The sequence below is a fragment of the Cyclobacterium sediminis genome (genome assembly GCF_054781075.1).
In genome coordinates this window covers 921114-978784 of the sequence record NZ_BAAGVC010000003.1, presented here as the reverse complement: position 1 = coordinate 978784, position 57671 = coordinate 921114, and the positions used below count along the sequence as shown (strand labels likewise).

Below are 57671 nucleotides of genomic sequence, written 5' to 3'. Positions count from 1 at the left end.
CACAGCCCGAAGTAAATGTCATAGAATCCAGCCCCTTTTCTTTTGGCTTAACCTTAAAAGTCAACAAGCAGTTCATAGGCACAATAGGTCTTTTGTCTTCGGATATTTGCAAATTGGCAGATGTGAAACAAGCCGTTTATTTTGCTGAATTAGATTGGAACAGGCTTAACAAATTGGCTAAATCTCAAGGGAAATTTCAAGAAATTTCGAAATTTCCTGAAGTTAGAAGAGATTTATCTCTTGTAATCGATCAGGAAGTTACTTTTGATCAGATCAGACAAATGGCCACTAAAGTAGGAGGTAAATTATTGAAAAGAATCAATGTGTTTGACATGTACAAAGGGGATAAGTTGGATGAAGGCAAGAAGGCCTATGCGATGAGCTTTTATCTTCAGGACAATCAGCAGACCCTCACAGACAAGGTGATAGACAAGACAATGAGCAAATTAATGCATACTTTTGAGAAAAATGCCGGTGCTTTGATAAGGAAATAATATGAAGGTTTACGAGGAGCTTCAGCGGTTAGACAACCTGGCAGAACAGGTAGAAAATAAAGTAAAATTACTTGAACAGGAAAATACTGCCCTCAAAAATCAACTTTTGGTCTATCAAAAGAGACTTTCTGATCAGGAAGAAGCACTCGAAGATTTTAAAAATCAAATTAAAATTAGTAAAATTGTAAGAAACATACCGGTAGAAAATAAAGCGTCTGCTGAATTGAGGGGGAGAATTGATGACTATATAAAAGAAATCGATAAAATTATTACTTACCTGTCTGAATAATATGGATACACTTTCGATACGAATTAAAATAGGGGATAGAGAATACCCAATGAAAGTGAAAACCGATGAGGAAGCCAGAATCAGGCGGGTGGGTAAATTAATTAACGATAAAATAAAAAAGTACAGAGAGGAATTTGGACTGGAGGATCGTCAGGACTTGCTGGCAATGGTTGCTTTCGATTGCATGGTAGAGTTCCTGGAAATTAAGGAAGACCATACGGAAGGTAGCGAGCAGGTAAAGCAGGTACTCCAACATGTCAACAAAAACCTTGAATCATTGCTTTGATTCTTTTTAGTCTCTATTGCCCAAGCAAGGCAGTTACCCATTCTATCCGGTAGATAAACTCAAATATATCTATGGGAATTTCAATATACATTATTATATCCGGCGCTATTGGCGTTTTGATCGGGGGACTCCTGGCAGGATTATTTATTAAAAATAACAGTAAGAAAATTGAGGAAGAGGCTCGGGAAAGAGCCAAAAGTCTCATCCGAGAAGCTGAAATTACAGCAGAAGGGACTAAAAAAGATAAAATTCTTGAGGCCAAAGAAAAGTACCTTAAGCTAAAATCCGATTTTGAGGAAGAAGTAGGTAAGAAAAAGAACATTCTAATAACCAATGAAAATAAGCTCAAACAGCGCGAACAGATCCTTTCCAAGGAAATGGAGCATGTAAAACGCAAAGAAGCTGAATTAGACAGTAAAAAAGAAAACCTCAATGCCCAGCTTCATGCCGTTCAAATTCGAAAAGATGAACTTGATAAGGTAACCCACCAAAGAATTACTGACCTTGAAAAAGTAGCCTTGCTTACCAGAGAAGAGGCAAGAGAGCAATTGATAGAAATGCTTAAAGATGAGGCAGCCACCAAGGCTTCTTCTCACATTAAAGATATTTTGGATCAAGCCAAGCTTAGTGCAACCAAACAGGCTAAGAAAATTGTTTTGGATACCATCCAAAGAACGGCCACTGAACATGCCATAGAAAACTGTGTGTCTGTCTTCAATATTGAGAGTGACGATGTCAAAGGTAAAATTATCGGAAGAGAAGGACGGAACATTAGGGCGTTGGAAGCAGCCACCGGCGTGGAGATTGTGGTCGATGATACACCTGAAGCCATTATTATTTCAGGGTTTGACCCGGTTAGAAGAGAAATTGCAAGGTTGGCCCTCCATCGGTTGGTGCAGGATGGACGTATACATCCTGCCAGAATTGAAGAAGTGGTGGCGAAAACCGAGAAGAACATCGATGAGGAAATCATTGAAATAGGAGAAAGAACTTGTATTGACCTGGGGATTCATGGCCTACACCCTGAACTGATTAAGATGGTGGGAAGGATGCGTTTCCGTTCTTCTTATGGGCAAAACTTATTGCAACACTCCAGAGAAGTTGCTAAACTTTGTGCGACCATGGCTGCCGAGATGGGCTTCAATGCCAAATTGGCTAAGAGGGCAGGTTTACTTCATGATATTGGTAAAGTATACCCTGAAGAAGCAGAATTGCCACATGCCATCCTAGGTATGGAGCTGGCCAAAAAGCACAAGGAGCATCCTGAAGTCATCAATGCCATAGGTGCTCACCATGATGAGATTGAGATGACTTCCATGTTGTCACCAATTGTTCAAGCATGTGATGCCATCTCTGGATCACGTCCGGGTGCCCGTAGGGAAATCATGGACAGTTATATAAAAAGACTTAAAGACCTGGAAGATTTGGCCTTGAGTTTTGAAGGAGTCAACAAATGCTTTGCCATGCAAGCTGGAAGGGAATTGAGAGTGTTGGTGGATGCCGACAATGTGAACGACAATACAGCAGGTAATTTGTCTTTTGAAATATCTCAAAAAATTGAAAAAGAAATGCAGTACCCGGGGCAGATTAAAATAACTGTAATTAGAGAAATGAGATCAGTGAATTATGCCAAATAATAGCTAATAATTATCTGTTTTCGTTTTGTATAAAAGGCAATTATTCGTTTGGAATAATTGCCTTTTTTTTGATGAGGGATCAGTAAGTTTGGTATTTTTAATAATAAACCTGGATCAATATTTTTTCAAAAAAAAGGATGTAAGGGGGTAGACCTTAGCTCCTGAATGCTTACCAATTATAGCTTTTAGTTTTATTAATGAGCTAATATTTTTGATTTTGAAATTATTTTTTTAGTTTTAATAGAATAAGCCTTAATGACTTTGTAGGTTTGGGTACGGTTCACGATGCTGAAGTAGTTTTGGATTTGCCTATTAAAGGTTGATTTAAGTATAAGGCTGTATGTCTTTTTACCTGTAGGAATATTTAATAGCCTGAAATAGAAGGTTACGATATATTTCTATAAGATTGCAGCAATTAGGAATAAATGGCACAAGTTTAATATTAGGAACTTTACATAAGGGAGATAAATGACACCTTTTCGATTAGTAATCATCTTTTTTGTTGCCTCGATTATTGGGATTGCATTGATCCCAAAATTATCTGTGGACTTAAATCCTCCGGAAAAAGAGCCTGTACTGAATATTAGCTTTGCTGTCAACAATGCTTCCCCGGAAACGGTTGAAAAACTTGCAACATCTCCTTTGGAAGGAGCTTTTACCCAGCTTTCTGAACTTAAAAAAACCACATCCACATCCAATTATGATAACGGCAATATCCAGTTGCGGTTTGACAAGCATACGGATATGGAATATAAGAAGTTTGAGGTAGCCGCTTTGATCAGGCAAGTTTACCCGTCCCTTGACAGCAAGGTCAGCTACCCCAATGTAACCCAATCGTCTCAAAGAAGTATTCAAGAGAAAAAGCCGGTAATAACCTATAGTATTAATGGCCCCTTTGCTTCTTTTGAAATAAAAAAAATAGCAGAAGATGTGTTGGTGACAGCACTTAATGAAATTGAGGAGATTGAAACAATTGAGATACGAGGAGCCAATGATCTGTACCTTTATGTGGTATATGACATACAAAAATTGCAGGCCTTAAAATTTTCAAGGGCTACTTTGGAGAATAGGATTAGAAATGCTTTTGGACGAAGTTATCCGGGCTTGGCCATGAATGTGTCAGGAGAGTCCATGTTTATGGAAATCGATCGATCCATTACAAATAAAAGGGCATTGGAAAACCTTTTATTGGGAAGGGTAGAAGGGAAAGCAATTTACTTGAAGGATGTGGCCACACTTACCCTGGAAGAGTCAGCGCCTCGGAGCTTTTACAGGATCAATGGTAATAACTCGGTAAACCTTACCATAACTAATAGGGATGGTGTAAACAAGGTCTTGCTGGCCCAAAGAATAAAGGAAATAGTGACCGCCTCAAAAGTAAACCTTCCGGAAGGGTTTGATGTAAGGCTTGAATTTGACGACACTTCCTTTTTGGATAAGGAACTCAACAAGATCTATAAGCGGTCAGGATTATCGATTTTGATTTTGGTGATATTTATTTTCTTAATCAATAGAAATGTAAAATACCTGATTACTCTGTTTTTAGGAATAATTGTCAATGTTAGTTTAACTGTGATTATTCTTTACTTATTAAAAGTGAATATTCACATGTATTCACTGGCAGGCTTGACGATTTCATTTGGTCTGATTGTAGACAATGCCATCATCATGATTGATCACTTGCACAAGCACAAAAACAGAAAAGTGTTTTTAGCCTTGCTGGCTGCTTCATTAACTACAATTGTGGCCTTATTAATGGTCTTTTTATTACCTGAAGACGATAGGAGAAATCTAGGAGAGTTTTCGGTGGTTGTTGCTGTTATGCTTGGAGTTTCACTATTGGTGGCTTTGCTTTTTACTCCTGCCATGTACGATTTGCTTTTTGGAGAAAAGCAGAAGTCTGCGAAAAGACTCACCATAAATCAGTTGAGAAAAAGGGTAGTAGCTTTTTCCAAGTTTCAGCAAATTATTGGGTTTACAGCAAGGTTTAGAAAAACCTTTATTGTCCTCCTTGTTTTATTGTTTGGGCTACCAGTATTTTATCTTCCTTCAAGCTGGGAAGGACAAGAGTGGTACAACAAGACTGTAGGGAATAGTTTTTACCAAGAGGAGATCAGGCCTTATATAGACAAGTCACTGGGAGGCTCTTTTAGGATGTTTGTTCGAGGTGTATTTGAAAAGTCATCATACAGAGAAGCAGAAAGAACGAGATTGTATGTAAATGCTTCCTTGCCTTTTGGGAATACCCTGGAACAAATGAATTTTATCATAAAGGAGTTTGAGGTATTTCTGAAAGGGGTGGAAGGTGTAGATAAATTTGTGACTACAGTAAGTTCTGGTCAAAACGCGCGCATAGAGATTACCTTCAAAGAGGAGCATGAAACTTCTGCACTGCCATATAGATTGAAGGGAAAACTTGCCATGAAATCTACAGATTGGAGTGGTGTACGTTGGGGTATCTATGGCGTTGGCCAGGGATTTTCAACAGGGCCGGGAGGTGAGGGGATTCCTTCCTTTAGAGCAGAAATGAGAGGGTATAACTATGCAGAGCTAGAAAATCAATCCGAAATCTTGGCGGAAAAATTGTTGGCACACCGCAGAATTCAAGAAGTGAATACCAACGAGCGACGAAATTATTATGACAAGAAGACTGAGGAATATGTTTTAAGGTTTGACCAGCAAAGACTGGCCATGGCAGGTGCCAACCAATATGAAGTGGTTACTGCACTTAATGATTTGTCGCAACATGAACAACCATCCCTAATTTTGGAGCTTGATAATGATAAATTTGGAGTTGTTGTTAAAGAGAAAAATTCTGATCGATTTTCAAAGTTTGATCTGGAAAGGAGTAGTTTAATATCCAGTGAAAATAAAATTTTTAAAGTTTCAGGTTTTGGTGCTTTGACCAAAGAAAGCACTACCAATGCTTTACACAAAGAGGATAGGCAATACATTAGGTTGGTTTCATTTGATTATATGGGCTCAGCAAAGTTTGGGGGAGAATACCTGGATGAGGTGATTGAAGAAATGAAAGCTTCCATGCCTATCGGTTATTCGGTTAGCAGGCAATCTTATAACTGGAGTTGGAACCAAGCCAAAAGGCAGTACAGTTTGTTGCTGGTGTTAATTGTGGGTATTTTCTTTATTTGTTCTATTCTATTTGAGAACTTTAAACAGCCATTGTACATTATTTTTATAATCCCCATTTCTTTTATTGGCCTATTTCTAATTTTCTCACTGTTCGACTTCTATTTTGATCAAGGAGGCTATGCAGCTTTTGTTATGTTAGGAGGTTTGGCAGTAAATGCAGCCATATTTATAGTAAACGATCTCAATAATCGAAGAAAAGGCAACTACAACCGGAATGTTTTGAAAGCCGTGGGGGGGAAGGCAACTCCGATTTTATTAACCGTACTTTCAACATGTTTTGGGTTAATACCTTTTGTAATGGAAGGGCAGGGAGAGATTTTTTGGTTTTCGCTGGCCATAGGGACTATTGGAGGCTTGGTGTTTAGCATGGTAGGCGTATTTTTAGCCTTGCCTGTATTTTTATGGAAGAAGGGTATTTAAAAGAAGCTAATCGCTCCAGATCAGGTGGAATTTTACTTTTTATTGTTATGCCTCTATCTGTTTATCGTTATTACTATATAGTAGATATTATTCTGATTTGAAATTACTGAGTTCAATGAGTATTTCAGGGGGCTACTGATAAGAATTTAAACCCAAACGATCACAAATGATACATTTCCGCCATTGCTTAGTTTCTGCATTTATCCTGTTTAGTTGTTCCTCTGAAAACAAAGACCAAGGGCAAGACCCGGAGCGTAAGATGGCCTTTGTTTTAGTGGACAGTGTTGTAGTAGATGTTCTAGAACCCTTAGTTATTGATGATCAACAATTATTGGGTGAAGCATTTTTAATGAGAGGGAGAAATAGTAGAAATCCATATTTCGTGAATAAGAATGGTAAAGTCATTAAGGCCTACGATTTACTAAATGAAAGTCCAAATGGAATTGGATTCAATGGGGCTTTTGGTTACAGTTTTTTGGGAGAAGGTAAGTGGGTAGCTAAAGATCTATTATACAGGTATCAGCTGTATGACCTAGAAGGCAAAAAAGCAAAAGTGATGGAGTCCATAAACTTAGGGCTTTATAGTATGACCATAAGTTTTTACCAAACCTTTTTTAGGGGATTGATAAAAGATGGAGAAGAAATTCTTTTTGGGATTGAGGGTAATTTATTTGATCTAAATTCCTTACCTAAGGAGAACCGGGACAAGCCTATTTATTACGATTCTGTAAAAACGATCTTTACGTACAGGGTAAAGGACCAATTTCTCAAGCAGATGAATGCCTATCCTGCAACATGGGAACCAAGGATAGAGCGAAAGTATGTAGGGAATTCAGCCCCATTCATTGCTTATCATAGAAGCAAGCATCTGATGGCCGTACTCCCTAAAGTGAGTAATCAACTGTTTATTTATGATTTTTCCGGAAATGAACCTGTTCTTTTACATGAGGTAACCCTTAGGCATAAGTATAGGCCTCAGATAATTCCTGAAATCGCTGAAGAAGAAGAATATACTTCTTCTTACCCTCGGTTTACAGGACTTTGGTTTGTTGGGGACAAGATTATTGTTGAGTTTAAAACCAGAATTCCCGAAGATATTTTAAAAAGTTTAATGGCTAAATCACCGATGAGGGTTGATGAGTTGCCGGAGTTCCAAGAAGCGAAAAAGAAATTTGTGAAGACTTTTTATCTGGTAATTGAGGATGGCAAGCAAATAGGCGTGGTGGAAGGGTTGTCTGTTCCCGGTATGTTGGATTATACCTCAGAATCAGGTGAAATTTATGTAAATGATAATATAAACCCCGAGGTGGAACGGGAGTATAATGTGTTTTATCGGTTAAAAATTAAATAATAGGTGTAAAAAATAACCTCATAATTTGAAAAGTCTGTTAAAAACGGTTTTATCGGTGTAAAAAATAATTAAAAAAAATTAAATTTTGATTTTTGGGTAAAATATGGTTGAAATCATACCTGATGCTTCATAGTATGGCTTTGTTTTTAGATTTTATAAAATTTATAAATACATAATATTTTAAGTTTTTGTTATGTATAAGTTAATCATTGTATATTTTTATTGAAATATTTGCAATCTATCAATTGCTCAATTACATTTGTGTCATACTTACGTAAGTCATAAACATAGGAAAAACAAAAGGGATCAAAAGAAGGATAAAACAATTTAGCTCAGTTGAATTAAATGCAAAAAGCAAATACTGCCGGCCAGGGGCTGAAGTAGTATCCGAAACTGATGTTTAGATAAATATAGCCTTCCGTAGATTATCGATTGTAATTTCTAGCTCAATTACCTGCCCAAAGTAATTAGCCTCAAAAAAGAAATGTTAGGAAGTTCCTAGCAGAGGTTTTTAAAGTTAACATACCTTTAAAAATTTACGATCATGAGATTAATTATTGCAACAATTCTCGCTTTCACAATTACGTCATCAGTGTTTGCTACTGCACCTGTTGAGAATCCAATTGTCACCCTTGAAAAAGTAGGGGATAATAAGTTTCAATTAAAATACATGGAAATTCCTGAAGGAAAGGTGACCGTTGCTATTAAAGATAAGTCAAACAGAATTATCTTCAGGGATGTGATTGAAGCAGAAAAAGTTTTTTACAAAAACTACAACCTTAACAAACTTGATATTGGAAAGTACCAAATCGAAGTTTTTAATGGCAAAGATGGAAAATTGTCCGGTTTTGACATTGTTTTAGGAGACCAAAAAGAAGAGAAAACTTTTTATGCCAAAATGATGGAGGTTGATGGTCAGACATTGGCACTTACCATGAGCAACTTGAATGGTAAAGAAAAGACACTTGAAATTTATGACAATGGAAGTCTAATCCATGAGGAAGCCATCTCCGGTTTGACTTTCGGAAAGAAATTTAAATTTACAAACCTGGAATCTTTAAAAAACATCCACGTAAGAATCGTGGAAGGAAACGGAGTAGGTAAATACATCTTTGCAAATTAATACAAAATATTACTAACCACTAACTATCTCAAAGAGGCTGATTTATCAGCCTCTTTTTTATTTTAGACTTTCTACCCATGAATTAATATTAATAGTCCTTATGATTAAGAGCTAAGTTGGTTTTTATTTGTACCTTTTTAATAGGGGACATAAGTAATTGTTGAATAAATTTCAGGACATTTATTCTTTTGAAATTTATTAGGTCAAAGAATTGTTGTAGTGGGATGGTTACAATTCCGATTACAAATATGGTTTGTCCTAGGTGTATCATGGCTGTGGAGGCAGTGCTAAATGATATGGAAGTTTCCTATAGTCAGGTTAGACTGGGTGCGGTAGAGTTTACACAGGAATTTCCGCCAAGTCGGATCAAGCAATTCGAAAAAAAACTTTTGGAACTAGGCTTCTCTATAGCGAAAAGCAGGGAATTGGTATGGGTGGAGACAGTTAAATTTTCTTTGATTCAGCTTTTTGAGAATGAATCTTTGGAATTAAATGTACCAATTTCCGTTTTACTTTCGGAGAAGATTAATGTTGACTATAGCCGGCTAAGTCAATTGTTTAGTAATTCTCAGGGTAAAACAATAGAACAATATTTTATTGACCTAAAGATTGAGAAAGCCAAGGAGTGGCTTAGCCTAGAAATGTTTAATATTAGTCAGATTGCCTGGAAGCTCGGGTATGGTAGCGTTCAATATTTTTCTGCTCAATTCAAGAAAATAACCGGGCAAACCCCAAGTGACTACAAAAAGTCCTCAAAAAAGGACCGTAAATCCTTAGATAGTTTGGGAAAGCAATAACACCGGAAGTTTTTTAGAACAAGCGTATACCGAGGGATAGCATGAGTTGGTTTTGCCGCTGATCGGTCGGAAAACCTACATAGGATTCTCCCAATTTACCCAGGGCTCCTTCATATTTAAAATCTATGATTAGATTGGCAAGGTCAAGCCCCAAGCCTGCCTGATAGGCGATGGTGGCTTTGTTGTAGTCTGGGGCTGCGGTGGTAGTGGCAGTGGAACTCAGGTCGCTATCCAGAATAAATGCAAGGGTAGGGCCAGCTTGCAGCCTAAAGAAATTTGCAATTTTAAATCCGGCCATAATCGGCACATCGATTTTGTCGAATTGAGCCGTATAACTCACTGTGCTGCTTCCTTGAGTGCTTTTAAATTCGCCGCCTGTATTGGTATAGAGCACTTCAGGTTGAATAAAGATATGATTTCCGCCAAGTCGCGCAAATAGCCCTGCATGGTATCCCAATTTGTCATTACTTGTACTAAATGTGTTTCCATTGACTGAAATATTTCCTTGAGAGACTCCAATTTTTGGGCCTATGGAAAACTCCTGAGCTGAAAGCGTAGCAATAGTTAAAATTTGGGTCAAGAAGAAGATTATTGACATCCGTCTCATATGATCTATGATTTGGTTGAATAACAAATCTAATGAAATTCAGACGGTAAACGTAAAACTAGCCTTCTACACTGTTAAAAAAAAATACTTTGTGAGAAAATCTTCATTTTTCAACCTTTTACAAAAAAAATGAACATAAACTTAAGGAACTAGCTTGTTATTTCGCTAAGGTTCCTTTAATTTGTCTTTAAAGACAAGGTTTGATAAATATATCCTTTTATCTAAATAAAGCACTTGGAGTTTTAACGTGATTTTTAAGAAGATAATTGGTATGGCCTTTGAGTATTGAGTTTGTTAGCATTGAAAATAAAGGATAACCGTTTTAAAAAAGGATAAAAATAATTTCCATGATAGAAGTAATAAAGTACCCAAGTGTATTGGAAAGTAGCAATCTTGAACTTAGAAATGTAGCGAGAGATTTAGTTTCAGGACTTAAAATATATCACGATAATATTGGTTATTTAGTTGGGGATTTGGCTTTATCCGAAGGAACATCTCCTCATAGAAATATTAACAGTTCGCCTGATGAAAATGACTACAGGATCTTTTTGAAAGCAGGATTGTTATTGGCCTCTCAGAAGTTGGGGAGTCCTATTACTGTGACTACAGGTTTTCCTTTTTCAACATTTCAGGTGTTTAAAGAAAATGCCTACAGGTTGTTAGAAAATGAACATATAATAGAATACGACACTCAGACTTTTGGTGGCGGCGGCAAGAAAAAAATGGCTGTTGAAGTGGACAGAGTAGCTGTTATCCCTGAGGTTGTAGGGTGTAGTATGGCTGTTAGACAACTTTACAGTGATGCCCCCAAAAACTTTTTCATGATCAGTTTGGGATATGGTACCATGGAAGCTATTTTGAGTACGGAAGGTGGATTGGTTCAAAGGTCAAGTGTTTCTACTTTTGGTCTAAGGTATGCCATCAACCTTATTACTCGAGAGCTTCAGAAAGACAATTATTTAGATTTAAAAACAGAACATCAAATAGACCAATATTTTAGTGAAGGTTCAATAATTCTAAACAGAAAGCGTTTAGATTTAAAGGAATTAAGGAAACAAGTAATTGAGCAATATTACAACGATGTAATTTCCCCTTCTCTTAGAAAAGCTTTTTCTGATAGTGATTTTGCAAAATCTGCAGACATATACCTTGCCGGGGGTGGAGCCAATTATAGTGAACTCGTCGATTTATTTAAGGCTGAGTTTGATGGTTTGTTAAATGTGCATGTGCCTGAGTCCCCTGAGCAAATGGCATCTATAGGTTATTGTTTCAATAGCTTGGCCATTAATGCAGGTGCAAAAGACAAAGCAGTAGGTCTTGATTTAGGGAATAGTTCCACGATATTAACTACTTTTAAACAAGAAAAAGGAGAATGATAATATGAAATTTGGATCCAACAAGCAACAGAATAAAGAAGCCAATGTAGGTAAAGTAACAGTCCTTTCCATGGGATTCGAACTTACAGGTGATATTATTTCCAAAAGTGATATCAGAGCAGATGGTATACTGGTAGGTAGTATTCGCACAGATAAAAAAGTGGTGGTTGGAGAAAAAGCCTCCATAACCGGAGATATCATTGCAGAGGAAATAAGTATTAACGGAGAGGTAGTGGGAGATCTTTACATCAATGGTGATACAACCATTTATTCCAATGCCAAAGTGTCTGGAAATATCACAACCAGCTCTATTCATATTCATAAAGGAGCCCAGATCAATAGTGGTGTGCAGGTGGTTGATCCAAAGGAGGTAGAAGAAGCTTCTAAGTCCAGCAAAATTAATTCGGTAAGCAGAGAAGAGCTCTACTCAATGTTGGATGAAAAAGCTGAAAAGAAAAAAGAGGTACCTGTGAAACCAATAGCAAAACCTCAAGTGAGGACCTATACAGATACTTCTTCCTCAGGAATAGAAGACAGTAATAAAGACCTGCCAAGAACCTGGTAGATAGCTTATTAATATACAAATAAAAAAGGCAACCAGAACGGTTGCCTTTTTTTTTTTGAGATCTATTTATATAAGGTTACCAATTGTTAATGCTTTGAAAGCACCCTTTGTTTCCTTGGGATCCGCAACTTAAGACTACTTTTAATTATCCACCGCTTCCTGGTTCCCCAAAGACTCCTACCATATTGAGTATTACCAATATGATCACAATGGGACATACCCACCTGATAAAAAACATCCATGCCAATCGGGGAAGTCCCTCAAACGAAGTTGTACCCAAAGTAAGTTCTGCAGCAAATGCTTTAATGTTTTTTATCCAACCGGTGTAAAGACTTAACATCAAGCAGATGATTACAATGGCCAAGGTTCCAAAGAAGAAGTCCATAAGATCAAAAAAGCCCATAATGTCTCTACCAAAGAAACTAAAGTGCATGACATTGAAAAAATTTCCTTTGACCGCAGATAAAGAGGAAGGGATACTTAAAAACATGGCTGAAACTCCTAATGTCCAAGCTGCCTTTTTACGTGACCATTTCCTTTCATCAATAAAATAAGCTACAGGTACCTCTAGCATGGATATACTTGAGGTCAAAGCCGCCACTAATAAAAGCAAGAAAAACATTCCGCCTATAATATTTCCAAACGGTTCAATTTGGTCAAAAACTCTTGGGAGTACATTAAAGACCAATGCTGGGCCTTCATCTGGACTAACCCCAGGCAATAAAGCAAAAAGAGCTGGAAATATCATTAAGCCTCCCATAAGGGCGACAGTGCTGTCCATGCCTGCAATCCAAGCAGAAGACTTGATGATATTGTTGTCCTTGGGTAGGTATGAACCAAATGTAATCATTAATCCCCAACCTACGGACAAGCTAAAAAATGCCTGCCCAAGCGCCGATAATATTACTTTGCCGTTGATTTTACTGAAATCTGGGGATAGGTAATACTCAATTCCCTTTCCTGCTCCGGGTAAAGTCACAGCCCTTGCTGCGATAAGAATGATTATAATAAATAAAAGAGGCATTAAAAACTTTGCGGCTTTTTCAATACCTCCGGAAATGCCACCCAAAACCACAAGGATGGTCATGAGTATAAACAACATGCAAAGAGGGATGACATAGAGAGGGGTTTGGATAAACACCTCAAAATCAATGGGTATGTTAATGAGTTCAGTAAAGATATATCCTATGGTCCATCCTGCAATTACAGAGTAATAACTGAGAACAGCAAAGCATACCACCACACATAGTACACCTGAGGATTGCCAAAATTTACTTCCTCCGGTTTCTTTGATTGCTCCCACAGGGTTTTTTCCGGATTTTCTTCCTAGGGCTACCTCATTAAGAAGCAAAGGTAATCCTACTAAAAGAACACATATTAAATAGACAAAGACAAATGCGCCCCCTCCATTTTGACCCGTGATGTAAGGGAATCTCCATATGTTACCTAGTCCAACTGCCGATCCACCTGCAGCCATGATAAAACCAAATGAAGAGCCCCATTGTCCTCGAGAGGGTGTTTTACTAGATTTTTGCATATTGTTGGGTGAGTTGATTAGATTTCAAAATAAAAAAATAATTATATTTTATAATTAGCTAATTTAATTTGTTTTGCCATAATTTCAATCCCTTCTTCAAAAGTTTTAGGCTTGAAATCCAGAATATTTTTAGCCTTAGAAATATCTAAGCCTGTCCTCAAAGGCCTACTGGCTACCTGAGAAAATACGCTGGAGTCGGTTTTCTTAATTCCTTTTGGGTCTAATTCAAAAAAATTGACAGTAAGCATGGCCATATCGTAGGGAGTAAGTAACTCATCACCGGAAATATTAAAAATTCCAGTCGCATTTTTTTCTACGATAAGCAAGCAGCCCTTTGCTAAATCTTCTGCCAAGGTGGGCGTCCTAAATTGGTCATCAACTAGGCTAAGTTCTTTGTTCTGTTCCAAACCTTTTTTTACCCACAAAACAATATTAGAGCGAGACATGTCGTGGGCAATTCCATAAACCAAATTGGTTCTTACAATTGTCCAGTTGTGGGTGTATTTTTGAACTTCAATTTCAGTTTCGATTTTAGTCTTGCCGTAATAGTTTAGTGGATTTGGCTTAGCCTGCTCATCATATGGCCCATTTTTTCCATCAAAAATAAAATCAGTAGATATGAATATGAGGTGAGATTTGGTCATTTCACATCCTTTCATAATATTTAAGGTTGCCGTAACGTTTTGTTCAAAACAGGTATGTTTGTTTACTTCACATCTGTCTACGTCTGTCATTGAAGCGGCGTGGATAACGTATTGGGGACTATAGGCTTTAAATATAGCCATAACCTCCAGTGGTTTGGTTATATCCATCTCTTCATATACATAACCACCCCATTCAGTGGGGAGGCGGCAATCACCTCTACCGGTGGCTATGGCTTCATATTTTCCTTCAATAAGTATTTCTTTTATGATTTTCTGCCCTAACAAGCCATTCGCTCCTGTAATCAGTATTTTTGGTTTTTTACTTTTGAGGATATTGATATCCATATTCTTTTGCTATTTTCTTTTTTGAGATAAATTCAACATTTACTTTCATGTAAACTGGTGTAATTGGTAAGTCATTACTCCCTGTTTCCAAAGAAGCAATTTCATCCAGAACATCAATACCTTTAATTACCTTACCAAATACAGTATAGGTGTCATCCAAATGCGGTGTACCTCCCACTGTAGTATAGGCTTCGACTTGATTTTTTCTTTTGTCCAATCCCAAATTTAAGTTAAAAAATTTTTCCAACACTACTTTATGGGAAAGCATTAATGAATTAATACTGTCGTATTCTCCTTTTTGGTATAGATCGGCGTATTTTTCTCTAAGTTCTAAATTGGTTTCTAGTTGAAGATATTGAGTAAAAGCTTTCTGAAGTTTCCTCAAATCTGTAGTCAATTCAGGTTCCTCATAAACCTTTCCTTCTACAATATAGAACTGACAGCCACTGGATCTCATTTCGGGGTTAATTTGATCGCCTTGCCGAGCGGCAGCTATACTGCCCTTTTCATGGATCAAATTTTCATTAAATTCGGAAGGTAGGGTGTACCAAACTTTCTGTTCCATGTTTTCTTTGTTAAAAACATCCCCACCTTGAATCATAAAGTCTTCAATGATTCTGTAAAAAGTGGTGGAATCGTACCTCCCTGCTTCTGCCAGTGATATAAAGTTCTCCTTATGAGCAGGTGTTTCATCGTAGAGTATGGCGTACATTTTTCCATATGCTGTATCGATCGTAATGAGATAGTCTTTCTCACTCGCACAGGAGGTTAACGATAGGACAATTAAAATTCCTGCAATTCTTCTTAATAATGAAATCCTAGCCATTTAGTCTTTTCTTAATTTCTTTTAATAGTAGGTCTCCTCCTTGAGATTTAATAGCTTCAGCAAGCTTTTTGCCTAATAAACCAGCTTCCTCTCCGGTTCCACTATGGGAGGCAAAGAGTCTTTCTTTACCATCAATTTGCATGAGTCCTCCTTCAAGTATTAATTGATCCTCTTCCCAACGGGCAAGGGCAAAGGCCGGAATACTACAACCCCCTTCTAAAACGCTTAAAAAACTTCTTTCCGCTTCTAAACATGCCGCGGATTCGGGATGGTTAATAGCAGATTTTATAAGCGTTTTTAGCTCATGGTCCATGCCTTTATGGATTTCCACTCCTATACTACCTTGACCTACTGCAGGGATAAATTCTGTTAGGGGTAATTCTTTTTTGATCAGTTTGTCGTAACCCATTCGGTGAACACCTGCATAGGCCAAAAGCAAACCATCACAAAGCCCTCCTTCCATTTTGCTTACCCTTGTTTGTAGGTTGCCTCTTACATCGACGGTTTTAATATGTGGGTAAAAATATTTTAATGTTGCCACCCTCCTGGTTGCTGAGGTTCCCAATACTAAAGGCTTACTCCTGTCATTTAGGTCAGGGAAATCATCCTTGTGGCTGATGATGACGTCATTTACCTTTTCTCTTTCAGTAAAGGCAATTGTTTCGAACCCTTCAGGTAAACGTGAAGGAAGATCTTTTGCGCTGTGCACGGCGATGTCAATTTCTCCGGCCGCTAATTTGGCTTCCAACTCTTCTGTAAAGACACCTTTGCTACCAATTTTTGAAATGGAAACATCCAATACCTTGTCTCCTTTGGTTTCTATTGTTACGATGGTAGTGCTCAAACCATTCTTGTTCAATAAATCCGCTACATAATAAGCTTGGTATAAAGCCAATTTACTTCCTCTTGTTCCTATTTTAATTGATTTCATTACGAATCCGATTTCCTTCTTACTTGTTTTTTTTGAACGCCACTTTCTATAAATGAGACAATATTTCCTGCAATGTCCAATCCGGTGGCCTTTTCTATACCTTCCAGCCCGGGTGAGCTATTAACCTCTAAAATCAGAGGACCCCTGTCTGATTGTAATAGATCCACTCCGGCAACCGAAAGTCCCAAAGCCTTGGCCGCATTTAATGCAGCGGACTTTTCAGCCCTCGATAGTTTGATCACCTCAGCTTTTCCTCCTCTATGCAGGTTGGAGCGAAACTCTCCCTCTGCCCCTTGCCTTTTCATTGCGCCAACTACTTTGTTGTTCACAACAAATGCCCGGATATCTGCCCCTTTGGCTTCTTTTATAAATTCTTGAACGATTATTCGCGCTTTTAGCCCATGAAAGGCCTCAATTACGGATTGTCCGGCTTTTCTTGTCTCTGCTAAAACCACACCTAAACCTTGGGTGCCTTCCAGTAACTTGATGATTAATGGGGCACCGCCAACCATTTCCACAATTTGCTTTTCTCCACCTTTTGAAAAATTAGTGAATGCCGTTTTCGGCATGCCCAAACCTTCTCGTGAAAGAATCTGCAAGGACCTCAATTTATCTCTGCTGCGAACAATTGCCTGAGAGGCTACCACAGAAAAAACACCCATCAGTTCAAACTGTCTGACTACGGCAGTCCCATAAAAAGTGACTGAGGCTCCTATTCTTGGGATAATCGCATCAATTCCATTGAGCTTTTCTCCTTTATAGATAATGTGTGGACCTTTTTGTTCAATGACTAAGTCACAAGCAGAATGATCGATGACCAAAGCTTCATGGTTGGCCTCCTGAATGGCTTGAACGAGCCTTCTGGTGGAGTACAATTGTGGATTTCGAGATAATACCGCTATTTTCATTCTGCTTTTGTAAGGTTTACCTTTTCAACATCTACCAAAAATCTGCCTGCCAATATTTTGCGGCCTAATAATACATTGTTTTTCATTTTGCCTCTGTCAGAAAGCGTAAAACCTGCCTTGAACTGTTGATCTCCAAGTGTCATCATGGTTTTGATTAAAAAACGCTTTTCAATTTGGCCAAAGGAGTTTTTCACCTTTTTTATTTTGTAGTTGTCAATGTTAATTGTTTTTCCGGTATACCTATCGTCTTCAGGATCCAAAAGAATTACCTCCAGTTCTTTCCTATTGTCTTTAAGTACCTCTTTCACAGAGGTGACATGAATAGAACAATTGTAGGCTCCGGTATCAATTTTTGCATTGATTGCTGTTATATTCCATTCAGGGAGGTCGATTTTTTCTTTCCTTCCGATAATTGTTTTTTCCATGACTCAAAGTTAAGCTTTACTTGAACAATAGTCATGCTGGATGCGCAATTATTGCATCAGGCAGCTTTGATTATACGCGCCAAGTTAAACCCTAAATCCAAAAATAATATTTTAGGGTTCACATTTCTTTCTATGTGGTAATGGGCTTCATTTAAAGCTGTGTAGATTTTGGTTAGCTTTTCCTCATTTAAAACAGAATTGCTGAATTTGATAATGAATTCTCTGTCCTCATCAGTTGTTCGCATTAACTCAGCTAACTGGGCTTTATTTAATAAAGACTCTCTGATTACATTAATTCCGGTTAACAATAAAGATCTTTGGCCTTCTTTTGAGAACCTAGTGATTTGTTCTGAAAAATTAACTAGTTCTTGAATCTTAACCGAATAGCAGTCCCTTAGCCAGTCTCTGAAAATCATGGTGTTTTTGTCTTCGGTGTTTTGGGATAGCAGCATGGCTTCTCTTAAGTTTCCATCTGCAAGAGGGGCAATTTGTTGGGCAGCAACTGCTGTTGCCAGGCCATTCTCAACAAGGTAGCCTTGTATTTCATTGTCTGTAAAATTCCTCACATGAACCTTTTGCGTTCGCGAAAGAATGGTTGTCAATAGGCTTTCCGGCTGCTGAGTAATCATAAGGAAGAGTGTTTTTTCCGGAGGCTCTTCTAAAACCTTTAGGAGTGCATTGGCTGCAGCTACATGCATGGTTTCCGGTGCCCAAATAAGCATCATTTTATACCCCCCTTCAAAAGATTTCAAAGAGAGCGTTTTAACGATCTGCTTGGCAGCTCCTTTTGTGATGCTTAATGGTTTGTTGATTGCCAAATGATAATTCCAATCCTGCAGGTTGCCATAAGGGTTTTTCAATACAAAATCTCTCCAGGAAGAAAGAAGGTCTGTGGTTTCTTCCTCATCTTTTTTCTTCGCTGCAGGAAGAGGCATTGCAAAATTTAAGTCAGGATGCACCAGTTTCCCCATTTTAATACAAGAAGGGCATTTCCCACAAGCATCATCAGGGCCCGGATTGGCACAATTTATATAAGTAGCCATGGCCAAGACCAATGGCATACTAGGGCTCCCTTCTTTTCCATGGAATAATAATGCATGAGCCAGGTGATCATTTTTAATGGCATTGATAAGCTTGACTTTTGTTTCTTCAAGCCCCGGAATTGATGAAAAAAGCATGTTTTTTTATTTATAATTCTTTGTCCCAAATACGGTAAGGCCTGGTTATTTCAAATACTTTTTGCAATATAGCTCTTTCATTTTCATCAAACTCTTTGCCCTTTAATTCCATAACCTTTTGAGCAGTTGCTTCAAATTTCATAAGCTTAAAAGTACTAAAACCTGCAGAACCACCACCCCATGCAAAGGAGCTAACAAATTTTCTGGGAAAGCCCTCCCCAAATACGTTTGATCCAACGCCTATTACAGTGCCTGTGTTGAGTGTGGTTCCTATGCCAAGTTTGGTGTGGTCAGCTACCATTGATCCACAAAATTGTAAGCCAGTATCTCCATACCCACCTTTGGTATAATCCCAAACCTTGACAGGCATTAGATTATTCTTCATATTGGAGACCACAGTATTAGCACCGAAGTTGCACCATTCACCTACTACGCTATTGCCAATATAGCCATCGTGTGATTTGTTGCTATGACCAAAAAAAACGGTATTGGAAACTTCTCCACCGACTTTGCAATTAGGGCCAACGGTGGTGTTTTCACGGATTTTGGATCCCATACTTAGAATGGCACCATCACATAAGGCAAATGGACCTCTAATCACGGATCCCTCAGATACTTCTGTGTTTTTACCAATATAAATGGGCCCATTCGTAGCATTTAAAATTGCCGCACGCACTTTAGCCCCCTTTTCGATAAAGATATTGGGTTCATTGTACATATGTGTGTGGGGGTCGTCTGTACCCCAAGAAACCCTACGTTTGCTTATAAGGGTGAAATCCTTTTTTATTTCATCTCCATTCCATAGAAAAATCTGCCAGTTTCTGCTAAGTAACCTAATATCACCCTCAAATTCAATTCTCTTTTTAGTAGGTAAATGGTCGTTGTGAAAGTCCTCAGGTTTGTCAAAAAATGCAGCCAATAAAGTGTCTTGGTGCCAAAGAGCTTCGTTTTCATTGAGCGAGTCAATGGTGCTTATAAGGTCCTCATCTGGACATAAAGCGCCATTAATATAGAGGGCCTTATGGCTTAATGGGGGGTATTTTCCTTGTAAGTAATTTTGTGTCAAAAAACCCAGGTCTTTGGCGTGAAGTGCGTTTTGCCACTTTTCACTGATTTTAAAAATGCCTATCCTTATTTCGGCAATAGGGCGGGTAAACGTAAATGGCAACAAGTTCCCTCTACTCTTGGGGTCATCAAATAAAACGATATGGTCCATATTACAAAAATAAAAAAGTCTACCAGAATTATGCTTCTGATAGACTTTATCTCAAAGAATAATATGAAAAACTTACTTTTTCTTATATCTCCTATTAAATTTCTCAACTCTACCAGCAGTATCCAAAAGCATTTTCTTACCGGTATAGAAAGGGTGAGACGCAGAGCTAACCTCTACCTTTACCAATGGGTAATCCTCGCCATTTTCCCAAGTAATGGTGTCATTTGTTTCAATGGTAGACTTGGTGATGAACTTATAATCACTAGAAGTGTCTAAGAAAACTACTTCTCTGTAATTTGGATGGATTTCTTTTTTCATTGTATAAACTATTATTTTTTTTCTTCTTCAAATTGAGGCACAAATTTACCCCTTTTTATAATTTTCTCCAAAACATTCCCTTTCAAATATAAAATACTTCGCTAATTTTATATCATAAATGGCCAATTCAGTCAATAGGCTAGTTTTCAGTAAAATCTAAAATGTGATTTTTTATCCACAATACTGGTTATTCAGTGTAAACTTAAGTTTTTATGAAGTACTTTTTTCTTTTTTTTATGTTTACAGGTTCCTTTGTCTCAGATGTTTTGTCACAAAGTCCATATTTGCCGTTCAATAGGGATTACTATTCTCTTTTGGAAAGGTACGAAATAAAAAATGGAGCTTTTAATGAATTTTTCCATACAGGGAGCAAGCCTTACAGAAGAGATGAGGTGGTCCAGTTTCTCGAGAAATACAAACAAACGGCCGGCCCCCTAAGCAGTAAGGATGAGTTTAACCTTAATTATTTATTGCAAGATAATTGGGAGTATGCCTCTGATACTATGGCTCTTTCTAAACTTTCCTTAGGTAAACACATTTATAATAGGCCTTCAGATTTTTATGGTTACAAGAATAAAGATTTTGATGTACACTTAAATCCTGTCCTGTATTTACAAGGGGGAGCTGAAATCGACAGTGATCAGATGCCTTTTCGAAATACCCGAGGATTGGCAATACATGGGAGTATTGACAATAAAATCGGTTTTTACACCATGCTGGCTACTACCGACTTGCTGTTCCCCTCTTGGGTAAACGATTATGTGGGAAGTCATGGGGCCATTCCGGGGCAAGGCTTTTGGAAAAGGTATGGTGACAGGGGCTATAGTTTCTTCTCCGCACGGGGCCATATTACTTTTTCTGCCACAAGACATGTAAACATTCAAATGGGGCATGACAGCCATTTTATTGGAGAAGGCCTTAGGTCTTTTATATTGTCAGATTTTTCGAATCCCTTTGTGTTTGTGAAAGTCAACACAAAGATAGGGAAGGTCAATTTCACTAATTTATGGGGGCAAATGACGGCCGATATCATCACATCCAGGGGAGTGCCTACAGATGGGCGGTACCCACAAAAGTGGTTTTCTTTCCACAGGTTAGGGGTTAATTTAGGAAAAAGGTTTAACCTGGGAGTGTTTGAATCAGTAATGGCGGATAAAGCAAACTGGAATTATTTCAATCCCTTGATTTTTTATCGGTGGGTAGAGCACCAATTAGGCACTCCGGATAAAGTAATGCTCGGAACAGATATGAAATGGAATGTTGGTAGTGGAATGCAATTTTATGGGCAGTTTGTCCTTGATGAATTTGTCTTTGATGAGTTTTTTCATATTACCGAAAGTGGTTCCAGTAGAAACAAACATGGTGTCCAGTTAGGATATAAATACATTGATGTAGCCGGTATAGATAACCTTGATTTTCAGTTGGAGTACAACCAGGCGAGACCCTTTACTTTTCAAGAGAAGTTTGACTATCAGTCTTATACCAATTACAGCATTCCACTTACCCACCCAAGAGGAGCTAACTTTAGAGAGCTTTTGGCAGTGATGACTTATCAGCCTTTGCCAAAGTTGACGCTTCGAGGAACAATGATGTACCAAATGTATGGCGCAGACCCTACGAAAGAAGATAACTATGGAGGAGACATCTTAAAAAACAGAACCCAAAATAGTACAGGTTTATATGGTAATTATATTGGGCAAGGGCAAAAAAACAAGGTCGGCATGGCAACTTTACATTTGCAATACTTGTTACGGCATAACTTATTCATTGATTTATCTCAAACAATGCGGCAAGTAAATGCCGATGGAGAGATAAGTTCCAAAACCTCCTATGGCCAATTGGCGTTGCGATTAAATATTTCCAGATTTGACCAACAATTTTAATTGGTAAGGATTAATTAGCAACCCTTCCATCCAAAAATTGGTAAATTGCGCAATTATTGTGGCAATTTAGTTTCGAAATGAATTTGATGTACCAAAATAGATTTGCTTATTTTCTTAGGAATAAACATTGCCTAAGAATAACCGGGTATTGAAATTCCCTCAATCCTATTCACCCTTGATTACAATTTGTATTAAAAATACCATATGAAGACTTACTTAAGAATCTTGGCCTATGCGCGCCCCTACCGGAGGTATTTGCCCGTGTATATTGCTTACGCGTTATTGGCCATCGTTTTTGGATTGCTGAACTTCACCCTTCTAAAGCCACTTTTTGATGTGATATTTGAACAAGTGGGGAAAGAGGAGTTACAGGTATATGCCAATAAGCCTGACTTCGCTTTAAGTGTAAACTATTTCATGCATTTATTTAACTACTATTTTCTGCAAGTTGCCAATATTTATGGGCGGTTTGGGACTTTGGTGTATGTCTGCATCATCATTGTAATATCGGTGTTTTTGAGCAATTTATTTGCTTACTTATCAGGAGTGGTTTTGGCAAAAGTGCGTGCTGACATTATCCAAGGAATGCGTGTTCATATTTTTACAGCAGTGAGTAATATGCATTTGGGTTATTTTTCTGATGAAAGAAAGGGGGATTTGATCAGTAAAATGACCAATGATATTCAGGAGGTTGAGAATAGTATTGTCCAGTCTTTGAGGGTGATATTTAAAGAGCCTGTTACGGTTATCCTTTATTTTGCAGTTTTGTTTTTTATGTCATACCAGTTGACATTGTTCACGATATTGCTTATTCCGGTATCAGGAGCCATCATTGGGTATATTACCAAAAAATTAAAAAAGAAAGCGGAGCAAAGTCAAGAATCTTTGGGGAGAATTGTGAATATATTGGATGAAACGATTGGTGGCATGCGGGTTGTCAAGGCCTTTGGAGCCAGGAGTTTTGTTCAAAATAAATTTGAGGGTGAAACAGATTATTATGCTGATGTTAATGTCTCTATGGCAAGGAAGAATGAGCTGGCATCACCCGTTAGCCAATTTTTAGGCGTTTCGGTTGTCGCTGGGATTTTATTATACGGAGGCAATTTGGTATTGAATAATACCTCATCATTAAGTGCCAGTGAGTTTATTGCTTATATCATATTGTTTACACAGGTACTAAATCCTGCCAAAGAGATTTCCAGAGCGCTCAGTAGCATACAAAGGGGACTGGCCTCTGCTCGAAGGATTTTTGCAGTGGTGGATACCCAACCAATGATTGTAGATGTGGCTTCCCCACAAGCTTTGAAAGGATTTACACAGTCTGTAGTTTTTAAAAATGTAGGCTTTGCCTATCAGGAAAATGCGGTATTGAATGATGTTAATTTCGAGTTGAAAAAAGGTCGTACTATTGCATTGGTAGGGCCATCAGGCGGAGGAAAGTCAACATTGGCAGATTTATTGCCTAGGTTTTATGATCCAAGTCAAGGGGAGATAACCATTGATGGCATAGCTCTTAAAAATTGCAGCATAACAGATCTCAGGAGTTTGATGGGAATTGTTACCCAAGAGTCTATCCTTTTCAATGATACGGTTTTTAATAATATAGCCTTCGGCATGGAAGGGGTTTCTTTAGAGAAAGTTCAGGAAGCTGCAAAAATTGCCAATGCGCATGATTTTATTGTGGAGCTTGAGAAAGGCTATGAAACCAATATCGGAGAGCGAGGAGGTAAATTATCAGGTGGGCAAAGGCAACGCATTAGTATTGCGAGGGCTGTTTTAAAAAATCCGGAAATTTTGATTTTAGATGAGGCCACATCAGCACTTGATTCTGCATCCGAAAAACTGGTCCAGGAAGCCTTGTCCAATTTAATGAAAAACCGCACTTCTTTGGTGATTGCACATCGCCTGAGTACCATCCAACATGCAAATGAGATTCTGGTGATTGAAAGTGGACGTATAGTGGAAAGAGGGACGCACGATGAATTGATCCAAAAAGGAGGATTATATAATAAACTTTCCCAAATGCAGTCTGTTTAGTATATTGTGTAAATAAACCCATATAAAAAGCATTATGAAAAAAGTCAACAGTATATTTCAGTTATTAACAGCTTTGTTTTTCGGTATAGGATTGGTTTATTTTCTCACCTATGAGAAAATGTGGGGAGGAACGCCAATGACAGGAGAGGTTGTTTCTTGGTTGTTGGCTGGATTGGTGATTTATCTGATCACTTGGGGAACAAGTTGGGGATATGTAAGTAGCCTAAACAGCCGTATCAAAAAGATAGAGTTGGAGAAAAAGGATCTGAAAGCATTGGTTTTTGACCTTGAAAGGGGAGGGAAAGTTAGTCCAGTAGAAAAGAATACGGAATTAACTAAGGATGAAACAGAATCTTCCGCTATTAAACCAAGAGAGAATTTCAAATAGAAATTGCTTAATAGCCGGGTATGGATAGTCACACAGTATAAATAACAAGGATGGTAGCAAAAACTTTTGGTAGTGCAGTCTCAGGAGTAGATGCCAAGTTGATCACCATTGAAGTAAATGTAGGTCAGGGGACCAGTTTTTTTATGGTAGGTCTCCCGGATAGTGCCGTGAAAGAGAGCCAACAGCGTGTTGAGTCAGCTCTCAAATACTATGGCTACAGGATGCCTAGGCAAAAAGTTGTCATCAATTTGGCGCCTGCAGATATCAAAAAGGAAGGTTCATCTTATGATCTTCCTATTGCCATAGGTATAATGCAGGCATCTGAGCAAGTGTTTTTTCCGGAATTAGAGCAGTATGTGATTATGGGTGAGCTGGCTCTTGATGGGAAGCTTAGAAGAATTAAAGGTGTGCTGCCCATAGCAATAGAAGCAAGGAAAAGAGGGTACAAAGGCTTTATCCTTCCCAAAGAAAATGCACAGGAGGCCTCTATTGTAAATAATCTTGATGTAATTCCGGTAGAAACCCTTCAAGAGGCCATTCATTTTTTGGAAGGGAAAGAAACAATAACTCCTCTAGTCACCGATACCAGAAACCTCTTTTATGACTCTATAGAAGAAAATGATTTTGATTTTGCTGATGTTCAAGGGCAGGAAAATATCAAGCGGGCGATGGAAATAGCCGCAGCAGGCGGACACAATGTAATCATGATAGGCCCTCCCGGTGCCGGCAAAACCATGCTTGCCAAGAGGTTGCCTTCCATATTGCCTCCAATGAGCCTACAGGAAGCATTGGAAACAACCAAAATTCATTCGGTGGCAGGTAAGTTGGGCGCCAGTTCTTCATTGATCGCCCAAAGACCCTTTCGCTCTCCACACCATACTATAAGTGATGTGGCTTTGGTTGGTGGGGGAGGCAACCCACAACCAGGTGAAATATCCCTGTCCCATAATGGCGTATTGTTTTTGGATGAATTGCCTGAATTCAAAAGGACTGTTTTGGAAGTGATGCGTCAACCACTTGAGGAACGAAGGGTAACCATTTCAAGGGCAAGAGTTACGGTAGACTTCCCTGCGAATTTTATGTTAATTGCAAGCATGAACCCATGTCCATGTGGATTTTATAACCATCCGGACAAAGAGTGTGTTTGCGGTCCGGGTATCGTTCAAAAATACCTCAATAAAGTGAGTGGCCCTTTGTTAGACAGGATAGACCTTCATGTGGAAGTGACTCCGATAAACTTTGAGGAAATGACTTCCGATAGAAAATCTGAATCGAGTAAATCTATCAGAGAGCGGGTGTCGGGAGCAAGGGCTTATCAACAAGCAAGGTTTGAGAAGAATCCAGAAGTCCATTGCAATGCAATGATGCCATCTCACATGGTGAAAGAGGTAGTGAAAATTAATCAGGCCGGCAAAACTTTATTGAAAACGGCCATGGATCGGCTGGGACTTTCTGCCCGTGCTTACGATCGAATTTTAAAAGTCTCCAGAACTATTGCAGACCTTTCAGGGTCAGGAGATATAAAAGCTGAACACCTCGCAGAAGCCATTCAGTACAGGAGTCTCGATAGAGATGGATGGGCGGGATGATCTTTATGGATATACCAAGTTGGTTTTACCCGTTAAAGTCAAATATGTTTTGCTTATATTTGCCTGACCATCTGGGTGATGTTTATAATTGTAGATGGTTTTGAGTAGTATCTAGAAATAATTGAGTTGATTTTATGTGGACTAAAGAAACTAAAATTCAAGCAGAGATGGAGATGGCCAATTCAACTTCAGTATTTGCCCCTGGATTATCAATCAAGGGAGATATTGAAGCAGTTAGTGATATTAGGATTGAAGGGGATGTATTGGGAGATGTCTCCACACCCAAAAAAGTAATTATTGGTATCTCAGGTAATGTGGAAGGAGATATTAAAGCCTCTGAAATTTGTGTAATGGGCAAGGTTTTAGGAGACGTCTTTGTCGAAGGCTTGGCCAGGTTTACCGCTGAAGCTAAAATGAGAGGAAAGATTTTTTCTGAAAAAATAGAGATAGAATCCGGAGCGGATATGGAAGTAATGGTTGCTAAATACAAGACTTTCCTGAGCCAGGAAAAAGAAAAACAAACAACCATGCCTCGATCAAACCCATTGATCAACGAAAGGCTATTTGATCAATCCATGGCGAAGATGAGTGAATAGTTTATGGCTTAAATGTTTCTTTAAAGGCTTGATCCAAGTCCTCTATCAGGTCTTCACAATTTTCAATTCCTACAGACATTCGGATAAGCTGATCAGGAATTCCTGGGTCACCCACCTGAACTTTTGATCTTCGTTCTATTAGGCTTTCTACTCCGCCAAGGCTAGTGGCATTACTAAAAAATTTGAGTTTCCCTATTAAATGATCTGCCTCATTTGCGTTTCCCTTAATTAGAAAAGATAACATGGCGCCATACCCTTCCATCTGAAATTGGGCAGTTTCAAAACCTTGATGGCTGGAAAGCCCGGGATAATAAACTTTTTCTACGTAAGGATGATTGTCTAAGAATGCGGCAATGTTATTGGCATTGAATGCATGCGCCTTCATGCGGTAGGGAAGGGTTTTAATACTTCTAGTGAGAAAGTAGCAGTCCATCGGAGAAGGCACTGCCCCTGCAAGACCCTGCACATTTTTTATGTTTTGCCACAAGTCATCCTTTGCCTTAGTCACGAGAATTCCCCCTAGGATATCACTGTGTCCACTGATGTATTTGGTACTGCTATGCATCACAACATCAGCCCCCAACTTCAAAGCTTTTTGATATACAGGAGTAGCAAAGGTGCTGTCACAGACCACTTTTAGATCGTTTTCTTTGGCAATGGAGGCCAATGCCTTGATGTCAGAAATTTTTAAAAGTGGATTGGATGGTGTTTCAATCCACAACAAGCCAGTATTTTGTTTGATGGCCTTTCGGAGATTCTCCTTGTCGGTTAGGTCAATGAATTGCACATCAAGTTTACCTGCATGTACGGTTTGAAGTAGCATTTTCATCCCATGGTACATGTCATCCGGAGCGATGATATGCGTGCCGGCCGGTAAGGCTTGAAAAACAGCATTTCCAGCGGCATTTCCAGAAGCGAATGCTGCCGCATCAGCACCTCCTTCCAGCGATGCCATTACAGCCTCAAGAGATTTCCTGTTAGGGTTTTCCAATCTTGTATACAACATTGAATCCTCTTGATGCGCAAAAGTTGTAGAGAGCGTGATCGGCTGAATGATTGGTTTTAATGTGTCGGTGACAACATTTCCTCCATGAATAGCAATGGTTTCTATTTTCATCTTGAACGGAACTTTGTTACCTGCCAATTCATTTAATCCAACCGGACAGGTAATTTAACGAATTCTATCTACTGAGCGAATTAGCATTTCATCCTTTCGGATGAATCTATTGGCGATGAGATTCATGATTAGGCCGAACACAATGCAGTAAAATCCTATCAAAAATGCACCTCCTACAGTAGGGTTGAAGTTTTCGTTGGCCTGGAAACTGGTGTAGACGGCTAAACCTAAAGTGGAGCCCATCAATAGGGCATTGATCATGTTGATCAGCAATTGTTTTTTTCGATTTTTATATTGTAGTAGGCTATATATGGCCAGCCCTGCAGAGATTAGAGCCAATATCCCGATGTAAATATTATTGGATTGAGAAATAATGCTTTCCTCAACGGTGTCGGTAATAGTGGTGAACCATGCCGTCATCTCCATGGATTGGGTTTGGTCTGGATTTACTTGTAACCAAATGGGAAATAAGGTGGAAGTAACCATTGAAATAGCTACTAAAAGTAGGAATACACTTTGAATTCTTTGAATCATCTTTTAATCTTTTGACAAAGAAAATGGGTTATTTGAATTTTCGCAAGGAATATTCAAAATCCAACTTGAAATTAGGGTATATTTTTATCTTTGCAGATGAAATGAATGAATCTCCCCGCTATTTTATAGAATTGTCCTATGACGGAAGCAACTACCATGGCTGGCAAAAGCAAAAGAATGCCGTTTCTGTACAAGAAGAATTAGAAAATGCTTTGTCAATCCTTTTTCGCCGGCCCATGAGTATTATGGGAAGTGGCCGTACGGATGCAGGAGTCCATGCCTTGCAACAATTTGCTCATTTTGATGTTAATTTAGATTTCACTAAAGAATATTTCCTAAAAAGAATTAACGGACTATTACCTGATGATATCGCTGTTTTTGATGTTATTCCTGTACATGAAAAAGCTCATGCCAGATTTGATGCCGATTTCAGGAGGTATGAATACCATATTACATTTAGGAAAGACCCTTTTATGATTGGAAAAGCCTGGCATTGTTATTATGACCTTGATTTGGAGGCTATGGCTTCGGCAGTACCGTTACTACTTGGAAGACAGGATTTTGAATGCTTTAGTCGAAAGAAAACAGATGTAAAAACATTTGTGTGTGAAATTAATCATGCTTCCTGGGAACAAACAAGTAACGGTTTGGTCTTTCATATACAGGCCAACCGATTCTTGAGAGGAATGGTTAGGGCAATTGTTGGAACGTTGATAAAAATAGGCAGGGGGCAATTAGAAAGCAGTAGTTTGTCAGAGATAATATCAAGCAAAGACCGAAACTTGGCTGGAAGTGCTGCTCCAGCTCATGGCTTGTTTCTAAGCAAGGTGAATTATCCGGATCTAATTTTAAAGTAAAATCTACCATATTGGGACTTGAAAAAGAAAATATAAAAAGTGGTGACATCATTGACACCAAAGTATTAAAAAAGCTATATACATTCGTAACTCCATATAAAGATCGATTTTATCTTTTGGTGGGACTTACTTTATTACTGGCTTTATTGGCACCAACTCGCCCATTGTTAATTCAAAAAGCCATCGATGATTATGTTACCATAGGTGATGGGGCCGGCTTACTGAAGATGACTTATTTGTTGGTTGGTTTATTACTGGTTCATGCTTTAGTCCAATTTGGACATACTTATCTTTCCGGTTGGATTGGTCAAGTTATTATCCGAGATATTCGGGTAAAATTGTATCGACATTTGTTGAAAATGCGATTGAAATATTTTGACAACACGCCAATTGGTCGGTTGGTTACCAGGAATATATCGGATGTAGAATCACTCTCTGATGTTTTCAGTCAGGGATTGGCTGAAATCATTGGTGACCTTTTGCAGCTGGTAGCCATTTTGGGGGTGATGTTTTATGTGGACTGGCAGCTTACATTAGTTAGTCTTTGTACCCTACCGCTACTAATTATTTCTACTTATATATTTAAAGAAAAAGTAAAAAAATCATTTAACGATGTTAGAAATGCGGTATCTAACTTGAACTCTTTCCTTCAGGAACATATAACCGGAATGAATATTATCCAGGTTTTTAATAGGCAAGAAAGAGAGTATGAGAAATTTCAGACGATCAATAAAGAGCATCGAAAGGCCCATCTTAAGTCTGTCATGTACTATTCTATTTATTACCCCGTTTCTGAAATCATTCAGGCCATCGGGATTGGTTTGGTAGTTTGGTATGGAGCCACTGGTGTATTTGACCTTGAAATAAAAGTTGGGGTCCTCATCTCTTTTATTATGTATTTGCAGTTGTTTTTTAGACCCATAAGAATGATTGCCGACCGATTTAATACGCTTCAAATGGGAGTGGTTAGTTCTTCCAGGATTTTCGGTATATTAGAAAATGACGAGCAAATCCCGGATGAAGGCAATGATTCTCCAGAAAAGGTAAAAGGGAACATTGCTTTTGAAAATGTTTGGTTTGCTTACAATGAGGAAGATTGGGTGTTGAAAGACATAAGTTTTAAAGCCAATCATGGAGAAACCATAGCCCTGGTAGGTGCCACGGGGGCAGGCAAGTCTTCTGTTATCAATCTTATCAGCAGGTTTTACGATATCAATAAAGGTTCGATCCTCCTGGATGGAAGCCCAATAAAGGAGTTTGATTTGGCTACATTACGCAAGCATGTGGGGGTTGTGTTGCAAGATGTTTTTTTATTTTCAGATACTATTTTTCAAAACATTACCCTTGGAAACCCGGATATTACGAAAGAACAAGTTTTGTACGCAGCAGATTTGGTTGGAGCTAGAAGGTTCATAGAGCGTTTACCCGGAGGCTTGGAATACGATGTAAAGGAAAGAGGAGGAACTTTGTCTGTAGGCCAACGTCAACTGATATCCTTTGTAAGGGCTATGGTATATGATCCAGAAATAATAATACTGGATGAAGCAACTTCTTCTGTGGATACAGAAACGGAAGAATTGATTCAGGCTGCCATAGAGAAAATGATGCATGGTAGAACTTCTATTATCATTGCACACCGGTTATCCACCATCCAAAAGGCTGATAAAATATTAGTTCTCAACAAAGGAGAGATCGTAGAACAAGGGACACATGATGTATTGCTAAAGAAAGAAGGATTTTATTCACAATTGTATCAAATGCAGTTGAAATCTGTTGTAGTGGATTGATAAGTATAGGTTTTAACAGAAATGATTTATTCTGTTTTTAGATGAGAAGTCAGATTGATGCACCATTCAAAAATACCCTGAAAAGGAATAAATGATTTGTTTTTAAATCATTGGTAAATTATCAGCTAAACTGTAACTTGTTGACAGGGCATCCGTAAGAATGGAACTATTAAAGTAGCTCAAATTTAGTCAGAACACATGAAATATGTATTGCCTTTACTATTGATGCTTGTTTCTATCGCATCCTTTGGTCAGCAGCATCAGCTGGGTTTAAGGTTAGGTGATCCCTATGGAATTACCTATAAAATACCGTTAAACGACAATTTTTCGTTTGAAGGTGTTGTAGGAAGAGGAAGCCAAAATAGCGGGCAATATTACAGACGTACATTTGAGAATAACAGACCGGTAAGTTCCGCACGATATTTTACCCATCAAGTGTCGGGAGCCGCTTCCCTTCAAGCAAGAGGTATTTATGAAGAATCTTTTTCTGAGGATTTTAATATTTCGAATGGGGAATTGACCGTCTATGCTGGTTTAGGACTTCAGTTTCGATCTGTAAGTATCGATTACTTTTATAACACCCCCAATGCCACTGAAGGTGCCACAGAATTAATACAAAGTCGTTCAAATATTGATTTAGGGCCGGAAATTTTTGTTGGTTCATCCTATTACCTGGATGATTTGCCAATTGCCTTATTTGTTGAAGTGGGCTTTTTGACAGAAATTGTAGACAGGTTGCACCTCAAAGGGCAAGGGGCGATTGGAGCAAGATATTTATTTGGTAATTAATGGTAAAGATAAAAGTTGTTGCAATACTAATCGGTGTTTTATTGATGGTTTTGACCTTGGCGTATTTTTATATGGGAGGATTCAAACCAATTAGCACTAGGCTTACCGATTGTAGTCAAATTAATTTGATAGGGGTGGACTTTGTTGGGACGCCTCAAGATAAAAAGATAGGAAAGCATTTTCAGATGGTTGAAGAAGCAAGAGAAGACAATCCTTTACACACCATATATTATAAAGAGCCGGAAGGAAAAAGAGATACGCTGCATGTTTTTATAGGATATGAACCGAATAATTTAAAGGAAGATAGGGTTGTTAAGCCTTGGAGCCATAAGACCATCCTCTGTACACAAGCCATTGTTGCCAGCCTGGAAATGAATCGTTTTGTAATGCCCGGACCGGAAAAAACCAAAAAAGAAATACTTGCATTTGCAATGGAACAAGGCCTTGAACTAGAAGGTATTTTTATAGATAAAATTATTTCAAACGATTATGTAGAGGTTTGGGCACCCATCAAACCTTGAAAATGAGGCTTGAGAATTACTTTATGCCAATAATATGGAACTAATATTTTATTGTTTATATGTTTTTTTGGTATGGTTTTGGATTTCAAAAAATTAAAATAGGTCAATTAAATTTTAAAATTATGAGTAAAAGTAGTTATTTAATAAGTGCCAAGATGTTTTTGGTTTTTGTCACCGCCTTGGTATTGGTAAGTTGTGAAGGACCTATAGGGCCAATAGGCCCTGCAGGTGAAGATGGAGTAAATATTGTGGGAGAAGTATTTGAAATTGAAGGAGATTTCAATCAGTCCGGCAACTTTGGTATAAGTGGGCAATACGGATTTGATATCTTGGAATCAGACAAAGTACTTATTTACAGATTAGCGGGATTGGATCAAAACAATAATGATATTTGGAAATTGATTCCTCAGGTTGTTTTCCATAGTAATGGTATTTTCTCCTATGATTATGATTTCACTTTTTATGACTATGCGATTTATATGAATGGAGACTTCGACCTCAATACTTTAGAGTCCGGTTATACAGACGCTCAAATATTCAGGGTTTTGATTGTTCCTGCTGATAGAATAGATGTTAGGATGGATTATTCAGATCATAAGGCAGTATTGGAGATGTTAGGTGTAAAAGAAAAAGAGATTGTAAGAAGGAATTCAAATTAAACATCTTTTAAAAGGGGATAAGTAAGGATTTAAACAGTTTGCCTAAGGGTGGACTGTTTTTTTTATATTTTGTTGTAATTCGGGATTTTACACATTATCTTTCATGAAATGCTTGGTGAAATATTGATTTAAATTAAGTTCTATGAAAAAAATTGTATACCTAATTGCCTTGGTGACCATAGCGGTTCTGCCGGCATGTGAAGGTCCTGAAGGGCCACAAGGACCTCCTGGGGTAGATGGGGTTGATGGTGAAGATGGAGTAGATGGAGTGGATGGGATTTCTCTTATAAACCTAGTAGCTGAAACAGAGGTAGACTTTACAGAAGAAAATAGCTTTTCTAATTCATTTGGATTTGAGATAGCTGATAGCGACAACCTTTTGGTGTTTATGTTGTGGAATGTGATTGATGACAAACCACTGTGGAGACCTCTGCCAAACACAGTTTTTCTGGAGGATGGAATTACATTGATGTATAATTATCAGTATACAGCAGATTTTATCAATGTTTATATGACCGGAAATACGGATTTAACTACCGTTTCTGATGATTGGACCTTAAATCATTATATTAGGATTGTTTATTTGCCTGGAGAATTTTTGCAAGAGAATGCCAAATTGGATTTAAATGATTATGAGGCGGTAACCGCAGCTTTAGGTGTTTCTGAATCGGATGTAGTGAAAATAGATTGAGAAATAAATAGCGAGATGAATATTTCAAGAAGGCCATCTCTGAATTTTCAGAGATGGCCTTTATTGTTTATGTCTTGTAGTTCTTTTTTGTGTTAAGTTGAATTATATTTGTGGCATGCAAATAAAGAATGATTTACTCCTTAGGGTTATCAAAGGTGAAGAGGTAGAAAGAACTCCTGTTTGGTTAATGCGTCAAGCCGGTAGGATTTTACCAGAATACAGAGCTGTAAGAGCAAGTGTAAGTGGTTTTATTGAGTTGGCTCAAACACCGGAGTTGGCAGCTGAGGTCACCATCCAGCCTGTGGATCTTTTGGGAGTGGACGCAGCAATCATTTTCTCTGATATCTTGGTGGTTCCTGAAGCTATGGGGCTTCCATATAAAATGATAGAAAAGAAGGGGCCTTGGTTTCCTGAAACCATTGGTTCTTCAGCTGACCTTAAGCGCTTACAAATTGCAGACCCCGAAGAGTCCTTAAACTATGTATTAGAAGCAATTCGCTTAACAAAGAGAGGCCTAAATGGACGTGTGCCATTAATAGGTTTTGCAGGAGCTCCTTGGACTATATTTGCTTATATGGTGGAAGGGTCTGGGAGTAAAACTTTTTCTAAAGCCAGGGGGATGTTGTATCAAAATCCCGAATTGGCACATCAGCTTTTAGATAAGATCACAAAAACAACCATCAAATACTTAAAGGCCCAAGTAGTGGCGGGTGCAAACTTGGTGCAAGTGTTTGACAGTTGGGCAGGTATTCTACCTCCTTATCAATACAAAGAATTTTCAATGGAATATATCAAGCGAATATGTGAGGCAATCACTGAGGTGCCTGTCACTGTTTTTGCAAAAGGTGCCTATTTCGCTTTAGAAGATATTAAGAATCTAGCCTGTGATGTGGTAGGGCTTGATTGGAACATGGATATCAGAACCGTAAGTGCTCAAATGAAAGGAGAAAAGGTTCTACAAGGTAACCTGGACCCGGCTGTCTTGTATGCTTCAGATGAAGTACTGATCAGACAAACTAAAGAAATGCTTGATCAATTTAAAGGAGAAAGGCATATTGCTAATCTAGGTCATGGCGTGTATCCTGATATTTCCCCTGAAAAAGTAAAACTCTTTATTCAGACCGTAAAAGAATTTACCAGCTGAATTAATTAGCGTACATCTGTATAGCAGTTTACCTTTAATTAACAAATTGACCCACCCGATAGGCCCAAATCAGGTGGGTCTTTGTGGTTTTGTATGGGTTTGTCTGATTATAAATCTTTTAAATTATTTGTAAATTCCGGCATTGCTGAATATATTTGCTTTATTGTATTTCAAATACATTAAAACGAGTTATGGTTTTTACCGGTGATTTACAAGTCATATCATGGAACAATTTTTAAGAAAAAAGGACGAGCCGGAATTTTTATCGAAGAGACTTAGTGGCTATATTACTCCAGATGGAAGAATTTTTCTTAGTGATAATTTTAATCTTTTAGTAAAAAGAGGTTTTGACCTGGTTTTTTCAATGGTTTTTATAACCTTCATCATGTCTTGGTTATTTCCCGTAATAGCCCTTTTAATAAGACTGGATTCTAAGGGTCCGATTTTGTATAAGCAGTTGAGACATGGCAGAGGAAACAAAACATTTAGGTGTTATAAGTTTAGGACCATGATTAAAAACAAAGAGTCTGACACCAAGCAAGCTACCAAAGATGATATTCGTATAACCAGATTTGGGAAATTTTTAAGAAAGTCAAGTCTTGATGAAATCCCACAGTTTTTCAATGTCTTACTTGGAGAGATGTCCGTGATTGGTCCGAGACCGCATGCGGTCCCGATGAATTATATGTTTTCTACAGATATTAGCAATTATATGTTTAGGCATGCAGTAAAGCCTGGCATATCAGGTTTGGCTCAATCAAAGGGATTTAGAGGAGAAATTTTAAGTTTTTATGATATTTACGGCAGAATAAAACTAGATCATTTTTACATCAGGAATTGGTCATTAGTTTTTGATTTTAAAATTTTGTTTTGGACTATTGGTGCTGTTCTAAGAAAAAATGGGGCTGCCTATTAATTTCTTGGTTTTTTTTATATTTCAGTTCAATGCTTTGGTTCACTTAATTGGTTTGTGTTAAATTTTAGTGATTTACGGGAATACACCGAATCTTTCATTCATTCTAAAAGGATTTATTATAGGCAGTTCGTGTCTTGATATTTGTTTTTGAAACCACAAAAATGGATTTTATATACAAAAAAAACCTTTTTAATAATTTTTTTTTCTTTTTTTCCTTGCATTGCGAAAAATGCTTTATATATTTGTAAAAATGTATTTCAAACATACATTAATGTTTTTTAAATAGATAATAAGGTTTCTGTGAGGATTCGTAAAGATTGTTAGAGATGGAAAATGTTTTAATAGACCAAAAAATAGGTCGAACCTTAGAAGAGAAAAATTTTGTAAAAGCTCCAGTACACAAAGAAATCGAAATTCTGTATGGTCGTAATGATAAGTACAGTAAAAGATTGGGAAAAAGGATTTTTGATATAGGAGTATCTGTTTTCACTTTAATTTTTGTGTTGTCTTGGTTGTTTCCAATTATTGCTATTTTAATTAAAATGGATTCGAAAGGCAGCGTGTTTTTCAAACAATTGAGGCATGGGAAAAATAATCAGTTGTTCTATTGCTATAAATTTAGAACTATGGTTAAAAACAATGATGCTGACACGAAACAGGCCACAGTAAATGATGCTAGAATTACTCGGATAGGGCGGTTTTTAAGAAAATCTAGCCTTGATGAATTGCCTCAAGTATTTAATGTAATTTTAGGAGATATGTCTATAGTTGGGCCTAGGCCTCAGGCTGTTCCAATGAATATTGAATTTGCTAAAGAAATAGATAACTTTATGTTTCGGCATCATGTTAAACCTGGAATAACAGGTTTGTCTCAAAGCAAAGGATATAGAGGGGAGATTTCAAGTTTTACTGAGTTGTATTCTCGATATAGGTTAGACAGCTTTTATGTAAGAAAATGGAATTTAATTTTTGATATAAAGATAGTAATCGAAACAGCAGTATCATTAATATCTAAAAGTGACAAAGCCTACTAAAAGTTAAAAAAAGGGTCAAACAGCTGAATAAAATCAAATCCTTTCTCCCGGAGGTGGGGCGGTATAAGTGCAGATGTAGGAACTGAATTTGAAGCCGACTTAGCTTAGATAAGTGAAATCAGAATAAGCAAGTTTCTAAAAAAGGCTTAACTTGATCAAACATCAAATTTAATAATTTTGTGTCGGTAAAAAGTTTACTAAATAGAAATTATTTTTTTAGGCACTAAGTTTAAATTGTAATGGGTAGATTTGTCCATTATTCTATTAAATTCTTACTTCTCAGTTCTTATTGTTCTGATAATTAAGTAACTTGCGGGGTGTTTAAATAAATGTCCATTAAACTATTTTTAACTTTTTTCCCAATTTGACCATTCAACGGCTAAAACCCATTAAACAGTTTTATTAACAAATGAAAAACAATAGCTTAATTAGAATTTTGACTTTTATAATCCTCTTTTCGGGAATATTTGGATGTGCGAAAAGAAACCTGGTTTATTTCAGTGATATAGAAACAGGTAGTAGCTACTCTACTAATATAAGTCAGGTTGAGGAACCGGTTATCCAAAGTGGTGATTTAATTAAAATTGTGGTAAGTACTCAAAGTCCGGAGTCGAATTTACTTTTCAATTCAGGGGTTATTTCTAATGATTCGCAGAATAGGATGATGAGTCAGCAATTGCCTGCCAATGAGGGGTATCTAGTAGACAAAAATGGTCAAATTAACTTTCCTGTAATTGGGAAGATTGATATTGAAGGTTTTACAAGGGAAGAAGCAACTTTAAAAATGACAGAGTTGCTAGAAGAATATGTAAAAGATCCAATTATTAATATTCAATATTTGAATTTTAAGATTACGGTAATTGGCGAAGTGGCTAATCCCAATACTTTCACCCTAGCTACAGACAGAATCAGTATTCTTGAAGCTTTAGGTTTAGCAGGTGATATGACGCAATACGGTAAGAGAGAAAATGTACTTCTGATCCGTGACCAAGATGGAGTTCGGAAAGCAGTTAGGCTCAATCTTAATGACAAGTCTATATTAAATTCTCCTTATTTTATGCTTCAGCAAAATGACGTTTTATATGTGGAGCCGGATAAAATTAAATCCGTTCAAGCAAGCACCAATCAACGAACGTTAACTATTTTAAGTATTTTAGTTTCATTTGGAGTTTCCCTAATGTTTAATTTACGGTATATCCTTAACGAGTAAAAGTTTAACCTCACCTTTTTATATAAATAGAAAATTAACCTGGTTGTAAACCATCGGTTCAAATTGTGAACCTTATGAAAAAATCTGATATTTTATCCGATCTATTACTGGATGGATTTATAGACCAAGACGCAAGACCTATGGATTTTAAATTGATAATATTGAGCTACGTAAAATACTGGTGGTTGTTTTTGCTATCCATTATCTTATTTATAAGCTTGGCCTTTGCATACTTGTTCTTTTCTACACCCTTGTACAGTATATCTAGCTCCATTCTTATTAAAATAGATGGGAGCTCAGATTTCACGCAAAACACAGTGTACAGCGAATTAGAAGCTTACGAGACTAATAAACAGGTGGAGAATGAAATGGAAATTTTAGCATCTTACAGCTTAATGAGAGATGCTGTTGAAGAATTGCCGCTTGACTATTTTTTCTATACAGAAGATAAGTATTCTAGGTTGAAGGAATTGTATGGCTATAACGTTCCCGTAAGCGTCAAGACATTATTAAAAAAGCCGGATGTTGGTCAGTATCCTGAGGAGGTAAGGGTAAGTGTGAAACCATTTGATGATCACTTTATTTTAATTCAAGAAAATAACAAAGAGAAAGCTTACCAGTATGGTGAGTTGATAGAAAATTGGTATGGTGAGATTAAAATCAATAAATCGGAAACTTACCAAGGTGAGATGCCGGAACTTCTCCATATCTATTTTAAAAATAAAGACTATGTCGCCGGGTTGTATAGAGGGCGAATACAGGTTAATTTATCCCAAAGATTTGCATCTGTATTTAATATTTCATTAGTAGATGCTGTTCCAGAAAAAGGCAAAGATGTACTAAATAAGTTGATTGAACAATACAATCTTCAGGCAGTAAAAGAGAAAAACGTAACTGCAAGTAACACCATTGATTTCATAGATTCTCAGTTGGATACTTTAACGAAAGAGTTAAATAACATTGAAAGGAGAATCGAAGAATATAGGAGGTCGAACAATATTTCTGACATGGGAACCGAAAATTCTCTGATGGTTCAAAATAGTAAAGAAATTGAAACTCAACTTTCAGAAATCAAAACTCAGATGGAGGTTTTGGACTACTTGGAAGAATACCTAAGGGATCCGGCCAGCTCTGGAGTGGAAGTAGCTTCAAACTTATCTATAATTGATGAGACATTAACCAGTTTGGTAGATGAGTTTAACCGGCTTCAAAATGAAAGACAACGCTTATTGAGGACAGTTCAACCAAATAACCCTTTGGTAACTACTATCGAAGTTCAATTGGAGAGCCTTAAAAACAATATTGGTACAAATATCGCCAATATGAAAAATGGTTTAAGAATTGAAAGTCAAAATCTTAAGGCTAATTTGGATCAAATTAATAGTAGAATTTCAAATGTGCCTGAAATTGAAAGGGGATTATTGGAGTTATCCAGGGAGCAAAGTAGGAAACAAACCCAGTACAATTACCTTCAATCTAAAAAAGAAGAAGCAAATTTATCTTTGGCCACAACTACTGTTTCAAATGCCCGAGTAATCGATAAAGCGTCTTCTAGTGCTTCACCAGTAAAGCCTAATAAAATGGTAATTATTGGAATGGCCCTCATTGTAGGTTTTATTTGCCCTCTAGGATTTGTTTATATTAAAAATGCTTTGAATAGTAAAATCACCCACAAGTCTCAAGTACAAGACATTACCGAAGTTCCAATACTATCTGAAATAAGCAACTACCCTAACGGTGGTGAATTATTGGCTATTTCTGAGAAGAGAAGAACGCCAATTGCTGAGCAATTTAGATTGTTAAGAACCAATCTCAAGTATGTAGCTGAAGGCAAAGATGAAAGGGTATTAATGATCACTTCCAGCATTAGTGGTGAAGGAAAGACGTTTTTTAGTTTAAACCTCGGCGCAAGTTTGAGCATTGCTAAAAAGAAAGTGGTAGTACTTGAGTTTGATTTGCGAAAGCCTGCGCTACTTAAGAGTGTAAATATGAAAACCAAGCTTGGCATTGCTGACTATTTGTCTAATGACAATGTGAAAATAGATGATATAATCCATGATTTTAAGAAGGTTGATGGACTATCTTTAATTGGATGTGGAAATATCCCTGAAGATCCTGCAGAATTAACCTTAGATGATAAGGTTGAGGTACTAATTAGCCGATTGAAGGAAAGATTTGATTATATAATTATTGATACTGCACCGGTAGGAACGGTCACAGATGCATTTAACTTGGCACCCTATTGCGACAGGACATTGTTCATGGTTCGATATAATTTTACGAGAAAGGAGAATATTATTTTTATGGAAGACATTGACATAAAACATAAGCTAAGAAATACTTCTTTGGTCATGAATGATGCCAAACAAGCCAATGGCTATTATGGTTATTCGTACGGTTATTATCCGGAAGATAAAAAAACTGCAAAAATTTCTGTGTGATTTTTTAAGCTATTGTATATATTTTTCTATTTCGAATGAGGAAATTGTTTTCATCTATTTATCAATACTTTAACAAATTTCTTGCTAAAGGTAATGCACGAACTGTTCTTGCCAAAAAGAATATTATTGGCTCTATTTTAATAAAAGGGGGGAGTATTGCCGTTAGTTTGGTAATGGTACCATTAACCATTGATTATGTCAACCCTACAAGGTATGGGATATGGTTGGCATTAAGTTCCATTGTAGGCTGGTTTAGTTTTTTCAATGTTGGCATGACCCATGGGTTGAGAAATAAATTTGCTGAAGCCAGAACTAAAGGAGATAAAGAAGCTGCTAGGATGTATATTAGTACAACCTATGCCGTTTTAACCATAGTTTTCACTGCTGTATGGCTGGTGTTTTTAATCGTAAACCCCTTCCTGGATTGGGTTGAAATTTTGAACGCTTCATCCGAAATGAGGATGGAACTTTCCATTCTAGCCATTATAATATTCACCTATTTTTGTATGCAATTTGTATTGAAAATTATCAATACATTGGTGACTGCAGACCAAGCACCGGCTAAAGCTTCGCTTATCAACTTTTTAGGCCAAATTATTTCATTATTGGTAATAGTCATTTTGGTTTACACCACCGAGGGCTCACTTATTAATCTTGGACTCGCATTATGTATTGCCCCGATCGCAGTACTTCTTTTAGCCAATTTTTTCTTATTCAAAACGGATTATAAAGAATTTAGGCCATCAATTAAGCATGTCAATTTATCCCAATCCAAAAATTTATTTAGTTTAGGTCTGGTTTTTTTTGTGATTCAAATTGCAAGCCTAATTCAATATCAAACCTCCAATATTATAATTGCACAAAGTTTCGGTCCTTATGAAGTGACTACTTACAATGTGGTTTATAAGTACTTTAATATTTTAGGCATGGGATTTGGGATCTTCCTCACACCATTTTGGTCCGCTTCTACCGATGCATTTTTTAAAAACGATATCAAATGGATTAAGAAAGCGACAATTAAATACTTACAAATAGGTTTATTATTTGTATTGGGTGGAGTAATAATGTTGCTCATTTCTGACACGGTTTACAGGGTATGGTTAAAAGGTCAAGTAGACATTGATTTTACACTTTCATTGTGGGGGTTATTGTTTTTTACTTCCTTTATGTTTGCCAGTATTTTTGTAAACTTTTTAAATGGGATTAGTGCACTTAAGATACAGTTTTGGGCAAGCCTAATAAGCCCTTTGGTATTTATTGGTTCAGCATATTTGCTTATTGATTATTATGGTATGGGAGTACACGCACTTTTCATTTCCTCGTTGATAGCTAGTTTTAATGGAATAATTGTTGCGCCACTGCAATATTACCTTATTATATACAAGAAAAAGAAAGGAATATGGATCAGGTAGACGGTGTAAATACCATGGGAAAATTGGATCAATTGGAAAATTGGGGAAAAAATAAGCGTGTTGTTCATTTGCAATACGGTTCTAGTCCCTCAGGTAATTATGTTTTAAGGTATCACGAAGCCTTTTTAGAGCGAGGTTTTGAATCTTATGTGCTTTCTTTACATTCTAATGTTCATGGAGATCCAAGGGTTCAAGCTGTTGGGAAAAAAGGAGTACTCATAAGAAAAGTAAACCAAAAAATTCAGGATTTCTATACCCGAAAAATTGATAAAAATGCCGGAGGTTTTGCCCTTTCCCTTTTAGGGAGTGATGTAACGAAACACGAATGGATCCTAAAAGCTGATTTTATTTATGTTCACTGGATTCTTGGAGGCTTTATCAGTATTGATGGCCTAGAAAAAATTGCTAAATTGAATAAACCGATGATATTGGTCATGCATGACATGTGGACCATCACCGGGGGCTGTTTTCATAGTTTCGATTGTCAGAAATTCTTAACACATTGCGGGAATTGCCCTATGTTTCCGGAGGATAAAGAAAAAGACTTGTCTTATAAACAGTTTGATGAGAAATTGAAATTTTATTCAGGTTATAACAATTTGTTCTTTGTAGCTCCTAGTAAATGGCTCTTTAATCTTGCGAAAAAAGGTGCATTGCTAAAAGATAAGCCTGTTTTTCGGATTCCAAACCCATTGGATACTAATCTATTTAAGCCATTTGATAAGAAGGTTGCCAAAAAGATCTTGAATATTGATAAATACCAACATGTCATTTCTTTTGGAGCCAATAAAATTACCAGCCCTTATAAAGGTTGGAAATACCTGATGGATGCGTTAAAAAAATTGAAAAATAACCATCCAAATCTTGACGTATGTCTTTTAATTTTTGGTAGTGGTCCAAATAAAGAAATCCAAGAGTCCATTCCATTCCCATGTAAGTTTATGGGCTTTATAACTGATGATTATACCACAAATCTTGTCTATAATGCATCCAATGTTTTTGTGGCACCTTCCTTAGCTGACAACTTGCCCACCACCATATTAGAAAGTTTGGCCTGCGGTACAGCTGTGGTAGGCTTTGATGTTGGAGGAATTCCGGACATGATTGCCCACAAGAAAAATGGATATTTGGCCAAGTATAAAGACGAAAATGATCTATCTAATGGGTTAAACTATTGCCTTTCCAATGAGTTGGAGGGTTACTTGTTGCCAGAGTTTCAAAAAGCTGAAGTGATAAACCAGCACATTAGTCTAATGAAAAATGCTGACAATAATAAAAGTTAGTGAGAAAAGCAGAGAAATATAATGCCGAATTAAAGCAGTTTTTGCAGTCCGATAGGAATGAACTTATCGCGATAAATGTATTCTGGCTGGGGTTTATTACCTATATCGCTAGTTCTACAATACTTTCTACCAAGGAAATGCCTTTTATGCTGTTCCAGCCGCTACAGATGTTAGGTTTGCTAGCTATTTTTTCCTCCAGTACCTATTTAGTTAAACCCAATTTTGAATCTGAATATTTAAAGATATTTTTCTTTCTATTTGCATTTTGGGCCCTAGTGATTCTTTTTAGAGGGTTTTCATTTAATAAGGATACTTTAAAGTTAATTCTATTGAATCCATGGTTTGGGGGGATGTTTTATTTAGTGCCTCTTATTTTACTATTTAGAAGAAGTTTCTTATTATATAAAAAAATATTCTCTGTTATTATTATCCTTAGTGTTATTTTTCTTTTGTACAGTTTATTGTTTCGAGGGATACTAACAGAGGTTATTCCTGATGATAGAAACCGTAGTGTAGTTGAGTATTTTACTAAATCGTTGGGTATAACAGCTTTGTTTATGCTTTTTACTCATATGTACCATTCCAAAACCAAGAACTTAATTGCTTTTGTAACAGTTTTGGTTGTTTTGGTTCTAGGGGTAATTCGGGCGAGAAGGGGAGTCTTGTTTATGGGAGTTTTGGGATTACTCTTTGCCGGATTTCTCTATTTTATTAGTGCCAAATCTAAGCTTTTGTCTGGTACCTTGCTTGTAGGCTTGCTTTTAATAGCAATTGTTGGTGGGGTATATGTATTTTTAAATGTTGAACTTGAAGCCTTGTACTATTTACAGGATAGGGGGGTTACTGATACCCGTACAGGCATCGAGGTTTATTTTTACAAAGACATGCAAGGTTTGGATTGGGTGATTGGAAGGGGTATGCTGGGGCAATATTATTGTCCTACTATGGAATCAGGGAATTATAGAGGGACTGTGGAAACGGATTACCTAAATATGATTTTAAAGGGCGGGATTATTAATCTTGGTTTATTGCTAGTGATTATTGTACCGGCCATATTTTTGGGTTTATTTAGTTCCAAAAATTATTTAACCAAAGCATTTGCCTTCTGGATTTTATTTTGGCTTATAAATACCCATCCCTCAACTGTTCAGGTGTTTACGTTAAATTATATTTTAGTATGGTTGGGAGTAGGGGTTTGTTACTCCTCTTTTATAAGAAATATTCCAGAAAAAGAGATGAAATCCTTTTTTAAACCTGTTGATTGATATTAGATTTTTAGATAAAAAGATCAGGATTTACTATGAAAAATATAGCGATAGTTACCAAACCAAATTATTCAAGTCCCAGAATCTTGGCAAATTGCTTGCACAATTTCTTTTCTCAAGCAGAAGGGGTTCGATCTGAGGTGTTTTACGAACTATTTGTTTTTAAGCGACTGTTGAGTTATTCCAAGGTAGCTAAGAATTATAATTACTTTATTTGGAAGGGCTATCAATTGATGCATTATATTCAAGATCAATTGTTTTTGCGGAAATTAAAAAAGTATGATGCCGTAATAATTGTTGAATGCAGCCCCAAGGCCTTCTTAAACGATTCGTTTGATTTCGTTAGGTTAAGAGATAAATTACCTGGAGTGCCTCTCATCTTTCACGAGGTATATTATTTAGGGAATGCCCCAACAATGGTTACCTATTTAAATGAGGGGGTGCACCATCAAGAAGATATTTTCGATTGGCATTTATCAGTTTCAGAAGTAACTGAAATTAGGAGTAAACCAAAGGCTCCTTGGAGCCAAGTAGGTTTATATTTGAAAAGTACGGGATTGGCCCCGGTCCCCAAAAAGGAACACCTAGCTCTTATAGATTTTTACAGAGAAGGATACGAAAAAGAACGAAATGAGCAAATAAAGGCACTGGAAGCCGTAGGTATTCCTTATATTGAATTGTCCGGTACTTATACTATTGATGAAATCCGAGAAGTATATAAAAAGGCTACTTTTTATTTTTTACAATTCCCGGAATCTTTTGGCTTGCCAATTGCTGAATGCTTAAGTTGTGGGGCCTATGTTTTCACTCCGGATACTTCTTGGGGAATGGCTTGGCGTCAAAATGAAGAAGTGGAAATTCATGGGCCCGGTAAACTTGCAGATTGTTTTGTAGTGTATAATGGACAGGAAGATTTGCAAAAAAAATTGCAAAAATATAAAACTGAATACGATTTAGAGATAACACCGGGAAAGGTTTTTCAAATATTTACAGACAATTATCCAGATTATTATTATGGAAATAAGGCTGAGCTAAATCAGTTTATCAACAAGTTGAAAAGTGGTACCTTCTAAATAGTTAAAACCTTCTTTTTATTAATAATCAGTTTATCATAATATGAATTTTCCAAAAGTATTAATTCTTAATCAACCTTTTAACAATGTTTCCGGAGGAGGGATTACTTTGTCAAATTTGTTTAAAGGATGGGAAAAAGATCATCTTGCAGTAGTTTGTTTGGGTACTCTTTTAAATGAGAAGACGAGGTTAGATATTTGTGATCAATACTATCAATTAGGCGAAAAGGAACATCTGTGGAAGTTTCCTTTAAGCTTGATGAAAAGGAAGTATCCTTCCGGGCCAATTAGCTTAAACGAAGAGAAAAAAAATGTCCAAACTATCCAAAAATCACCCCTTAGGGTGAAACTTTTAAAGGAGTATATCAACCCTGCCTTAAAATGGTTAGGCGTATCGGATTGGGCATCTACCATTCAGTTATCCCCTGAATTGAAAAAATGGCTTGATGGCTATAATCCCGATGTGATTTATGCACAAGCTCAAAGAAGGGAAGCCATTGTATTTTGTACCCTTATCCAGCGTTATCTAAATAAACCGATGGTATTCCATATGATGGACGATTGGTTGGAGGTTTTACCTGAATATGGTATGCTAGGTGGGTATTGGCATAAAGTAGTCGATCAGGAGTTTAGGAAAATGTTAGGGGCCTGCACCAGACATTTTAGTATTAGTGAACCTATGGCTGAGGCTTATCAAGAAAGGTACGGGTACTCTTTTTCTACGTATCATAATCCCATAGAACTTGATTTTTGGAGTAAAAGTCAGCGGACAAAATTTGAATTTGGAGATAAGATCCAAATACTATATGCCGGCCGGATGGGCTTGGGGATTCAGAGCTCCCTTGAGACTATGGCAAAATGCTTGGAGGAAATCAATAAGGAAAGCTCAACAGCTATTGAGTTGGTACTTCAAGTTGGGCAGAAACCGGATTGGATTAATAAATACAGTTGTGTTACCCATCGTGGTTTTGTGCCTTACGAGGAATTGCCCAATCGATTTTCAGAGGCAGATATTTTGTTTTTACCTTATGATTTCACTCCTTCTGCTAATGCCTTTATCAAATATTCCATGCCTACTAAGGCATCAGAATATATGATTTGCGGAACACCGGTGCTGATTTTTGCTCCGGAAGATACTGCTTTGGTTACTTATGCGAAAGCTTACCAATGGGCTCAGGTAGTAACAAAGAATGAAGTTCAGGCTTTAAAATTGGGTCTGTTGGAATTAATCAACAAGAAATCTTTGAGAGAGGAGATTTCAAAGGCAGCTATAAAAATAGCAGAGGAACGCCACGATGCAACTAAGGTTAGGAAACAATTTAGGGAAGAACTTTCTGCATTAGTCAATTAGAACAATCAGTAAAAACCAGATTAAAATGGCAGCTATTTTTTTATATCCAAAGATAGATAAGGTGATTGGCTCACCCAATCCCTATGTTTCCAATTTTCAGGAAGCATTGGCCAAAAGTCACCATGTGGTTAATGCCAAGTCACCAAATCGTGGGATTTTGAGTTTTTTCACCCATTTTTTTAAAGCAGATTTATTCATTCTTAATTGGCCTGAAACCATTCCGGAGAAAAAGTTTGGAGGTGTTCAAAAAAAACTCTTCATGTTGTTTTTAAAGTTGGTAAAAGGTTACTCCAAAAAGATTGTATGGATTTTGCATAATAAAGGTTCCCATCATAAGGGGGATAATCCAGTGACAAAAAAAATGTTTGATGTGCTTATGTCACATTCAGATTATATTATTACACATTCTTATGCGGGTAAAGATTTTGTTTCGTCAACTTATCCAAATTATATTTCTAAAGTGCATGTTATTCCTCACCCATTGACAAAAAAACTAGGGGAATACCGACAAGGAGAGAAAAAATTTGATTTTCTTATTTGGGGAAGTGTTTTCCCTTACAAAGGCATTGATGTCTTTTTAGCCTATTTGCAAGAAACCCCTGCCCTTAAGAAGGCAAAAGTATTGATAGTAGGAAGGTGTACTGATGCTAAATATAAAAGTAAAATTCTTTCAATTTTGCCTAAAAATGCTGAATTTAAAGATGAATTATTGAGTTTGGAAGAGATAGCAGCTTATACGGCCCAAGCACGATTTACCTTGTTTACTTATAAATCTCAAACGGTTATAAGTTCCGGTTCATTGATAGACAGTATACGAATGGGTGCCGTAATTCTAGGTCCGGATCACGGGGCCTTTAAGGACATGAAAGATTTGGCATTTATGCACACATTCAAAGATTTTAATGAAATTCCCAAGATAATCTCTGAATTTGATCCCGGTGATGAACAAATAGAAGGAGATAGAAATACTTTTATGAATCAAAACACCTGGTCTAATTTTGTTAAAAAAATTGGAAATATTACAGGTATCTAAACATTATTTAATTTATTCTTTAAAGCAATGAAACAAGTTATTCAAAATTTTAAAACTGGAGAGCTTTATGTAGATGAGGTTCCTGTTCCTGCGATTTCTGAGGGGATGGTATTGGTTGAAAACGAATATTCACTCATAAGTGCCGGTACGGAAAGAAGTACGGTAAAAGTAGCCCAAGCAAGCTTAATAGGAAAGGCTAAGCAAAGGCCTGATCTGGTGGCTCAAGTGATTCAGAATATCAGGAAAGAGGGATTTTCAGCTACCATGAGTAAAGTTAGAACCAAGCTTGATTCATTAAAAGCTTTGGGGTATAGTACTTCCGGAAAGGTAATAGCCTCAATGGATAATAATGGAGCATTTAAACCTGGTGACAGGGTTGCTTGTGCCGGTGCAGATTATGCTTCTCACTCCGAAGTGATTTCTGTTCCTCAAAATTTGGTAACCAAAATACCGGAAAATGTAAGTTCTGATGAAGCAGCTTTTACTACTTTGGGATCCATAGCGCTTCAAGGGGTTAGACAAGCAGATCCTAAATTAGGCGAAAAAGTTTGTGTGATTGGTTTAGGCCTACTCGGTCAAATAACTGTTCAACTTTTAAAAGCCAATGGCTGCTCAGTTTTTGGGATAGACATGTCTGAGAAACTGATAGAATTGGCGAAAGAATCAGGTGCGGGTCAGTCCATGCACAGGAATGACTCCAATTTAATTGCCGCCTGTGAGAATTTCACAAACGGAAGAGGGTTTGATTCTATAATCATAACAGCTGCAACTCCAACAAATGATCCGATTGTACTTTCTACTGAAATTGCACGGAAAAAAGGTAAGATTATAGTCGTGGGTGCGGTGAAGATGGAAATCCCTAGAGAGCCTTATTTTTATAAAAATGAGCTTGAACTTAAAATTTCATGTTCCTATGGACCGGGAAGGTATGATGTGGATTATGAGGAACTAGGTAAGGATTACCCTTTTGCCTATGTTCGCTGGACCGAACAAAGGAATATGGAAGCCTTCTTGGATTTGATCGCTGCAAAGGCAATTAATATCAAGCCCCTGATTACCCATTTATTTGATATCGACGAAGCAGAGAAAGCTTATGATATTGTGATGGGTAAAGTACAAGAACCTCATATTGGGATATTGTTAAAGTACCAAGAATCTGCCTCCAAGCTTGAGTCCATTACTAAGGTAAACAATGAACCTATCAAAGAGATCAATGCAGGTTTTATAGGCGCGGGGAGCTTTGCACAAAGTTACTTGATTCCGAATGTTAAATCTTGGGGTGGTTCATTAGATGGTGTAGTTACTTCTAAGGGAATAACAGCCAAGAGCGTCTCTGACAAGTTTAAGTTTAATTTTTGTTCTTCTGATGGAAAAGATGTGTTGAACAAAAATGATATCAATACCATTTTTATTGCTACACCGCATGTATCTCATGCGCCATATGTAATTGAAGGATTAAAATCCGGGAAAAATGTATTTGTAGAAAAACCTTTGGCAATGAACATGGATCAACTGAAAGAGGTAGTCCATGCCGAAAAATCAGCAGATAAATTATTGATGGTAGGTTTCAATAGGAGATTTGCCCCTGTGTCTGTAGAGTTGAAAAAAGAGTTCATAAACACTGGAGAACCTCTGGTGATTAATATTAGAGTAAATGCCGGTTTTATTCCTAAAGACCATTGGTCTCAGATTCCTGAGATTGGAGGAGGACGAATTGTAGGGGAAGTTTGTCACTTTATTGATTTAATGCAGTACTTTACTGACTCTGAACCTGTTAAAGTATATGCTGACTCTATTAATACATCAAACGAGCAAATCACTTCCGCAGATAATATGGCAGTAACTGTCAAGTTTAAAAATGGTTCGGTTGGAAACTTAACCTATTTGGGCAATGGAGATAAGTCCTTACCTAAGGAGAATATTGAAGTTTTTTCCGGAGGAAAGGTTGGAATAATTCATGATTTTAGAGCAGGTAGTCTTCATAAAGATAATAAATTGATTAAGCTTAAGTCCAGTGGAAAAGGCCATTTGGAGGAAGTACATCAATTTCTAGATCAGGTAAAGGCTGGTAAAGAGAGCCCAATTTCCTTTGAATCAATTTGCCTAACCACGCTGACTACATTTAAAATCTTAGACAGTCTCTCCACAGGTATGCCTCAGGACATAAGGCTTGAAGAAATTCTGTCCTAATTAATTTTATATCTGGTGGTTTAGTAATTTAAACCACAACTTAGGATGTGTTCCAAAGTTTTGGGATACATCCTTAAGTTTAGTTTATTGCCTAAAAGGAAAAAGTGGGATAGCTTTAAAAATTACCCGATTACCCTATCGAGTCAATTATTAGAAAATCTGAATGAGTGGTAAATAAAACAATACTGATAAATTTTTTAACCGAAGAATGATATTAAACTGATGGAATTTATTGTTTACACCAATACCGAATGGGATGGACCTCCTAGAGCGAGGCATCAATTATCCAATGCCTTGGCAAAAAGGTTTAAAGTGACTTTTGTTGCTGCAAATACCATTGGTTTACCCGGATTAAAAAGTGAAAAAGTAAAGGATAATTTTGAATTACTTACACCCTCTTTTCCATCTAGTTTTAGGTTAAGGTACCGCATGCCTGTTTTGAATGAAGCTTATCAGGTTTGGTTGTACCAAAAGCTTAAAAAGCGTTTTGAAGGCAAGAATGTTGTCTTTATTTGTACAGATTTTGGCGGACACCTGATAGGTAAATATTTCGATAAATTTATTTACATGGCCAATGACGACTTTATAAACAATGTCAAAGTACCGGGCTGGATGAAAGCTTATACCACTTTTACCCAATCTAGGTTGGTAAAAACGGCAACATTTAATTTGGCCACTGCAAAAAAATTGGTGAATGACTTTGCGGAAATTAATCCCAAATCGTATGAGTTACCTTTAGGGGCACCAGAGTTTTCAAAGGTTGATATCACCAAACTATCATTGAACAATAGCGGGGACAAAGTGAAGGTGGTTTTGCTTGGTTTTATAGATAAGAAAAAGACACCACTGGTACTTATCAATAAAATTCTTGAGATTGATAATGTAGAATTACATTTGATTGGGCCGATTAAAGATGATTTTCTAGATCATATTTCTAAGGTGGAAAAAGTAAAAGCTCACGGAGTCATGACAGGAGATCCTCTTAGTCTAAAGCTTTTGGAGATGGATGTGGCTATTGCTCCCTATTATATGGATGACCCTAATACAGGCAGGACACCTAATAAAATGTGGCAGTATTTGGCTACAGGAAGACCTGCTGTGATAACAAATCTGCCAAATGTAAGGCATTGGGAGTTTCCTGAAGGAACTGTTTACAAAGCCAATAATGACGATGAATTTGTGGCTTATATAAAACAAGCCCATAAGGAAAACACGATGGAATTGATGAAAGAAAGAATAAGCATAGCTTCAAATAACTCTTGGACCAAAAGAGTAGATCAGCTCTTGGCTTATATAGAAAGCTATTATTAAGGGCCTGTATGGGGTTGGCTTGTTTAATGAGGTAACTATTGGAATCTTTTAATCATTTGATTTCATAGGGATTGAAGGACTTATCGACATGGGACTTGCTTTTTTTTAAGCGGATTTCATGGATTAAAAAATACTTGTATTAAATTGAGGTTGAGCAACTTGAAAAGTGTGGGGCCTTGGTTTTGCTTAAAAAATAACTGTTGTCCAAGAGATTTTTTCTCTAGGTAATAAGCTAAAATTAACGAATGCTACCTAAAAACAATAAAAATGAGTGAATCAATAGATTTTTTCAACTCTTTTGAAAAATTGGCTGCCTTTTGTTCTCACGAGGAGTATAAGGGATATGACCCTTACGATAGTTTAAACAGTAAGCTGTTTCAGGCAGTTCCTTTGCTTTCTACCTCACGAATTGCAAAGCTTGCCTGGACTCAATTCTTTAAAAGAGCACCTTTTAACTTAAGACCATTAGTGGGTGTACCAAAAGAATATAACCCAAAAGCATTGGGTTTATTTCTAACAAGTTATTGTAATTTGTATGAAATTGATTCTCAGTCAGCCTATTTGGATCAAATCAATTTCTTTGGAGATAGAATATTGGAACTGCAATCCAAAGGGTGGAGTGGAAGCTGCTGGGGGTATAATTTTGACTGGCAAGCTAGAGCATTTTTCCAACCAAAATATACGCCCACAGTGGTGGCTACTACCTTTATTGCTTGCGCCTTGCTTGATGCTTATGCCGTCACTAAGCGGGATGAGTTTTATAAAGCTGCAAGAAGTGCTTGTGATTTTGTGTTAAAAGATTTGTATCGTACCTATGATGATAAAGGAGACTTTTCATTTTCCTATTCTCCCTTAGATAAAAGTGTAGTATTCAATGCCTCACTATTGGGAGCCCGTTTATTAAGCAGGGTGTATTCCATTTCAGGAGAAAAGGAATTGTATGAAGAAGCAAAGAAAGCAGTCAATTTTGCTTGTGGATATCAACAAGAAAATGGTGCATGGAGCTATGGTACCCTTCCATTTCATCAATGGATTGATAATTTTCACACCGGGTATAACCTTGAATGTCTATCTGATTTTGCAAGGTTTACCGGAGATCATTCATTTGATAACTATTTAGAAAAGGGCTTTGATTATTATATTCAAACTTTTTTTACCCCTGAGGGCATTTCAAAATACTATAATAATAGTGTTTATCCTGTTGATATACATGCACCTACCCAATTACTGATTACCTTGGATAAGTTAGGCTGTTTTGAAGCACATAAAGAAATGGCCACTAAAGTCATGGGGTGGACCATAGAAAACATGCAATCTCCGAAGGGATATTTTTATTATCAAATCAACAAGCATTTTACATCGAGAATTCCATACATGCGCTGGGCCCAGGCGTGGATGTTTCTTTCCTTTACTGTTTTGTTTAAAAATGATAAAAGCCTATACGGCCGAAAAAGTGACGTTATTTGATTAACCAATATTTAATATTTTTATAATAAACCCAGAGGAAATTAATAAATAGATTGTTTAGATTATTAAAACTAAAGTCTGATGAAAGAGGTAAAAAGAATTAGTATTTGTAATGTTCCTGTAGATTCCCTTACTATGGATGAAACAGTAGCATTGATAGATCAAAGCATCAGGAGGAAAGAAAATTTACATCATGTTGTGGTAAATGCAGCCAAGCTAGTGAATGCTCAAAAAGACCCTGAATTAAAAGCGTCAATAGTGGAGTGTGATATAATAAATGCAGATGGTCAATCCATTGTTTGGGCCGCGAAATTTCTTAAGGAGTATTTACCTGAAAGAGTTGCAGGCATCGACCTTATGGATAATTTGGTGGGGCTGGCAGCTAGGGAGAATTACAAGATCTTTTTTCTTGGTGCCAAAGAGGATGTTGTAAATAAGGTTGTAAAAATTTATTCCGATAAATATTCACCGGAAATAATTGCTGGTTATAGGAATGGTTATTTTGGAAAAGAGGAGGAGTTGGGAATTGCCAAGCAGATCAGGGATTCAAAGGCAGATATCTTATTTGTGGCGATGAGCTCACCCAAAAAAGAAATTTTCTTAAATAAATACAAGGACATCATGAATGTGCCTTTTATTATGGGTGTAGGAGGTAGCTTTGATGTAGTTTCAGGTAAAGTGAAAAGGGCTCCGGTATGGATGCAAAACATTTGTCTTGAATGGTTTTATCGGACCATGCAAGAACCGGGGAGGATGTGGAAGCGCTATCTTACAACAAATATTGCCTTCGTGAAATTACTTGTCACGGAACGCTTTTTTCCTACTAGCAAAAGCAAAACCTAGTTTAACCTAACCATCGAAATATTGAAAGTCAAGGAAAAACCAAGATTGCTTTTGGTTAATAACTATAACATGGAGAAGGCTTATCATCTTTGGGAAAAGGGTGAAAGTGGGAGTCACCATGTATGGGGAAAAGTTGAGTTGGAAAAAAGAGGGAAAGTAGAAGTAATAATATTCCCCCATGAAAAATACCGTATTCTAAATAAAATTGGTAATGTTTTTAAAATAAAACACCTTGACCAACAGTTGAGAATATTATTTTATGGTAAGCATTATGATATTTTATATGCTCCCTACTCTTTGTCAAATACCAGGTTGTTGATTGTATTGAAACTATTAGGTATCTACAGAAAGCCTATTCTAGTAACCATACACCAGCCTTTTATGAAGACAAACTCCACCAATAAATTTTACCGCTGGTTGAGTAAAAAATTCCTGTTTCAATATGATGGTATCATCTTTCTAAGTGAAAAATTGAAAGAGATTGCAGTGAAAGCATTGGATATAAGGGACAAGGATCAATTGGCTAGGATTGATACAGCTCAGTGGGGACCTGATACTAATTTTTATAATAAAATCACATGCAAAGAAGGAGATAAATTAAATTATTTCATTAGTGCAGGCCATACTTCAAGAGATTATGTCACCTTAATAGAGGCTTTCAAAAAGATGGACCATGAGCTTAAAATATTTTGTACACCAAAATCTAAACCTCAGATGGATAGGCTGCCTTCTAATGTGACCATTAACTCTTCTTTCATTCCGTATGAAGCATTGCTCAAATACTACAAAGAGTCAATTGCTATATTAATTCCCTTAAAATATCCACTGGTTCAAGAGGGGTGTCAAGGGATGACTAGTTTACAGGACGTTGTAGCTTTAGGTAAACCAACGGTAATTACTGAAAATCCATGCATAAATATTGATGCTGCCAAAGAAGGGTTTGGGATAACAGTGGGTAAAGGAGACGTTCAAGGCTGGATTGATGCAGTCGAACTTATAGCTAATGATAAGGCTGTTTTTCAAATGATGAGTAACAGAGCAAGGTCGGTGTATAAAGAAAAATTTAACGCTGAATTATTTGGAGAAAAATTAGAGAAAGCTGCTCTCAAAATTCCTTTAAGATAGTTATATTGGGCTTTTGTAAAAAGCCTAGAAATCTATTGACATTTTTAAATTAGTAAACAGAAATTTAAGGTATGAAATTGTTTGGTTTAACCAATGTTTCAATTGAAGACAAGTCGGATTATCGATTTGAGGAGTTGAATGAATCTAGGTTTATAAAAAATGTGATAGATGAATTAAAGGACCTGCTTCAGGAGAGGTTTGATGATTTCGAATTTTTTATTTACTCAAATCACCGGGTGAATAAAAGAGCTCCTGATTCAGGAACTGATATTATGCCCCCAAGTGGGAACTATAAGTCCGATAAAAAGAAAATTCTTCTTTATTTTTCAGATGAAAGAGGTTTAGACCCTAGCTATTTTTCTGATAAATATTTTGCGATTTTTAAATCATATATTGGGATGAAAGCTGTTGCGAAAAACGTTTTTCCTTTGGCTTTGGGCTATGTTAATGCAGTCCCTGAGTTGCCAAATAAGCCGTTAAAGGATAGAAAGTACAATGTTTTTTTTAGAGGAAATTTAAACATGAACAGAATTAATTTCTATCGTGTGTTTTCTAAATTGGGGAAACTACTACCTTCCGAAAGCTTATTGACTCATGATTATTATAGAAAGTTTTTGTTGAAATTGAAAAGTGATTTCAGTTCATTCTTTCCGGAATCATTAATTATTTTTAATAATGGGTTTAAAGCTGGGTTTACTCCGGTTGAATATGGAGAGGTACTTGCTGATTCAAAAATCGTATTGTGCCCCAAAGGCTTCTTTATGACAGAGTGTTTCAGGCATTTTGAAGCAATGCGAGCGGGCTGTGTCATTATTTCAGAACCTTTGCCAGATACTCCATTTTATAAAAACTCTCCACTTATTCAAATAAAAGATTGGAATGAGGGATGTAAAGTGGTTAATGAACTATTGAATGATCAGGACAAGCTCGAAGAAATTCATAAAAAAACGCGTTCTTGGTGGAAAAATAAGTGTTCAGAAAAGGCTACTGCCCAATACATTGTGGAAAATATTAACAATTTGGAGCTAAAATAAATTGCCTGCAGTCTATGAAGGGAAAAATTAAAGTTCTTTTAATAAACTCTTACTCCTTTGAAAAAATCCTTGACAATTGGAAAAAGGGAATTAATCCGAGTCATTACCTCATGGGTAAAATTGAATTGGAAAAATCCGGAGAGTTTCAGGTTGATATCCACCCACACCAAAAGTACAAATGGCTGGATACGGTTGGAAAGGTTATTAAAATCCCGTTTTTTGATCAGCAGGTTAGAGCTTTATCAAAAATAAAAGATTATGACCTTGTTTACATGCCCTATCCCATATCCATCAGTAAGTTATTTACCTTATTGAGAATTTTTGGGTTGCTTAACATTCCGGTGGTTGGCTTAGCCCATCAAAATTTTATTTATTATAAAAATAAAAATTCAATTCTGAATAAGTTGGGAGTGAAGCATCTGCGTCAAATTGATGCTTTTGCATTTTTTTCAAAAAACCTGATGCTAAAAACCCAAAAGGATTTAAATTACAATCAATTTGAAAAAGAGAATAAATGTTTTTCAGTGAGTTGGGGAGCTGACATTGATTTTTACAAAAACATTCAATCTGGAAAGGAAAGTGATGCTGTACCTTATGCCGTTTGTGCAGGTACAGCAGACCGAGATTATGATATACTCATCAAAGCATTTGAAAATATTCCTATCAATCTAAAAATTTATTGCACCCCTAAAACAATTCCTGCATCTACCCATTTACCCCCCAATGTTTCCGTAGATACTTCATGGGTGCCTTATGATCAGTTGTTAGAAGAATATGTTAATTCTTCATTTATCATTATTCCTTTAAAGGAAGAAATCAGAAAAAAGGGGAATACTTATGGATTGACCGTACTACTGGATGCCATGGCCGTAGGCAAACCTGTGTTAATGACGCAACATTCTTTTTTAGATATTGATATTGAAAGTGAAAATATTGGCCTTTGGGTGGAGGACAACAGCCCGGAAGGATGGAATAAAAAACTTCTTCAGATGATTGGAAATGAAACTGACCTTGAAGCGATGGGGAAAAAAGCAAAGCAGCTTCATTTGGAAAAGTATAACATTCAAAATTTTGCAAATCAAATGGCAGATGTATTCAGGACTGTGCTAAGTCGCAAACGAAAAAAATAAATAACTTGCTAACATAAATTTTTTCTGTATTTCTACTATCCATTGAGGTTTCATTAATTTTTATGCCTTCATTTAGAGGCTTTTTCCTCGCTTGGATTGTTTTTTTAAGATTAATATGGCTTCAATTCTTTATTAAATATTAATTGGTTTTTCTTGTAAACATAAAATCCCTGAATTTTCAGGGATTTTATGTTTACAAGAAATTTTATAATTTTTCAATTATGGATTAACAATAAGTCGCTGTTTATTGATGATGGTTTGCTCATTGCTAACACTTACCAGGTATATGCCTTGTGAGAGGTTGTCTAGCGGTACATTGAATTGATTGTTGGAAGTTTTGATACTTTCCAAATCAAAATGGCTTACCAATTGACCATTCATATTGTGAATGATTACTCTTCCTTGACCAATCTCAGCATTAAGTTCCAAAGTGGCTCGACCTTTAGCAGGGTTAGGGAAGATTCTAATTTCGCCTTTAGTGGTTGTTTCAGTTTGAACATCCATTTCTTTATATCCCCTGTTATACATTTCTTTATAT

The 57671-nt window shown here is 37.0% G+C and carries 52 protein-coding genes (2 of these 52 cut by a window edge); 39 read left to right on the top strand and 13 right to left on the bottom strand.

All coding sequences use genetic code 11. The annotated features are described in order from the left end of the window. From pheT to ACYVHJ_RS06390, 8 genes are all read left to right on the top strand, one after another. Positions 1-494, top strand: partial view of a phenylalanine--tRNA ligase subunit beta gene (pheT, locus tag ACYVHJ_RS06425; RefSeq protein WP_460513333.1) — the end only. 1918 nt of this gene lie to the left of the window's left edge; the window shows 494 of its 2412 coding nt (coding positions 1919-2412); its start codon lies beyond the left edge, outside the window; it ends in the stop codon at positions 492-494. Between the two features lies 1 nt (position 495). Then, complete coding sequence (locus ACYVHJ_RS06420) at positions 496-783, top strand: hypothetical protein (RefSeq protein WP_460513331.1); 288 nt, start codon at positions 496-498, stop codon at positions 781-783. 1 nt (position 784) lies between these two features. Further along, the gene (locus tag ACYVHJ_RS06415; RefSeq protein ID WP_014018888.1) at positions 785-1069 is read left to right on the top strand and encodes a cell division protein ZapA; all 285 of its coding nucleotides are present in this window, start codon (positions 785-787) and stop codon (positions 1067-1069) included. 71 nt (positions 1070-1140) lie between these two features. Then, on the top strand, positions 1141-2706 hold the full coding sequence (gene rny / locus ACYVHJ_RS06410) for a ribonuclease Y (RefSeq protein WP_149393957.1): 1566 nt from the start codon (positions 1141-1143) through the stop codon (positions 2704-2706). Positions 2707-3174: 468 nt separating this feature from the next. Beyond that, entirely contained in the window at positions 3175-6276 is a 3102-nt protein-coding gene (locus ACYVHJ_RS06405; RefSeq protein ID WP_460513328.1) for an efflux RND transporter permease subunit, read from the top strand. A 166-nt stretch (positions 6277-6442) separates the two neighbouring features. Continuing rightward, positions 6443-7627, top strand: a complete 1185-nt coding sequence (locus tag ACYVHJ_RS06400; RefSeq protein ID WP_460513325.1) for a hypothetical protein — start codon at positions 6443-6445, stop codon at positions 7625-7627. Between the two features lie 544 nt (positions 7628-8171). Next, positions 8172-8750: a hypothetical protein gene (locus tag ACYVHJ_RS06395; protein WP_460513323.1), complete on the top strand. Its 579-nt coding sequence runs from the start codon at positions 8172-8174 to the stop codon at positions 8748-8750. 248 nt (positions 8751-8998) lie between these two features. Then, positions 8999-9547, top strand: a complete 549-nt coding sequence (locus ACYVHJ_RS06390) for a helix-turn-helix domain-containing protein (protein ID WP_339902910.1) — start codon at positions 8999-9001, stop codon at positions 9545-9547. A gap of 13 nt (positions 9548-9560) precedes the next feature. On the opposite strand, the gene ACYVHJ_RS06385 is transcribed toward ACYVHJ_RS06390, so the two are convergent. Beyond that, positions 9561-10154 carry a porin family protein gene (locus tag ACYVHJ_RS06385; RefSeq protein WP_339902911.1) on the bottom strand — a complete coding sequence of 198 codons (594 nt, stop codon included), beginning with the start codon at positions 10152-10154 and terminating at the stop codon, positions 9561-9563. Between the two features lie 332 nt (positions 10155-10486). On the opposite strand from ACYVHJ_RS06385, the gene ACYVHJ_RS06380 reads away from it, so the two are divergent. Further along, a complete protein-coding gene (locus tag ACYVHJ_RS06380) occupies positions 10487-11530 on the top strand; it encodes a ParM/StbA family protein (protein WP_262485333.1) in 1044 nt (347 codons plus the stop codon). A gap of 4 nt (positions 11531-11534) precedes the next feature. Continuing rightward, positions 11535-12095, top strand: coding sequence for a bactofilin family protein (locus ACYVHJ_RS06375; RefSeq protein ID WP_339902912.1), 561 nt, complete (start codon positions 11535-11537; stop codon positions 12093-12095). Between the two features lie 145 nt (positions 12096-12240). Here the strand turns inward: ACYVHJ_RS06375 and ACYVHJ_RS06370 are convergent, their stop codons facing one another. The 9 genes from ACYVHJ_RS06370 to ACYVHJ_RS06330 all read right to left on the bottom strand — a co-directional run bounded on the left by ACYVHJ_RS06370 (position 12241) and on the right by ACYVHJ_RS06330 (position 20423). Continuing rightward, positions 12241-13632, bottom strand: a complete 1392-nt coding sequence (locus tag ACYVHJ_RS06370; RefSeq protein WP_460513320.1) for a sodium-dependent transporter — start codon at positions 13630-13632, stop codon at positions 12241-12243. Between the two features lie 41 nt (positions 13633-13673). Further along, positions 13674-14621, bottom strand: a complete 948-nt coding sequence (locus tag ACYVHJ_RS06365; protein WP_460513318.1) for an SDR family oxidoreductase — start codon at positions 14619-14621, stop codon at positions 13674-13676. Further along, complete coding sequence (locus tag ACYVHJ_RS06360) at positions 14596-15447, bottom strand: peptidylprolyl isomerase (RefSeq protein WP_460513316.1); 852 nt, start codon at positions 15445-15447, stop codon at positions 14596-14598. The genes ACYVHJ_RS06365 and ACYVHJ_RS06360 overlap by 26 nt, the downstream gene beginning before the upstream one ends. Further along, on the bottom strand, positions 15440-16378 hold the full coding sequence (hemC, locus tag ACYVHJ_RS06355; protein WP_460513314.1) for a hydroxymethylbilane synthase: 939 nt from the start codon (positions 16376-16378) through the stop codon (positions 15440-15442). The genes ACYVHJ_RS06360 and hemC overlap by 8 nt, the downstream gene beginning before the upstream one ends. Then, positions 16378-17286: a 30S ribosomal protein S6--L-glutamate ligase gene (rimK, locus tag ACYVHJ_RS06350; protein WP_460513312.1), complete on the bottom strand. Its 909-nt coding sequence runs from the start codon at positions 17284-17286 to the stop codon at positions 16378-16380. The genes hemC and rimK overlap by 1 nt, the downstream gene beginning before the upstream one ends. After that, positions 17283-17711 carry an ATP-dependent zinc protease family protein gene (locus ACYVHJ_RS06345; protein WP_339902939.1) on the bottom strand — a complete coding sequence of 143 codons (429 nt, stop codon included), beginning with the start codon at positions 17709-17711 and terminating at the stop codon, positions 17283-17285. The genes rimK and ACYVHJ_RS06345 overlap by 4 nt, the downstream gene beginning before the upstream one ends. A 56-nt stretch (positions 17712-17767) precedes the next feature. After that, a complete protein-coding gene (locus ACYVHJ_RS06340; protein WP_339902938.1) occupies positions 17768-18889 on the bottom strand; it encodes a DNA polymerase III subunit in 1122 nt (373 codons plus the stop codon). A 10-nt stretch (positions 18890-18899) separates the two neighbouring features. Beyond that, positions 18900-20105, bottom strand: a complete 1206-nt coding sequence (locus tag ACYVHJ_RS06335) for a putative sugar nucleotidyl transferase (RefSeq protein ID WP_460513309.1) — start codon at positions 20103-20105, stop codon at positions 18900-18902. A gap of 72 nt (positions 20106-20177) precedes the next feature. Continuing rightward, a complete protein-coding gene (locus ACYVHJ_RS06330) occupies positions 20178-20423 on the bottom strand; it encodes a type B 50S ribosomal protein L31 (protein WP_014018871.1) in 246 nt (81 codons plus the stop codon). Between the two features lie 212 nt (positions 20424-20635). On the opposite strand from ACYVHJ_RS06330, the gene ACYVHJ_RS06325 reads away from it, so the two are divergent. The 5 genes from ACYVHJ_RS06325 (at position 20636) to ACYVHJ_RS06305 (ending at position 26916) form a co-directional block, all read left to right on the top strand. After that, positions 20636-22306, top strand: a complete 1671-nt coding sequence (locus ACYVHJ_RS06325; protein WP_460513306.1) for a hypothetical protein — start codon at positions 20636-20638, stop codon at positions 22304-22306. Positions 22307-22510: 204 nt separating this feature from the next. Next, positions 22511-24343, top strand: a complete 1833-nt coding sequence (locus ACYVHJ_RS06320; RefSeq protein WP_460513304.1) for an ABC transporter ATP-binding protein — start codon at positions 22511-22513, stop codon at positions 24341-24343. Between the two features lie 34 nt (positions 24344-24377). After that, positions 24378-24731 carry a DUF485 domain-containing protein gene (locus tag ACYVHJ_RS06315; RefSeq protein WP_339904566.1) on the top strand — a complete coding sequence of 118 codons (354 nt, stop codon included), beginning with the start codon at positions 24378-24380 and terminating at the stop codon, positions 24729-24731. Positions 24732-24781: 50 nt separating this feature from the next. Continuing rightward, entirely contained in the window at positions 24782-26320 is a 1539-nt protein-coding gene (locus ACYVHJ_RS06310) for a YifB family Mg chelatase-like AAA ATPase (RefSeq protein WP_460513302.1), read from the top strand. A 134-nt stretch (positions 26321-26454) separates the two neighbouring features. After that, the gene (locus tag ACYVHJ_RS06305) at positions 26455-26916 is read left to right on the top strand and encodes a bactofilin family protein (RefSeq protein ID WP_460513300.1); all 462 of its coding nucleotides are present in this window, start codon (positions 26455-26457) and stop codon (positions 26914-26916) included. Between the two features lies 1 nt (position 26917). Here ACYVHJ_RS06305 and ACYVHJ_RS06300 read toward each other — a convergent pair whose 3' ends face one another. Together ACYVHJ_RS06300 and ACYVHJ_RS06295 are read right to left on the bottom strand one after the other, a co-directional pair. After that, positions 26918-28033 (bottom strand): trans-sulfuration enzyme family protein, encoded by a 1116-nt coding sequence (locus ACYVHJ_RS06300; RefSeq protein WP_460513298.1) that lies wholly within the window; start codon positions 28031-28033, stop codon positions 26918-26920. A gap of 54 nt (positions 28034-28087) precedes the next feature. Beyond that, positions 28088-28567: a DUF4293 domain-containing protein gene (locus tag ACYVHJ_RS06295; RefSeq protein ID WP_460513296.1), complete on the bottom strand. Its 480-nt coding sequence runs from the start codon at positions 28565-28567 to the stop codon at positions 28088-28090. A gap of 23 nt (positions 28568-28590) precedes the next feature. Between ACYVHJ_RS06295 and truA the strand changes: the two genes are divergently transcribed. The 24 genes from truA (at position 28591) to ACYVHJ_RS06175 (ending at position 57133) form a co-directional block, all read left to right on the top strand. Then, positions 28591-29424, top strand: a complete 834-nt coding sequence (gene truA, locus ACYVHJ_RS06290) for a tRNA pseudouridine synthase A (protein ID WP_460513294.1) — start codon at positions 28591-28593, stop codon at positions 29422-29424. An 11-nt stretch (positions 29425-29435) separates the two neighbouring features. After that, positions 29436-31211 (top strand): ABC transporter ATP-binding protein, encoded by a 1776-nt coding sequence (locus tag ACYVHJ_RS06285; RefSeq protein WP_460513292.1) that lies wholly within the window; start codon positions 29436-29438, stop codon positions 31209-31211. Between the two features lie 198 nt (positions 31212-31409). Continuing rightward, positions 31410-32000, top strand: coding sequence for a hypothetical protein (locus ACYVHJ_RS06280; protein WP_460513290.1), 591 nt, complete (start codon positions 31410-31412; stop codon positions 31998-32000). Then, a complete protein-coding gene (locus tag ACYVHJ_RS06275) occupies positions 32000-32521 on the top strand; it encodes a hypothetical protein (protein WP_460513287.1) in 522 nt (173 codons plus the stop codon). The genes ACYVHJ_RS06280 and ACYVHJ_RS06275 overlap by 1 nt, the downstream gene beginning before the upstream one ends. A gap of 122 nt (positions 32522-32643) precedes the next feature. Next, positions 32644-33180 (top strand): hypothetical protein, encoded by a 537-nt coding sequence (locus ACYVHJ_RS06270; RefSeq protein ID WP_460513285.1) that lies wholly within the window; start codon positions 32644-32646, stop codon positions 33178-33180. A 142-nt stretch (positions 33181-33322) separates the two neighbouring features. After that, positions 33323-33871, top strand: coding sequence for a hypothetical protein (locus ACYVHJ_RS06265; protein WP_460513283.1), 549 nt, complete (start codon positions 33323-33325; stop codon positions 33869-33871). A gap of 115 nt (positions 33872-33986) precedes the next feature. Further along, positions 33987-35015, top strand: a complete 1029-nt coding sequence (hemE, locus tag ACYVHJ_RS06260; RefSeq protein WP_460513281.1) for a uroporphyrinogen decarboxylase — start codon at positions 33987-33989, stop codon at positions 35013-35015. Positions 35016-35238: 223 nt separating this feature from the next. Further along, complete coding sequence (locus ACYVHJ_RS06255; protein ID WP_460513278.1) at positions 35239-35931, top strand: sugar transferase; 693 nt, start codon at positions 35239-35241, stop codon at positions 35929-35931. Between the two features lie 326 nt (positions 35932-36257). Further along, positions 36258-36965 carry a sugar transferase gene (locus ACYVHJ_RS06250; protein WP_460513276.1) on the top strand — a complete coding sequence of 236 codons (708 nt, stop codon included), beginning with the start codon at positions 36258-36260 and terminating at the stop codon, positions 36963-36965. 409 nt (positions 36966-37374) lie between these two features. Then, positions 37375-38175, top strand: coding sequence for a polysaccharide biosynthesis/export family protein (locus ACYVHJ_RS06245; RefSeq protein ID WP_460513274.1), 801 nt, complete (start codon positions 37375-37377; stop codon positions 38173-38175). 74 nt (positions 38176-38249) lie between these two features. Next, a complete protein-coding gene (locus tag ACYVHJ_RS06240; protein WP_460513272.1) occupies positions 38250-40616 on the top strand; it encodes a GumC family protein in 2367 nt (788 codons plus the stop codon). 35 nt (positions 40617-40651) lie between these two features. Next, complete coding sequence (locus ACYVHJ_RS06235) at positions 40652-42028, top strand: MATE family efflux transporter (protein ID WP_460513270.1); 1377 nt, start codon at positions 40652-40654, stop codon at positions 42026-42028. Next, complete coding sequence (locus ACYVHJ_RS06230) at positions 42016-43311, top strand: glycosyltransferase family protein (RefSeq protein ID WP_460513268.1); 1296 nt, start codon at positions 42016-42018, stop codon at positions 43309-43311. Before ACYVHJ_RS06235 ends, ACYVHJ_RS06230 begins: the two co-directional genes overlap by 13 nt. Next, positions 43311-44576, top strand: coding sequence for a hypothetical protein (locus tag ACYVHJ_RS06225; protein WP_460513266.1), 1266 nt, complete (start codon positions 43311-43313; stop codon positions 44574-44576). Before ACYVHJ_RS06230 ends, ACYVHJ_RS06225 begins: the two co-directional genes overlap by 1 nt. A 35-nt stretch (positions 44577-44611) precedes the next feature. Continuing rightward, positions 44612-45649 carry a hypothetical protein gene (locus ACYVHJ_RS06220; protein ID WP_460513264.1) on the top strand — a complete coding sequence of 346 codons (1038 nt, stop codon included), beginning with the start codon at positions 44612-44614 and terminating at the stop codon, positions 45647-45649. Between the two features lie 43 nt (positions 45650-45692). Beyond that, positions 45693-47000, top strand: a complete 1308-nt coding sequence (locus tag ACYVHJ_RS06215; RefSeq protein WP_460513262.1) for a glycosyltransferase family protein — start codon at positions 45693-45695, stop codon at positions 46998-47000. A 25-nt stretch (positions 47001-47025) separates the two neighbouring features. Next, positions 47026-48033: a glycosyltransferase family protein gene (locus tag ACYVHJ_RS06210; protein WP_460513260.1), complete on the top strand. Its 1008-nt coding sequence runs from the start codon at positions 47026-47028 to the stop codon at positions 48031-48033. Positions 48034-48060: 27 nt separating this feature from the next. Beyond that, on the top strand, positions 48061-50223 hold the full coding sequence (locus ACYVHJ_RS06205) for a bi-domain-containing oxidoreductase (protein WP_460513258.1): 2163 nt from the start codon (positions 48061-48063) through the stop codon (positions 50221-50223). A gap of 222 nt (positions 50224-50445) precedes the next feature. Continuing rightward, on the top strand, positions 50446-51534 hold the full coding sequence (locus ACYVHJ_RS06200; RefSeq protein ID WP_460513256.1) for a glycosyltransferase family protein: 1089 nt from the start codon (positions 50446-50448) through the stop codon (positions 51532-51534). A gap of 267 nt (positions 51535-51801) precedes the next feature. Next, positions 51802-53001 (top strand): delta-aminolevulinic acid dehydratase, encoded by a 1200-nt coding sequence (locus ACYVHJ_RS06195; protein ID WP_460513254.1) that lies wholly within the window; start codon positions 51802-51804, stop codon positions 52999-53001. Positions 53002-53082: 81 nt separating this feature from the next. Next, positions 53083-53844, top strand: a complete 762-nt coding sequence (locus tag ACYVHJ_RS06190) for a WecB/TagA/CpsF family glycosyltransferase (RefSeq protein ID WP_460513252.1) — start codon at positions 53083-53085, stop codon at positions 53842-53844. Between the two features lie 21 nt (positions 53845-53865). Continuing rightward, entirely contained in the window at positions 53866-54969 is a 1104-nt protein-coding gene (locus ACYVHJ_RS06185) for a glycosyltransferase family protein (protein ID WP_460513250.1), read from the top strand. Positions 54970-55040: 71 nt separating this feature from the next. After that, the gene (locus tag ACYVHJ_RS06180) at positions 55041-56003 is read left to right on the top strand and encodes a hypothetical protein (RefSeq protein ID WP_460513248.1); all 963 of its coding nucleotides are present in this window, start codon (positions 55041-55043) and stop codon (positions 56001-56003) included. 14 nt (positions 56004-56017) lie between these two features. After that, positions 56018-57133 carry a glycosyltransferase gene (locus ACYVHJ_RS06175; protein ID WP_460513246.1) on the top strand — a complete coding sequence of 372 codons (1116 nt, stop codon included), beginning with the start codon at positions 56018-56020 and terminating at the stop codon, positions 57131-57133. A gap of 219 nt (positions 57134-57352) precedes the next feature. Here the strand turns inward: ACYVHJ_RS06175 and ACYVHJ_RS06170 are convergent, their stop codons facing one another. Beyond that, positions 57353-57671 carry the final stretch of a malectin domain-containing carbohydrate-binding protein gene (locus ACYVHJ_RS06170; protein WP_460513244.1) on the bottom strand. Its footprint extends 4346 nt past the window's final position, so 319 of the gene's 4665 nt are visible here — the last part of the coding sequence; the start codon falls outside the window, past its right edge — the gene reads right to left on this strand; the stop codon is at positions 57353-57355.

Excerpts from the sequence above, each read along its gene's own strand:
- ACYVHJ_RS06370 (WP_460513320.1), bottom strand. The coding sequence starts at position 13,632 with ATGCAAAAATCTAGTAAAACACCCTCTCGAGGACAATGGGGCTCTTCA.
- ACYVHJ_RS06385 (WP_339902911.1), bottom strand. The coding sequence starts at position 10,154 with ATGAGACGGATGTCAATAATCTTCTTCTTGACCCAAATTTTAACTATT.
- ACYVHJ_RS06270 (WP_460513285.1), top strand. The coding sequence starts at position 32,644 with ATGAGTAAAAGTAGTTATTTAATAAGTGCCAAGATGTTTTTGGTTTTT.
- ACYVHJ_RS06420 (WP_460513331.1), top strand. The coding sequence starts at position 496 with ATGAAGGTTTACGAGGAGCTTCAGCGGTTAGACAACCTGGCAGAACAG.
- ACYVHJ_RS06180 (WP_460513248.1), top strand. The coding sequence starts at position 55,041 with ATGAAATTGTTTGGTTTAACCAATGTTTCAATTGAAGACAAGTCGGAT.
- ACYVHJ_RS06365 (WP_460513318.1), bottom strand. The coding sequence starts at position 14,621 with ATGGATATCAATATCCTCAAAAGTAAAAAACCAAAAATACTGATTACA.
- ACYVHJ_RS06395 (WP_460513323.1), top strand. The coding sequence starts at position 8,172 with ATGAGATTAATTATTGCAACAATTCTCGCTTTCACAATTACGTCATCA.
- ACYVHJ_RS06320 (WP_460513304.1), top strand. The coding sequence starts at position 22,511 with ATGAAGACTTACTTAAGAATCTTGGCCTATGCGCGCCCCTACCGGAGG.
- ACYVHJ_RS06415 (WP_014018888.1), top strand. The coding sequence starts at position 785 with ATGGATACACTTTCGATACGAATTAAAATAGGGGATAGAGAATACCCA.
- ACYVHJ_RS06345 (WP_339902939.1), bottom strand. The coding sequence starts at position 17,711 with ATGGAAAAAACAATTATCGGAAGGAAAGAAAAAATCGACCTCCCTGAA.
- rimK (WP_460513312.1), bottom strand. The coding sequence starts at position 17,286 with ATGAAAATAGCGGTATTATCTCGAAATCCACAATTGTACTCCACCAGA.
- ACYVHJ_RS06330 (WP_014018871.1), bottom strand. The coding sequence starts at position 20,423 with ATGAAAAAAGAAATCCATCCAAATTACAGAGAAGTAGTTTTCTTAGAC.
- ACYVHJ_RS06210 (WP_460513260.1), top strand. The coding sequence starts at position 47,026 with ATGGCAGCTATTTTTTTATATCCAAAGATAGATAAGGTGATTGGCTCA.
- ACYVHJ_RS06325 (WP_460513306.1), top strand. The coding sequence starts at position 20,636 with ATGAAGTACTTTTTTCTTTTTTTTATGTTTACAGGTTCCTTTGTCTCA.
- ACYVHJ_RS06300 (WP_460513298.1), bottom strand. The coding sequence starts at position 28,033 with ATGAAAATAGAAACCATTGCTATTCATGGAGGAAATGTTGTCACCGAC.
- ACYVHJ_RS06305 (WP_460513300.1), top strand. The coding sequence starts at position 26,455 with ATGTGGACTAAAGAAACTAAAATTCAAGCAGAGATGGAGATGGCCAAT.
- ACYVHJ_RS06220 (WP_460513264.1), top strand. The coding sequence starts at position 44,612 with ATGAAAAATATAGCGATAGTTACCAAACCAAATTATTCAAGTCCCAGA.
- ACYVHJ_RS06230 (WP_460513268.1), top strand. The coding sequence starts at position 42,016 with ATGGATCAGGTAGACGGTGTAAATACCATGGGAAAATTGGATCAATTG.
- ACYVHJ_RS06315 (WP_339904566.1), top strand. The coding sequence starts at position 24,378 with ATGAAAAAAGTCAACAGTATATTTCAGTTATTAACAGCTTTGTTTTTC.
- hemC (WP_460513314.1), bottom strand. The coding sequence starts at position 16,378 with ATGAAATCAATTAAAATAGGAACAAGAGGAAGTAAATTGGCTTTATAC.
- ACYVHJ_RS06280 (WP_460513290.1), top strand. The coding sequence starts at position 31,410 with ATGAAATATGTATTGCCTTTACTATTGATGCTTGTTTCTATCGCATCC.
- ACYVHJ_RS06190 (WP_460513252.1), top strand. The coding sequence starts at position 53,083 with ATGAAAGAGGTAAAAAGAATTAGTATTTGTAATGTTCCTGTAGATTCC.
- ACYVHJ_RS06175 (WP_460513246.1), top strand. The coding sequence starts at position 56,018 with ATGAAGGGAAAAATTAAAGTTCTTTTAATAAACTCTTACTCCTTTGAA.
- ACYVHJ_RS06265 (WP_460513283.1), top strand. The coding sequence starts at position 33,323 with ATGAAAAAAATTGTATACCTAATTGCCTTGGTGACCATAGCGGTTCTG.
- ACYVHJ_RS06235 (WP_460513270.1), top strand. The coding sequence starts at position 40,652 with ATGAGGAAATTGTTTTCATCTATTTATCAATACTTTAACAAATTTCTT.
- ACYVHJ_RS06240 (WP_460513272.1), top strand. The coding sequence starts at position 38,250 with ATGAAAAAATCTGATATTTTATCCGATCTATTACTGGATGGATTTATA.
- ACYVHJ_RS06375 (WP_339902912.1), top strand. The coding sequence starts at position 11,535 with ATGAAATTTGGATCCAACAAGCAACAGAATAAAGAAGCCAATGTAGGT.
- ACYVHJ_RS06275 (WP_460513287.1), top strand. The coding sequence starts at position 32,000 with ATGGTAAAGATAAAAGTTGTTGCAATACTAATCGGTGTTTTATTGATG.
- ACYVHJ_RS06400 (WP_460513325.1), top strand. The coding sequence starts at position 6,443 with ATGATACATTTCCGCCATTGCTTAGTTTCTGCATTTATCCTGTTTAGT.
- ACYVHJ_RS06310 (WP_460513302.1), top strand. The coding sequence starts at position 24,782 with ATGGTAGCAAAAACTTTTGGTAGTGCAGTCTCAGGAGTAGATGCCAAG.
- ACYVHJ_RS06205 (WP_460513258.1), top strand. The coding sequence starts at position 48,061 with ATGAAACAAGTTATTCAAAATTTTAAAACTGGAGAGCTTTATGTAGAT.
- ACYVHJ_RS06200 (WP_460513256.1), top strand. The coding sequence starts at position 50,446 with ATGGAATTTATTGTTTACACCAATACCGAATGGGATGGACCTCCTAGA.
- ACYVHJ_RS06215 (WP_460513262.1), top strand. The coding sequence starts at position 45,693 with ATGAATTTTCCAAAAGTATTAATTCTTAATCAACCTTTTAACAATGTT.
- truA (WP_460513294.1), top strand. The coding sequence starts at position 28,591 with ATGGGTTATTTGAATTTTCGCAAGGAATATTCAAAATCCAACTTGAAA.
- ACYVHJ_RS06255 (WP_460513278.1), top strand. The coding sequence starts at position 35,239 with ATGGAACAATTTTTAAGAAAAAAGGACGAGCCGGAATTTTTATCGAAG.
- ACYVHJ_RS06360 (WP_460513316.1), bottom strand. The coding sequence starts at position 15,447 with ATGGCTAGGATTTCATTATTAAGAAGAATTGCAGGAATTTTAATTGTC.
- ACYVHJ_RS06195 (WP_460513254.1), top strand. The coding sequence starts at position 51,802 with ATGAGTGAATCAATAGATTTTTTCAACTCTTTTGAAAAATTGGCTGCC.
- ACYVHJ_RS06295 (WP_460513296.1), bottom strand. The coding sequence starts at position 28,567 with ATGATTCAAAGAATTCAAAGTGTATTCCTACTTTTAGTAGCTATTTCA.
- ACYVHJ_RS06390 (WP_339902910.1), top strand. The coding sequence starts at position 8,999 with ATGGTTTGTCCTAGGTGTATCATGGCTGTGGAGGCAGTGCTAAATGAT.
- hemE (WP_460513281.1), top strand. The coding sequence starts at position 33,987 with ATGCAAATAAAGAATGATTTACTCCTTAGGGTTATCAAAGGTGAAGAG.
- ACYVHJ_RS06405 (WP_460513328.1), top strand. The coding sequence starts at position 3,175 with ATGACACCTTTTCGATTAGTAATCATCTTTTTTGTTGCCTCGATTATT.
- ACYVHJ_RS06335 (WP_460513309.1), bottom strand. The coding sequence starts at position 20,105 with ATGGACCATATCGTTTTATTTGATGACCCCAAGAGTAGAGGGAACTTG.
- rny (WP_149393957.1), top strand. The coding sequence starts at position 1,141 with ATGGGAATTTCAATATACATTATTATATCCGGCGCTATTGGCGTTTTG.
- ACYVHJ_RS06245 (WP_460513274.1), top strand. The coding sequence starts at position 37,375 with ATGAAAAACAATAGCTTAATTAGAATTTTGACTTTTATAATCCTCTTT.
- ACYVHJ_RS06340 (WP_339902938.1), bottom strand. The coding sequence starts at position 18,889 with ATGCTTTTTTCATCAATTCCGGGGCTTGAAGAAACAAAAGTCAAGCTT.
- ACYVHJ_RS06250 (WP_460513276.1), top strand. The coding sequence starts at position 36,258 with ATGGAAAATGTTTTAATAGACCAAAAAATAGGTCGAACCTTAGAAGAG.